43 protein-coding genes, 2 tRNA genes and 1 pseudogene (2 of these 46 cut by a window edge) are annotated in these 57671 nt (G+C 68.4%); 25 read left to right on the top strand and 21 right to left on the bottom strand.

From position 1 onward, the window contains the following. Together A1QA_RS0112675 and A1QA_RS0112670 are read left to right on the top strand one after the other, a co-directional pair. On the top strand, nucleotides 1-1437 hold the 3' portion of the coding sequence (locus A1QA_RS0112675) for an AMP-dependent synthetase/ligase (RefSeq protein WP_154652431.1). The gene continues 402 nt to the left of window position 1, outside the view; only the last 1437 of its 1839 coding nucleotides appear in the window; the start codon falls outside the window, past its left edge; it ends in the stop codon at nucleotides 1435-1437. A 157-nt stretch (nucleotides 1438-1594) separates the two neighbouring features. Continuing rightward, entirely contained in the window at nucleotides 1595-3478 is a 1884-nt protein-coding gene (locus A1QA_RS0112670) for an AMP-dependent synthetase/ligase (RefSeq protein ID WP_017179281.1), read from the top strand. Between the two features lie 36 nt (nucleotides 3479-3514). Here A1QA_RS0112670 and A1QA_RS0112665 read toward each other — a convergent pair whose 3' ends face one another. The 6 genes from A1QA_RS0112665 to A1QA_RS0112640 all read right to left on the bottom strand — a co-directional run bounded on the left by A1QA_RS0112665 (nucleotide 3515) and on the right by A1QA_RS0112640 (nucleotide 8410). Continuing rightward, complete coding sequence (locus tag A1QA_RS0112665) at nucleotides 3515-3853, bottom strand: chorismate mutase (protein WP_017179280.1); 339 nt, start codon at nucleotides 3851-3853, stop codon at nucleotides 3515-3517. Then, nucleotides 3850-5151: an ATP-dependent Clp protease ATP-binding subunit ClpX gene (gene clpX, locus A1QA_RS0112660; RefSeq protein ID WP_017179279.1), complete on the bottom strand. Its 1302-nt coding sequence runs from the start codon at nucleotides 5149-5151 to the stop codon at nucleotides 3850-3852. The genes A1QA_RS0112665 and clpX overlap by 4 nt, the downstream gene beginning before the upstream one ends. A 468-nt stretch (nucleotides 5152-5619) precedes the next feature. Continuing rightward, on the bottom strand, nucleotides 5620-6465 hold the full coding sequence (locus A1QA_RS0112655; RefSeq protein ID WP_017179278.1) for an ImmA/IrrE family metallo-endopeptidase: 846 nt from the start codon (nucleotides 6463-6465) through the stop codon (nucleotides 5620-5622). Continuing rightward, nucleotides 6465-6803, bottom strand: coding sequence for a helix-turn-helix domain-containing protein (locus A1QA_RS0112650; protein WP_017179277.1), 339 nt, complete (start codon nucleotides 6801-6803; stop codon nucleotides 6465-6467). Before A1QA_RS0112650 ends, A1QA_RS0112655 begins: the two co-directional genes overlap by 1 nt. 265 nt (nucleotides 6804-7068) lie before the next feature. Beyond that, a complete protein-coding gene (locus tag A1QA_RS0112645) occupies nucleotides 7069-7767 on the bottom strand; it encodes an ATP-dependent Clp protease proteolytic subunit (RefSeq protein WP_017179276.1) in 699 nt (232 codons plus the stop codon). A gap of 1 nt (nucleotide 7768) precedes the next feature. Next, complete coding sequence (locus A1QA_RS0112640; protein WP_017179275.1) at nucleotides 7769-8410, bottom strand: ATP-dependent Clp protease proteolytic subunit; 642 nt, start codon at nucleotides 8408-8410, stop codon at nucleotides 7769-7771. 234 nt (nucleotides 8411-8644) lie between these two features. Here A1QA_RS0112640 and A1QA_RS0112635 point away from each other — a divergent pair, with 234 nt between their 5' ends. From A1QA_RS0112635 to A1QA_RS0112615, 5 genes are all read left to right on the top strand, one after another. Further along, the gene (locus tag A1QA_RS0112635; protein WP_017179274.1) at nucleotides 8645-9568 is read left to right on the top strand and encodes a class I SAM-dependent methyltransferase; all 924 of its coding nucleotides are present in this window, start codon (nucleotides 8645-8647) and stop codon (nucleotides 9566-9568) included. 1 nt (nucleotide 9569) lies between these two features. After that, nucleotides 9570-10241: an ATP-binding cassette domain-containing protein gene (locus A1QA_RS0112630; protein ID WP_017179273.1), complete on the top strand. Its 672-nt coding sequence runs from the start codon at nucleotides 9570-9572 to the stop codon at nucleotides 10239-10241. 62 nt (nucleotides 10242-10303) lie between these two features. Then, nucleotides 10304-11401 (top strand): ABC transporter substrate-binding protein, encoded by a 1098-nt coding sequence (locus A1QA_RS0112625; protein WP_017179272.1) that lies wholly within the window; start codon nucleotides 10304-10306, stop codon nucleotides 11399-11401. Beyond that, nucleotides 11398-12171, top strand: a complete 774-nt coding sequence (locus A1QA_RS0112620) for an ABC transporter permease (RefSeq protein WP_017179271.1) — start codon at nucleotides 11398-11400, stop codon at nucleotides 12169-12171. Before A1QA_RS0112625 ends, A1QA_RS0112620 begins: the two co-directional genes overlap by 4 nt. Nucleotides 12172-12233: 62 nt before the next feature. Next, nucleotides 12234-12581, top strand: a complete 348-nt coding sequence (locus tag A1QA_RS0112615) for a cupin domain-containing protein (protein WP_017179270.1) — start codon at nucleotides 12234-12236, stop codon at nucleotides 12579-12581. Between the two features lie 77 nt (nucleotides 12582-12658). On the opposite strand, the gene A1QA_RS0112610 is transcribed toward A1QA_RS0112615, so the two are convergent. The 6 genes from A1QA_RS0112610 to A1QA_RS16720 form a co-directional block, all read right to left on the bottom strand. Next, complete coding sequence (locus A1QA_RS0112610; RefSeq protein WP_043508713.1) at nucleotides 12659-13393, bottom strand: hypothetical protein; 735 nt, start codon at nucleotides 13391-13393, stop codon at nucleotides 12659-12661. After that, a complete protein-coding gene (locus tag A1QA_RS0112605; RefSeq protein ID WP_017179268.1) occupies nucleotides 13390-14160 on the bottom strand; it encodes a fluoroquinolone export ABC transporter permease subunit in 771 nt (256 codons plus the stop codon). Before A1QA_RS0112605 ends, A1QA_RS0112610 begins: the two co-directional genes overlap by 4 nt. After that, entirely contained in the window at nucleotides 14157-15008 is an 852-nt protein-coding gene (locus A1QA_RS0112600) for an ABC transporter ATP-binding protein (RefSeq protein ID WP_017179267.1), read from the bottom strand. Before A1QA_RS0112600 ends, A1QA_RS0112605 begins: the two co-directional genes overlap by 4 nt. Beyond that, nucleotides 15001-15693: a TetR/AcrR family transcriptional regulator gene (locus A1QA_RS0112595; RefSeq protein WP_017179266.1), complete on the bottom strand. Its 693-nt coding sequence runs from the start codon at nucleotides 15691-15693 to the stop codon at nucleotides 15001-15003. Before A1QA_RS0112595 ends, A1QA_RS0112600 begins: the two co-directional genes overlap by 8 nt. Nucleotides 15694-15882: 189 nt before the next feature. After that, nucleotides 15883-17316: a trigger factor gene (tig, locus tag A1QA_RS0112590; RefSeq protein WP_017179265.1), complete on the bottom strand. Its 1434-nt coding sequence runs from the start codon at nucleotides 17314-17316 to the stop codon at nucleotides 15883-15885. A 222-nt stretch (nucleotides 17317-17538) separates the two neighbouring features. Continuing rightward, the gene (locus tag A1QA_RS16720) at nucleotides 17539-18984 is read right to left on the bottom strand and encodes a L,D-transpeptidase (RefSeq protein ID WP_017179264.1); all 1446 of its coding nucleotides are present in this window, start codon (nucleotides 18982-18984) and stop codon (nucleotides 17539-17541) included. A gap of 113 nt (nucleotides 18985-19097) precedes the next feature. Between A1QA_RS16720 and A1QA_RS0112580 the strand changes: the two genes are divergently transcribed. From A1QA_RS0112580 to A1QA_RS15620, 10 genes are all read left to right on the top strand, one after another. Then, nucleotides 19098-19709 (top strand): helix-turn-helix domain-containing protein, encoded by a 612-nt coding sequence (locus A1QA_RS0112580; RefSeq protein ID WP_341858237.1) that lies wholly within the window; start codon nucleotides 19098-19100, stop codon nucleotides 19707-19709. After that, a complete protein-coding gene (locus A1QA_RS14785) occupies nucleotides 19706-20281 on the top strand; it encodes a VapC50 family PIN domain-containing toxin (protein WP_017179262.1) in 576 nt (191 codons plus the stop codon). Before A1QA_RS0112580 ends, A1QA_RS14785 begins: the two co-directional genes overlap by 4 nt. 414 nt (nucleotides 20282-20695) lie before the next feature. Continuing rightward, a complete protein-coding gene (locus A1QA_RS16640; protein ID WP_017179261.1) occupies nucleotides 20696-22042 on the top strand; it encodes a DEAD/DEAH box helicase in 1347 nt (448 codons plus the stop codon). Beyond that, complete coding sequence (locus A1QA_RS16635) at nucleotides 22043-23749, top strand: helicase-related protein (protein ID WP_341858239.1); 1707 nt, start codon at nucleotides 22043-22045, stop codon at nucleotides 23747-23749. After that, nucleotides 23749-27093, top strand: a complete 3345-nt coding sequence (locus tag A1QA_RS14775; protein WP_017179258.1) for an Eco57I restriction-modification methylase domain-containing protein — start codon at nucleotides 23749-23751, stop codon at nucleotides 27091-27093. The genes A1QA_RS16635 and A1QA_RS14775 overlap by 1 nt, the downstream gene beginning before the upstream one ends. After that, complete coding sequence (locus A1QA_RS0112560; protein WP_017179257.1) at nucleotides 27090-28700, top strand: IS1634 family transposase; 1611 nt, start codon at nucleotides 27090-27092, stop codon at nucleotides 28698-28700. The genes A1QA_RS14775 and A1QA_RS0112560 overlap by 4 nt, the downstream gene beginning before the upstream one ends. Before the next feature lie 91 nt (nucleotides 28701-28791). After that, entirely contained in the window at nucleotides 28792-30282 is a 1491-nt protein-coding gene (locus A1QA_RS14770) for a hypothetical protein (RefSeq protein ID WP_017179256.1), read from the top strand. Nucleotides 30283-30333: 51 nt separating this feature from the next. Next, nucleotides 30334-30876, top strand: a complete 543-nt coding sequence (locus A1QA_RS15630) for a TIR domain-containing protein (protein WP_082181255.1) — start codon at nucleotides 30334-30336, stop codon at nucleotides 30874-30876. Continuing rightward, a complete protein-coding gene (locus A1QA_RS15625; RefSeq protein ID WP_082181254.1) occupies nucleotides 30869-31777 on the top strand; it encodes a DUF4231 domain-containing protein in 909 nt (302 codons plus the stop codon). The genes A1QA_RS15630 and A1QA_RS15625 overlap by 8 nt, the downstream gene beginning before the upstream one ends. 948 nt (nucleotides 31778-32725) lie before the next feature. After that, on the top strand, nucleotides 32726-33640 hold the full coding sequence (locus A1QA_RS15620; protein ID WP_082181253.1) for a hypothetical protein: 915 nt from the start codon (nucleotides 32726-32728) through the stop codon (nucleotides 33638-33640). Nucleotides 33641-33960: 320 nt separating this feature from the next. Here the strand turns inward: A1QA_RS15620 and A1QA_RS0112545 are convergent, their stop codons facing one another. The 3 genes from A1QA_RS0112545 to A1QA_RS0112535 all read right to left on the bottom strand — a co-directional run bounded on the left by A1QA_RS0112545 (nucleotide 33961) and on the right by A1QA_RS0112535 (nucleotide 37495). Then, the gene (locus tag A1QA_RS0112545) at nucleotides 33961-35280 is read right to left on the bottom strand and encodes a hypothetical protein (RefSeq protein ID WP_154652410.1); all 1320 of its coding nucleotides are present in this window, start codon (nucleotides 35278-35280) and stop codon (nucleotides 33961-33963) included. 377 nt (nucleotides 35281-35657) lie between these two features. After that, on the bottom strand, nucleotides 35658-36083 hold the full coding sequence (locus tag A1QA_RS0112540; protein ID WP_017179253.1) for an ASCH domain-containing protein: 426 nt from the start codon (nucleotides 36081-36083) through the stop codon (nucleotides 35658-35660). Further along, complete coding sequence (locus tag A1QA_RS0112535; RefSeq protein ID WP_017179252.1) at nucleotides 36056-37495, bottom strand: PIN domain-containing protein; 1440 nt, start codon at nucleotides 37493-37495, stop codon at nucleotides 36056-36058. Before A1QA_RS0112535 ends, A1QA_RS0112540 begins: the two co-directional genes overlap by 28 nt. A gap of 901 nt (nucleotides 37496-38396) precedes the next feature. On the opposite strand from A1QA_RS0112535, the gene A1QA_RS16360 reads away from it, so the two are divergent. Then, nucleotides 38397-38567: an antitoxin VbhA family protein gene (locus tag A1QA_RS16360; RefSeq protein ID WP_167320665.1), complete on the top strand. Its 171-nt coding sequence runs from the start codon at nucleotides 38397-38399 to the stop codon at nucleotides 38565-38567. 102 nt (nucleotides 38568-38669) lie between these two features. On the opposite strand, the gene A1QA_RS0112525 is transcribed toward A1QA_RS16360, so the two are convergent. Further along, nucleotides 38670-38921, bottom strand: a complete 252-nt coding sequence (locus A1QA_RS0112525; RefSeq protein ID WP_017179250.1) for a hypothetical protein — start codon at nucleotides 38919-38921, stop codon at nucleotides 38670-38672. 430 nt (nucleotides 38922-39351) lie between these two features. Here A1QA_RS0112525 and A1QA_RS16630 point away from each other — a divergent pair. From A1QA_RS16630 to A1QA_RS0112500, 5 genes and pseudogenes are all read left to right on the top strand, one after another. Continuing rightward, nucleotides 39352-40056: pseudogene (locus A1QA_RS16630) on the top strand (DEAD/DEAH box helicase); the annotation flags it as partial. Nucleotides 40057-42695: 2639 nt separating this feature from the next. Further along, entirely contained in the window at nucleotides 42696-45827 is a 3132-nt protein-coding gene (locus A1QA_RS16615; RefSeq protein ID WP_244266168.1) for a DUF1998 domain-containing protein, read from the top strand. Nucleotide 45828: 1 nt separating this feature from the next. Next, the gene (locus A1QA_RS0112515; RefSeq protein ID WP_017179249.1) at nucleotides 45829-48321 is read left to right on the top strand and encodes a 3'-5' exonuclease; all 2493 of its coding nucleotides are present in this window, start codon (nucleotides 45829-45831) and stop codon (nucleotides 48319-48321) included. A gap of 369 nt (nucleotides 48322-48690) precedes the next feature. Then, on the top strand, nucleotides 48691-50007 hold the full coding sequence (locus A1QA_RS0112505; protein ID WP_017179247.1) for an AAA family ATPase: 1317 nt from the start codon (nucleotides 48691-48693) through the stop codon (nucleotides 50005-50007). Between the two features lie 3 nt (nucleotides 50008-50010). Then, nucleotides 50011-50613 (top strand): RloB family protein, encoded by a 603-nt coding sequence (locus tag A1QA_RS0112500; RefSeq protein WP_017179246.1) that lies wholly within the window; start codon nucleotides 50011-50013, stop codon nucleotides 50611-50613. A 247-nt stretch (nucleotides 50614-50860) separates the two neighbouring features. Here the strand turns inward: A1QA_RS0112500 and A1QA_RS0112495 are convergent, their stop codons facing one another. The 5 genes from A1QA_RS0112495 to rpmF form a co-directional block, all read right to left on the bottom strand. Then, nucleotides 50861-54118 carry a DEAD/DEAH box helicase gene (locus A1QA_RS0112495; protein ID WP_017179245.1) on the bottom strand — a complete coding sequence of 1086 codons (3258 nt, stop codon included), beginning with the start codon at nucleotides 54116-54118 and terminating at the stop codon, nucleotides 50861-50863. A gap of 74 nt (nucleotides 54119-54192) precedes the next feature. Next, entirely contained in the window at nucleotides 54193-54858 is a 666-nt protein-coding gene (locus A1QA_RS0112490) for an NAD(P)H-dependent oxidoreductase (protein ID WP_017179244.1), read from the bottom strand. 134 nt (nucleotides 54859-54992) lie between these two features. Further along, nucleotides 54993-55066: transfer RNA gene (locus tag A1QA_RS0112485), tRNA-Pro, on the bottom strand. A gap of 53 nt (nucleotides 55067-55119) precedes the next feature. Further along, nucleotides 55120-55190, bottom strand: a tRNA-Gly gene (locus A1QA_RS0112480). A 36-nt stretch (nucleotides 55191-55226) separates the two neighbouring features. Further along, nucleotides 55227-55391, bottom strand: coding sequence for a 50S ribosomal protein L32 (gene rpmF / locus A1QA_RS0112475; protein ID WP_017179243.1), 165 nt, complete (start codon nucleotides 55389-55391; stop codon nucleotides 55227-55229). Between the two features lie 212 nt (nucleotides 55392-55603). On the opposite strand from rpmF, the gene A1QA_RS0112470 reads away from it, so the two are divergent. Continuing rightward, complete coding sequence (locus A1QA_RS0112470; protein WP_017179242.1) at nucleotides 55604-56350, top strand: IMPACT family protein; 747 nt, start codon at nucleotides 55604-55606, stop codon at nucleotides 56348-56350. 457 nt (nucleotides 56351-56807) lie between these two features. Further along, nucleotides 56808-57671, top strand: partial view of a cysteine synthase A gene (gene cysK / locus A1QA_RS0112460; RefSeq protein WP_017179240.1) — the 5' portion only. It continues 75 nt past the right edge of the window; the window shows 864 of its 939 coding nt (coding positions 1-864); its start codon is at nucleotides 56808-56810; its stop codon lies off the right edge, out of view.

Below are 57671 nucleotides of genomic sequence, written 5' to 3'. Positions count from 1 at the left end.
GCCGCCATCAAGGCCCGCGCCTCCGCCGATCCCGAGACTGCCGCCCCCCAGGTGCTGTCCCTGGACCGCGACGCGCTCACCGAGCTGACCACGGCGGGGCGCGCGATCTCGCGGGCCGTCGTCGACGACCGCTCGGCCGCCGTGCGCCCGGACGACATCTACTCCATCATCTACACCTCCGGCACGACCGGCCGCCCCAAGGGCGTCGAGATCACGCACCGCAACGCGGCGGGCCTGGCGCACAACGGCGTCCACTGGATCCCGGACCTGCTCTTCCGCACTGACACGCGCCTCCTGCTCTTCCTCCCGCTCGCGCACTCCTACGCGCGCTGCCTGGAACTGCTGTCCCTGGCGGGACAGGGCGTCCTCGGGCACACCCCGGACGTCAAGACCCTCCTGCCGGACCTGCAGGCCTTCGGGCCCTCCTATGTGCTCGCCGTGCCGCGCGTGCTGGAGAAGATCTACAACGCCGCGGACGCGAAGGCCGGCAGCGGCGTGAAGCTGCGGACCTTCCGCTGGGCGGCGAAGGTCGCTGTCGAGTACTCGCGCGCCCTCGACACCCCGGTGGGCCCCTCGCGCTCCCTCTCCGCCGCCCACGCGGCCGCCGACCGCCTCGTCTACCGCACGATCCGCTCGCTCCTGGGCCCCAACGCGCGCTTCGCGATCTCCGGCGGCGGGCCGCTGGGCGAGCGCCTCGGGCACTTCTACCGGGGCATGGGCCTGGAGATCCTCGAGAGCTACGGCCTCACCGAGACGATCGGCCCCACCTGCGTCAACCTCGATGTGCGCAACAAGATCGGCACCGTGGGACCGCCCGTGTGCGGCAACGATATCCGGGTCGATGAGTCCGGGGAGATCCTCGTGCGGGGGCTGGGCGTCTTCCGCAACTACCACAACAACCCGGCCGCCACCGCCGAGGCCTTCACCGCCGATGGCTGGTTCCGCACCGGGGACATCGGCGCGATCGACGACGACGGCTGGGTGCGCATCACCGGCCGCAAGAAGGACCTCATCGTCACCGCGGGCGGCAAGAACGTCGCCCCCGCGATCCTCGAGGACCGCCTGCGCGGCCACCCGCTGGTCAGCCAGGTCCTCGTCCTGGGGGACAACGAGCCCTTCATCTCCGCGCTCATCACGCTGGACGCCGAGATGCTGCCCCTGTGGCTGCGCAACCACGGCCTGCCGGAGATGGGCGTCGTCGAGGCCGCGTCGCACCCGCAGGTCCTCGCCGCGCTGGAGCGCGCCGTCGCCCGCACCAACGAGGCGGTCTCCCGGGCCGAGTCGATCCGCGAGTTCCGAGTGCTCACCACGGACTTCACGGAGGCCAACGGGCTGCTCACCCCCTCGCTCAAGGTCAAGAGGGGGGCCGTCATGGAGGCCCACGCCGACGCCGTCGCCTCCATCTACGCCGGCAAGCGGCGGGGCCCGGAGGCCTGAGACTCGCCTGAGTCACACGCCTGGGGCTCGCCCGCGGCGCTCACCGTCAGCGGAAGCCGCAGGCCAGGGCCGCGCTCCAGCCCCCTGGCGAGGATCAGCGGCCACACATGGCCGTGTTCGGGCCCCGTTGGGCGGACCGGGGGGCGATGATGGGGCCATGACGAGCCCCGCACCCTCCGGCGCCACCCCGGCAGCCAACCCCGCCACCGGCGTCCACGCAGCCCCGCTGGCGGTCGATATCCACGACGGCATGACCGCCCCATGGGCCCTGGCCAAGCGCGTGCGCCACGCCCCCACGGGCGCGCTCATCGCCCGCAAGCCCTCGGTCGGGCGCCGGTGGATCACCATGAGCGCGACGGCGTTCCGCGCCCAGGTCCGCGAGGTCGCGGCCGGGCTCGTCTCGATGGGCCTGCGCCCCGGGGACGCGATCGCGATCATGTCCCACACCTGCTTCGAGTGGACGCTCCTCGACTTCGCCGCCTGGGAGGCGGGACTCGTCGTCGTGCCCGTCTATGAGACCTCGTCGGCGGAGCAGGCCGAGTGGATCCTCACCGACGCCTCCGTGAGGCTAGTGGTCGTCGAGAACGCCGGCATGGAGCAGATGGTGGAGGCGATCCGCGCCCAGAGCGCCCAGAGCGCCGAGAACCCTGGCCTGGCCGAGCTGCGGGTCATGTGCCTGTCCCGGGACGCGATCACCGACCTCATCGCCGCGGGCAAGAGCGTGGACCACGCCGGGCTCGATGCCCGCACGGCCGCGCTCACCAGCGCCGACCTGGCCACGATCGTCTACACCTCGGGCACCACGGGGCGCCCCAAGGGCGTCGAGCTCACCCACGGCAACCTCATCCAACTGGGCGTCAACACCTGCGCGCATGTCCCCGAGGTGCTCGGCGCGCCCGAGGTGCGCGCCCTGCTGTTCCTGCCCCTGGCCCATGTGCTGGGGCGCTTCATCGAGATCGCCATCGTCTGCTCCGAGCGCGGCGTCATGGGGCACGCCCCGGACGTCAAGCACCTCGTGGACGACCTGGCGACCTTCTCCCCCACCTTCGTCGTCGCCGTGCCGAGGGTCTTCGAGAAGATCTACAACGCCGCCGACGCCCGCTCGGCAGGCAACAAGCAGAAGGTCTTCCGCCTGGCCGCCAAGACCGCGATCGCCTACTCGCGCGCCCTGGACACCCCCTCCGGCCCGAGCCGCGGGCTGCGCGCCCAGATGAAGGTCTTCGACCGCCTCGTCTTCTCCAAGCTGCGCGCGCTGCTCGGCGGGAGGGTCTCGCATGTCATCAGTGGCGGCGGCCCCCTGGGCGAGCGGCTCGGCCACTACTACCGCGGCGCGGGCGTGACCGTCCTGGAGGGCTACGGCCTCACCGAGACCTCCGCGCCCTGCGCCGTCACCCTGCCGGCCTCCATGAGGATCAGCACGGTGGGCGGCCCCATGCCCGGCACCGAGCTGCGCCTGGACGACGACGGCGAGATCCTCGTGCGAGGCATCGGCCTGTTCCGGGGCTACCACAACAACGCCGAGGCCACCGCCGAGGCGCTGACGGAGGACGGCTGGCTGCGCACGGGCGATATCGGCGCCTTCGAGGACGACGGCTCCCTGCGCATCACGGGCCGCAAGAAGGAGCTCATCGTCACCGCGGGCGGCAAGAACGTCGCCCCCACCGTGCTGGAGGACCGACTGCGCGGCCACCCGCTGGTCAGCCAGGTCCTCGTCGTCGGGGACAACCGGCCCTGCATCGGAGCGCTGGTGACGCTGGACGCGGAGATGCTGCCGCTGTGGCTCGCCTCCCACGGCATCGAGGACCTCGACCCGGTGGCGGCGGTGACCGACCCGCGTATCCGCGCCGCGTTGGAGAAGGCGGTGGCCCGCGCCAATGAGGCGGTCTCCCGGGCGGAGTCGATCCGCACCTTCACGGTGCTGCCGGGCGACTTCACGATCGACAACGGCCTGCTCACGCCCTCGCTCAAGGTGCGCCGAGCCGACGCGCTGGCGCGCTTCGCCGATGAGATCGACGCGCTCTACAAGCGGCCGGTCGCCTGAAGGCGCTCGGGCCGAGGGGACTCGGCCGGCGGGCTCTCAGGCGGTGGGCTCTCCGGTGACCCCGTCGCGGATCTCCTCGTGGTGGCGGATGACCTCGGCGACGATGAAGGCGAAGAACTTCTCGGCGAAGACGGGGTCGAGCCCGGCGTCCTCGGCGAGCGAGCGCAGGCGGGCCACCTGGCGGGCCTCGCGCTCGGGGTCCGACGGCGGCAGGTCGAGGCGCGCCTTGAGCTCGCCGACCTGCTGGGTGCAGCGGAACCGCTCGGCGAGGAGGTGGACGAGGGCGGCGTCGAGGTTGTCGATGGTGACGCGGTAGCGCGCGAGATCGGCGGGCACCCCGGGGATGCCCCTCTCGACGGCCTTGGGGGCGCTCATGCGGTCCGGGTCCTGCCGTGCTCGGCCTTGCGGGTGGAGCTGAGGGAGCCGCTGCCGGCCTCGTAGCGGGGGCGGGCGGTGCCGCGCACGGCATCGGCGTCGACTACGACGCATCCGACCTCCGGCATGGAGGGCACCTCGAACATGGCCTCGCCCAGGACCTCCTCGACGATGGAGGTCAGGCCCCTCGCGCCGGTCTTGCGCTCGAGGGCCTTCGCGGCGATGGCCTCGATGGCCTCGTCGGTGAAGACCAGCTCGACGCCGTCGAGCCCGAAGAGGTACTGGTATTGGGAGACGAGAGCGTTCTTGGGCTCGGTCATGACGCGCACGAGCTCGGGCACGCCGAGGTCCTGCACGGTGGCGATGACGGGAAGGCGACCGATGAACTCGGGGATGAGGCCGAAGGTGTGCAGGTCCTCGGGGCGCACCGGGGAGGTGAAGACGTCCTTGGCCTGGTCCTTGGCGAGCGTCGCGCCGAAGCCGACGAGCTGGGCGCCGGCCTCCTTGCGCTGGCGGGCGCGCACGATCTCCTCGATGCCGGCGAAGGCGCCCGCGGCGATAAACAGGATGTTCGTCGTGTCGATCTCGAGGAACTCCTGGTGGGGGTGCTTGCGGCCGCCGCCGGGCGGGACGGAGGCGGTGGTGCCCTCGATGATCTTCAGGAGTGCCTGCTGCACGCCCTCGCCGGAGACATCGCGGGTGATCGAGGGGTTCTCGGCCTTGCGGCCGATCTTGTCGATCTCGTCGATGTAGATGATGCCCTTCTCGGCGCGCTTGACGTCGCCGTCGGCGGCCTGGATGAGCTTGAGGAGGATGTTCTCCACGTCCTCGCCGACGTAGCCGGCCTCGGTGAGGGCGGTCGCGTCAACGATGGAGAAGGGGACGTCGAGGAGCTTGGCGAGGGTACGGGCCAGGTGCGTCTTGCCGGTGCCGGTGGGGCCGAGCAGGAGGATGTTGGACTTGCCGAGCTCGAGGCCGTCCCCCTCGGCGACGGCGCGCTCGCGCACCTGGACGCGCTTGTAGTGGTTGTAGACGGCCACGCTCATGGCGCGCTTGGCGCCCTCCTGGCCGATGACGTAGCTGTTGAGGAAGTCGAAGATCTCCTGCGGCTTGGGCAGCTCGAGGGGCACGCCGACGGAGCCGGAGCCGAGCTCCTCATCAACGATCTCGTTGCACAGCTCGATGCACTCGTCGCAGATGTAGACGCCCGGACCCGCGATGAGCTTCTTGACCTGCTTCTGGCTCTTCCCGCAGAAGGAGCACTTGAGTAGGTCGACGCTCTCGGCATTGCGTGGCACGTGTCCCCCTTGTGTCGTCGGGTCCGCTCCCAGGCGGCGCGGGGAGCGCCGCTGGAGTCAGGGAACGGGGTGCCGCCAGCCTATTAGGTCGAGCCTCCCCGCGCGAGGGCCGCGCCCGGCGAGCCCCCGCGCGATTGCCCACCCGACAGCCGCGGGGCGCCGCCAGCCGCGCGCCGTAGCCGTCGTCGATCACGACTCGCACGTCCGCCCCACTCTCAGCCATGACGACTGCGTGCGCGATGACCATGATCTCGCCGAGATCCTTCGGAAGGCTGCGACGCTCCTCCAGCGGTGCGCCTGTCAGGCGGTGGACCACATTGTCCAGTGCAGAGGTGTGGTCATCCTCGAGGATCGCGAGGAACTGAGTTCCCCTGATCTTCCTCAGAACTCCTGCAGCAGCAGAGAAGCGCTCGTCACGCGCGGCGAAGAAGTTGAGGCTTGGGCCAGCATCGATGATGACAGGTGGGTTCATTCCCTCTCCCCGTCGCCCAGAAGCGCATCAAGCGCGGTGAGATCCGGGGCGATGTCAGGGAGGCTGTCAGGGGATGCCCAGATGGGATCGGAGGGCTCCGGGCGCACGCCGGCGCTCTCCAGTTCGGCGATGACCCGCTCGGGCGGCAGGCCTCGAATCGCCGCGAGTTGCTGCGGGGAGACAACGCCCAGTCGATAGCCCTCGATGGCGCGAGCGAGGAGGCGCCGTGGCGGGCGCGCTCGCCTGGATTCCTCCTGGAGCGCCGCGTAGTAGTCGCTCCAACCGTGCCTCGCGGCCAGCTCAGGTGTCCATACGCGCATCCACTGCTGTTTGAAATCGTCAGGGATGGCCCCCGCCTCGTGCAGGGCGATGGCGGCGATCGCGGGCGACACGAGGAAGGTGCGCACGAGATCGGAGAGACTCGCCTCGGTCCAAGGTTCGCCTCCATGCTCCTCCATAACCCGTTCAATCGCACGGCGCGGGATGAGGAGGTGTCTGGCGAAAGCGTCCGCCTTGCGCTCCGCGGCCGGCCTGCGGCCGTTACCGCCCTGCTGGACTTCGATCTCCCCGTCCTGGTTGAGGACGTGGCAGAGCTCGTGGGCGAGGCTGCTGCGCTGGCGCATGGGGTTGTCGCTGGCGGCGACGGCGATGAAGGTGACGCCCCGCTGGGGGTCGGTCATCGTCAGACCGTGTTCCTCGGGTGGGGCGTTGATAATGGCGACGTCGTGCCCTGTGGTTCTCTCGATGATGCCGACGAGGTCCCCCAGTGGGCCATCGCCGAAATGATGATGCTCGCGGAACTCCTCGGCCTCCTGACGCCCGAGAACCTGGGTGCTCACCATCAGAGGACTCGTGGGATCGCCTGGTCGGCGAGGTAGGCGTCGAGCTCGAGGTAGCCGATGAGGGTGGTGCGCATGGCCTCCACTGAGGCGCCATCGGTGGCGCGGGCCGCCATGAGGCAGCGGTCCGCCACAGCGCCGCGCCCGGTGAGGCTGCCCAGCGAGCACCCTGTGGCGTCAGCCAGGAGCATCAGCTCCGGCACCGTCGGCCGCCTCCGGCCCGAGAGGATTCTCGACAGGGTCGCCTGGGAGATCCCAGTGCGCTCAGCGGCCTTGCGCTGGGAGAGGCCTGCCTGGGACAGGGCTCTCGCGATGGCATCGGGGGCGATCTCATCTGTCATGGCACACCTCCTGAATCATTTGTATCGTCATGATTCAGTGGGGAGCAACCCACCCATCGCCGCATCACCTCACGGGCAACGAGACGACAACAACATGTTTCACCGGGGCCACCGCGCCGAGGTCGTGCTCCTGCCCCGCTCGAGCCGATAGCACCCACGGAGCGGCTGACTCGGGCTGTCGGCCACCCCGCACGGGCGATGGCGCCGTCCGGACATGCCGGGCGGCGCCATCGCAGCGATCGCAGAGGGCTCGCGGACCCGCGTGTCAGGAGGAGTGAGGGGAGGGCGCGGCCTTGCGGGGGCTGAGCACCTGGTCGACGATGCCGTACTCCTGGGCGGCGGCGGCGGTGAGGATCTTGTCGCGCTCCAGGTCGTTGTGGATGAGATCGCGGTCCCGGCCGGTGTGCGCTGCCAGGGTGTCCTCCAGCCAGGCGCGCATGCGGTCGATCTCGTCGGCGACGATCTCGATGTCGCTGGCCTGGCCGTGCATGCCCTCCATGGCGGGCTGGTGGATGAGCACGCGGGCGTTGGGCAGGGCGAGGCGCTTGCCCGGGCTGCCCGCGGCCAGCAGCACGGCGGCCGCGGAGGCGGCCTGCCCCAGGCACACGGTCTGCACCTGCGGCTTGATGTACTGCATCGTGTCGTAGATGGCGGTCAGGGCCGTGAAGGAGCCGCCGGGGCTGTTGATGTACATGGTGATGAGCCCGTCGGGGTCCTGGGACTCCAGGACGAGGAGCTGGGCCATGATGTCGTCGGCGGAGGCGTCGTCGACTTGCACGCCCATGAAGACGATGCGGTCCTCGAAGAGCTTGGCGTAGGGGTCCTGGCGCTTGAAGCCGTAGGCGGTGCGCTCCTCGAACTGGGGCAGCACGTAGCGGGACTGCGGCATCGGGGCGAGCTGGCCAGCGGCGCCGGCGGGGCCCATCTGGCGCGCGACGGCCTCGAAGTAGGGACGAGTGCTCATATCAGTTCTCCCCGTTCTGCTGGCCGATCTCACGGCTGGAGCGCACGATGTGGTCGACGAAGCCGTACTCGAGCGCCTCGGGCGCGCTGAACCAGTGGTCGCGGTCCGAGTCGGCGATGATCTCCTCGACGGAGTGGCCGGTGTTCGCGGCGGTGATCTCGGCGAGCTCGTGCTTCATCTTGATGATGAGGTCCGCGTTGATGCGGATGTCCGTGGCGGAGCCGCCCGCGCCGCCGGAGGGCTGGTGCATGAGCACCCGGGCGTGCGGGGTGAGGTAGCGCTTGCCCTTGGCGCCAGCGCTGAGCAGGAACTGGCCCATGGAGGCGGCCATGCCGGTGGCCACGGTGACGACGTCGGGCTGGACGTACTGCATGGTGTCGTAGATGGCCATGCCGGCGGTCACGGAGCCGCCGGGGCTGTTGATGTAGAGGTAGATGTCCCTCTCGGGGTCCTCGGCGGCCAGCAGCAGCATCTGGGCGCAGATGGCGTTGGCGTTGTCATCGCGCACCTCCGATCCCAGCCAGATGATGCGCTCCTTGAGGAGCCGGTTGTAGATGGAGTCGGTCAGGCCCAGCCCGGCGCCCTGGCCCTCGTGGGCACTGGGGGCGGCGACGGCGCTCGGGCGCATGTGGAGCTCGCTCACGTCTGTCCTCTCGTGTCGGTACGCCAACGCTAACGCGCGGCGGCGGGGCGCCATGCCCGCCGTCGTGGCCTTTTCGCTCACGGCACAGGGTTCGCCGCCGCTCCACTCCCACCACACCAGGCGCTGCGCCCCGGCCCCCGCCACTGGGCGCCGGCATTCGGATGGCGCGAGCACCGCACCTCAGGTTAGGCTCTCCTTATCCTCATTATTCACGCTCCTTGACAGGAAATATTCATGGCCTCCGAGCCCGCGCCCACCAACGACCACACTCAGGACCAACAGGACCAGGGCAAGGCCCCCGCTCCCTCCGCCGCCCACGACTCAGCCCACGGCCAGCGCCAGGGACCGGAGGCCGCCCGCCTGCAGGGGCACTGGCTCCTCGCCAAGCTCGGCAAGCGCGTTCTGCGGCCCGGCGGCATCGAGCTGACCCGTCAGCTCCTCGGCGCGACCGATCTTCGCCCAGGGCGGCGCATCGTCGAGCTCGGCCCTGGCGTCGGCCGCACCGCCGAGATCCTCCTGGACTCCATCCCCGCCTCGTACCGGGGCGTCGATCCCAACCCCGAGGGGCGCGAGCAGGTCGCCGCGGTCCTCGAGGGCCACCCGCAGGCCGAGTACGTCGTCGCCGACGCCGCCAGCACCGGCCTGCCCACGGGCCAGACGGATCTCGTCGTCGGCGAGGCGATGCTCACCATGCAGTCCGAGGACGCCAAGCGCGCCATCGCCAGCGAGGCGGCGAGGCTCCTGGCTCCCGGCGGGCAGTACGCCATCCACGAGCTCGCCCTGCGCTCGGACCGCGACGAGGCGGAACTGGAGGCCGCGAGGAAGCACCTGTCGAGGATCATCAAGGTCGGGGCGAGGCCGCTGACCCAGGAGGCCTGGTGCGCCCTCCTCGAAGAAACGGGCCTTGAGATCGTCTGGACCGGCACCGCGCCGATGCGCCTGCTCGAGCCGCGCCGACTCATCGCCGACGAGGGCCTCCTGGGCGCCTTCCGCTTCTTCCGCGCTGTGCGCCGTACCCCTGGGGCGCGGGACCGGATCCGCGCGATGCGCCAGGCCTTCCGCGCCCAGGGCGAGCTGCTGACCGCCGTCGCCATCGTGGCCCGCAAGCCCGCCCCGTCCTCGGAGGCCGGCGAGCCGTCCGACGGCGCGGAGCACTGAGATGGCGCGAGCCCGCCGCGCCGGGAGCCCCGGGGAGGACGCCCCCGGGCCCCTCCCCTCCTTCGGTCCGCTCTCTCTCGACGGCGTCACTCTCATCCGCCGCGGCCTGACCCTGGTGACCGATCTCAGCGTCACGGTTGAGCCGGGCCAGACCCTCGCCGTCACGGGGCCGTCCGGGGCGGGCAAGACCACGCTGCTGCGTGCGATCTCAGGGCTCTCCCCCGTCGACGCCGGCGCCGTCAGCCGCCCGGATGGCAAGCTCTCGCAGGTCTTCCAGGAGCCGCGACTCCTTCCCTGGTACTCAGCGCACCGGAACATTTCGCTCGTCCTGGACGGCCCGACGCCGGACCTCCTCGCCGTCCACTGGCTGGAGCGGGTGGGTCTCGCGAGCGCGGGGCACCTCCCCCCGGCGCGCATGTCCGGCGGAATGCGCCAGAGGGTCGCCATCGCCCGGGCACTCGCCTGCTCGCCGAGCCTCCTCCTCGTCGACGAGCCCTTCTCCGCCCTCGACCGCCCACTGGCCGCCGCCCTGCGCGCCGACCTCATGGCCCTGCTGGCCGAGGAGGACGTCATCACCATCTGGGTCACGCACGATCCGGCTGAGGCCGAGGAGGTCTCTCACCTGCACCTGCGCCTCGACGGGCCACCCGGCACCTGGGCGCTGAGCGCCTAGCGCCACCCAGCACTCGCCGTCCACTTCCCCGACCCCAACCGATCACCTCACAAGGAGAACCCATGCAGCGCCGATCGTTCCTGACCCTGACCGGCATCGGATTGCTCACCCCCATGGCACTGGCCGCCTGCTCGGCGAAGAAGGGCGCTGCCTCGTCGTCGGGAGCCCCGTCGGCAGGCGCCGCCGCGAGCGCCACGCCCCACCGGGTCACCGAGACCCTGCGGGTGCACGTCCCCACGACCCTGGCCTACATGGCCCCGATGACGAGCTTCGGCACCCACGGCAAGCTCGACGAGTGGGTCGGCAGCGCCGATGTGCAGAACTGGGAGGGCGTTGACGTCCTCAAGTCGCTCATCGCCCAGGGGCAGACCGATCTGGCAGCCACCCCCTCCTACGCAGCGGCCAACCTGTTCAACAAGGGGGTGGGGATCCGCCTCGTCGCCGTCCAGGTGTGGGGCATGCTCTACGTGCTCGGCCCCGAGGGCTCGTCCGCCCAAGGACTGGAGGCGCTGCGAGGGCAGACCGTGGCGGTCCCCCTGCCCAACAACATGCCCGACCTCGTCTTCCGCTACCTCCTGGCCCAGAAGGGCTGGGACGCGCAGGCCGATCTGACGATCCAGTCCTTCCCCACCGGTCAGGAGGCTCTCAACGCCTTGCTGACCGGGCAGGTCTCCTACGCGGTGCTTCCCGAGCACGCGGCCTCGGTCGCCCTGGCCAAGGGGAAGCAGGCGGGCCTGGCCCTCGAGCGCACCATCAACCTGCAGTCCGCCTGGGCGGAGGTCACCGGCGGCAAGGCCCGTTTCCCCATGGCAGGCCTGGTCATGCCCCAGTCGCTCACGGATTCCGAGCCCGGGCTGGTCGGCGCCATCCTCGATGAGCTCCAGGCCGCCGTCGCGGCCACCAATGCAGCCGAGGAGGCCACCGTCACGGCGATCTCCGAGCGCACGGAGGTTCCCGCGCCGATCGTCAGCGAGGTCATCCCCCGCCTCCAGCTGGAGGTTGTGCCCGCCGCCGAGGCGAGGGAGGAGCTGGAGGACTTCTTCACCCGCCTGGCGACGGTCAGCCCCGACGTCGTCGGCGGCTCCCTGCCGGCCGACGACTTCTACCTGGCGGACCCGCGCGCGTCCCAGGGCGCGACGCCGAGCGCGAGCGCCGCGTGAGCCCCCAGGCGTCGACGGCGGCTGAGCGCTGGCGCGCCCGTGGCCTGTGGTGGGCGGGGCTGGTGCTCATCGGCGTCGCCTGGTGGCGCCTGTCGCTGAGCCAGCCCGAGTACGTCCTGCCGGGCCCAGAGGCCACGTGGCGCGCCTTCCTCGGGCTCATCCGTGATGAGGACCTGGGGGAGGCGCTGTGGCTCACGGTGGCTCGCTCTGCCACCGGCCTGGGGATCGCCTGCGCCATCGGGCTGCCGGTCGGCTGGGCGATGGGCACGTGGTGGTGGGCGCGCGAGCTGCTGGACTCCTGGATGCAGCTGCTCATGGCCGTGCCCCCGATCGTCATCGTCGTGGTCGGCATGATCTGGCTCGGGCCGACGGCGGGCGTGGTCATCCTGCTCACCGCCGTCGTCCCCCTCCCCCTGCTGGTGACGACCGTGCGCGACGCCGTCATGCGCGTCGATCCCGACCTGCTCGACATGGCGCGGGTCTTCGACAGGTCCCGGGCCTGGACGCTCCGGCGCGTGGTCGCGCCCGCTATCGCCCCGCCAGTGCTCTCCGCGTTCACGGTGGCCACGGGCCAATCGGTGCGCCTGACCGTCATGGGCGAGCTGCTGTCCACGACCACGGGCCTGGGGGCCGAGGTCCAGCAGGCCCGCACCAATCTGGAGACCGCCGATGTCTTCGCCCTGTCGATCGTCATGGCGGCGCTGACGCTCGTCCTCGAGCTGTGGGCGCTGCGCCCCTTGCGGCGCCGCCTTGCCCGTTACACCCTCTGAACCGCCCTCCCCGCCCGCCCCCTCCTGGGGCAGACTCATCCAGAACCGAGAAAGGAACCACCATGCCCACCACCCCCGTCTCCGAGTCGCTGTTCCGCCTGGGCCTGAACGACGCCCTGCCCGTCAGCGAGGAGGCCACGACCTCGCGCGTCGTGGTCAACAATGACGTGCTGCGCACCGTCGTCTTCACTTTCGACGCCGGCCAGCAGCTGACTGAGCACGCCTCTCCGAAGGCCGTCGTGTGCACCCTGCTTGCCGGCGAGATGGAGTTCACCGTCTCGGGTGAGACGAACACCCTGGCCGCGGGCGACGTCGTCTACCTGGCCCCCGGCGCTCGCCACGCGCTCACGGCGCTCACCCCCTGCCGCCTGCAGCTCGTCATGGTGGAGGTGGCCTCCGAGGATGCCTGAGGCCTGGGCCCGCCCAGTCCCGTCGCCAAGATCGGCTGATCTTGAGCGGCGGGTTCTGGAGGTCCGACAATGCCCGCTCAACGCCGTCGGGCACCGACTGTGGCCAGAGCTGCCCCCATCATGACGAGGCCGACGGCGGCTGCCCCCACTGCCCACACCGCCTCAGGCCGGCCCGCCGTCGCAGCCTCATACGCCTGAACCGGCCACCAGGTGGGAATGAGGACAGTCGCCCACACCGCTGGCCCCTGCGGCGCAACGGCAGGGAGGACCCCTGGCAGGATGAGCAGGACAAACCCTAGTTTGACAGCGGCGAAGCCCTGGATGGTGCCAGTGGTCCAGGCTGCCAGGGCCAGGGCTGTGGCCCCTCCCAAGGGCGCTGCGGCGGACGCGACCGCCAGGATCCCTGTCGCGCCGAGGTCGTTGAGCCCACCTGCCACGAGGCACAGCCCGCATGCCACCCCTGAGGCAAGAGTGGCACCCGCCGCGCGCCAGGCCAGGTACCCGGGCAGGGAGACGGGTGTGACGGCCAGGGCGTCCCACACCCGCTCCTCCTTCTCCCCCAGCAGCAGGAAGCCGACCACTGCACCGATGAGCACGGGGACCAGGGCGCCGAAGGCGAGGACGTCGAGCCGTGCGGTCCACGTCTCAGCCGCCTGGCGTCCCAGGCCCGCGGCCTCCAGTCCTGGGCGCAGCCCTATCCGGAGAGCCAGCGCCATGACCAGCGGAACAGCGGGCATCCATACCAGAAGCTCGTCACGCCCCACACGCACCAGGTCGGCTGGCAGGAGCGCCAGCGCGGTGCGGGCCCTCATGAGACCGCCCCACATGGTCGCAGCACGCTCTCCAGGCGCGACGACGCGATCCGAGCCGCCAGCAGAACCCAGAGGCACCCCAGCGCCACCGCAGCCACTAGCCGAATCGGAGAGTCCGCGGTGAAGGCCGCGTCCACGAGCACCAAGGCTGGGTAGAGCGGATGGAGCCACAGCCACCACCCACCAGGCAGGCCCAGCAGCGGCGCCAGAGGCAGGCCCAGCACCAGGGTCCACGCCCCCGAGGGCATGAGGAAGGCGCTGATACTCCGGTAGCCCACAACCACGCACACCCCGTAGAGGCTGTAGATCACGGAGATCATCACGACTCCGGCGCCCAGCAGCGCCCACTGCCCAGCCGGGCCGTGGACCACCAGGACCAGTGCGCCGATCTCCGCGCAGGCGATGAGTGCCAGCGCTCCTGCCAGCGTCCCCAGGTACTCCCCGGTGCGCAGCGGTGAGACGGCCCGGGCGGCCAGCGTTCCGTCACCGCGCTCACGCAGCACCTGGACGGCGGCGAAGTAGAAGGAGGTGATGCACAGCTCCCCCAGGACCACTGCCCGCCACCACTGCCCCGGCTCGGCGCCCACGGCCAGCAGGAACGCGGCCCCGATCAGACCTGCGAGCAGGGCCACGAGCCAGAATCCCTCCTGGAAATGGCGGCGCATGTGGAGCCGGAGAGTAGCGGCGCTGCGCCATGCCGAGGAGGTCCAGGCGGCCCGGTCGAGGGGCATCCCAGCCCGCCGCACCGAGCCAGGCGCCGCGCTCATGACAGCTCCTGACCGGTGACTGCGGCGAAGACCTGCGCGAGGTCGGCCTCGCGCGAGTGGAGGGTTCGCACCGTCTGGGTACGCAGGGCCTCATGGAAGAGGACGTCGTCGGCCAGGGTATCCAGCGGGTAGAGGCCGCTGCCGCCCTCCCAGATCAGGCGCACCTGGCGGGAGCCGTGGCGCAGGCACAGCTCGTCGGGCTGCCCGACCTCCACGAGGCGGCCCCGACAGATGAAGCCGACTCGGTCACAGGCCTCGTGGGCAAGAGTCATGTCGTGGGTGGTGATCACGATGGTGGCGCCGCGATCCCGCTCGCTGGCGATGAGGCGCGCCATCTGGGTGGCGCGCACGGGGTCGAGCCCGGCGGTCGGCTCGTCGAGGAAGAGAAGCTCGGGGCGGTGCGCTAGCGCCCGGGCGACGTTGAAACGCACCCCCATGCCCTTGCTCATGCGGTCGGCTCGCAGGTCGGCGTCGGCACCCAGATCCACTGCCTCCAGGAGCTCGTTGACCGGGCGGCCCGGGGCGGCATAGAGCCGCGCGAAGTATGCGAGGTTCTCCGCAAGCGTCAGGGAACCGATATGGATCGGGTTCTCGAAGGCGACACCCACACGCTCGTAGAGCTGACGCCCCCAGGTGGAGATCTCACGGCCCAGAACGCGCGCGCTGCCGGTGTAACCGCGCAGCAGCCCGGTCAGGATCCGCTGGAGCGTGGACTTGCCAGCGCCACTGGGGCCGAGCAGCCCCACGACCTCACCGCGTTGCACGTTCAGGCTCACTACCTCAAGCGCCGCTCTGGCGGCTCCCCGGTAGGTGAAGCCCAGGTCGGTGATCGTGATGGCGTCAGTCATGGTCCGCCTCCCCTGCTGCGCCGGGGCCAAGGCCCTCATCCTGTGCGCGGACCACCAGCGCTGCGGTGAGCATGGAGATGACCTCGTGGGCAACCTGGCGGACCTCGGGCGTGTCAAAGACGGAGCCCGAGGCGGCGACCTCCTGGGGGTCGATGGCCAGGCGCCTCATGAGGTGCTCGGGCAGCCCCAGCAGGGTGCGCTCGATGAGCCAGGCGGCGGTCTGGGGGCTCACGTCCGCGCGCAGCTCTCCGGAGGCCTGGCCAGCCGCCAGGGCGGCATGCGCCCAGGCTCGCACGCCACCGGGCAGGGCCTCGCCTGTCGCCAGGACGTCGGGCGCGTCGTCGGCCAGGGCGTGAGAAAGGACGGCCCAGGCCTGGGGATCGCGGCGGTGCAGGTCCTGGCTTCCCAGGACCATAGCTGCGAGGACCTGCTCGAAGGAGGCCTCAGGGACAGGGGTGTCCGCCACGGCCAGGCGCTGCCCCATGAGCTCAGCGACGAGGTAGGTGTAAGCGTCCTGCTTGTCAGCGAAGTACTGGTAGAAGCTGCCTTTTGAGATCCCTGCGGTAGCTGTGATGCGGTCGACTGAGGCACGCGGGTACGGGTGGGCGGCGAACTCGGCCTTGAGGGCGGCCAGGACCCGGGCGCGCTTGTCGTCGGGGAGGTTGAAGTACGTGGGGTGCGGCATGAACCCTCCTATGACTGAGCAGTCATGTGACCGATCAGTCACATGGTAGGCACCAGGAGCGATCAGGTCAATGGCCAGTACGAATGGCAGTGGGCCACCACCTCACGTGGAGGTGGCGGCCCACTGTCGTATCGGTCGCCTGGGAGTGTCGCCGGGCGCGCCCGACGGCAGGAGCTCAGCGGCGTGGCGTCACTTGGCGCTGTCGGCGCTCGCCGCGCTCTCGGCGCTGGCGGAGGAGGCGGACGACGGCGAGGAGCCGGAGTCGGCGGAGCCGTCCTTCTCGTCGGCGTCGGCCGGGGTGGCGACCCGCTCGACCTCGTCGACGATGGCGGCGGCGTCGGCCTCGTCGGAGCCGATGAACTCAGAAAGGTCGAGGACCTTGCCCTCGGAGTCCTTGACGGTCACCTGGCGCAGCGCCATGGCGAGGGACTTGTTGCGGGCGAGCTCGGAGACGAAGGCCGGGATCTGGCCGGCCTGCTGGGCGCCCTGCATGAACTGGCCGGGCTCCATGCCGTACTGCTGGGCGGTCTGGAAGAGGAAGTCCAGGAGCTCGTTCTGGTCGACGCGCACGTCGAGGGTCTCGGCGAGGACGTCGAGGATGATCTGGTCGCGCACGCCGCCCGCGACGTCGTCGCGGATCTCGGCGGCGTGGCCCTCGTCGCCCTCCTTGCCCTCGGCCGCGAGGTGCTGGCTGATCTCGTTGTCGATGACGGCCTGGGGGACCTCGAAGTCGATCTTGTCGCGCAGGAGGTCGAGGAGGGCGTCGCGGGCGGCGACGGCCTGGTCGGCGGTCTTGCGGTCGGTGGCCTGCTTGGCGAGGTCCTCGCGCAGCTCCGCGATGGTGTCGAACTCGGAGGCCATCTGGGCGAACTCGTCGTCGGCCTCGGGCAGCTCGCGCTGCTTGACGGCGGAGGCGGTGACGGTGACCTCGGCCTGCTCACCGGCGTGCTCGCCACCGGCGAGCTCGGTGGTGAAGGTGGCGGACTCCTCGGCCTTGAGGCCGCGCAGCGCGGTGTCGAGGCCCTTGAGCATGTTGCCCTTGCCGATCTCGTAGGAGACGCCGGAGACCGAGTCGACCTCCTCGCCGTCGATGACTGCGGACAGGTCGATGGTGACGAAGTCGCCGGTCTTGGCCTTGCGGCCCACGGACTTCAGCGAGCCGAAGCGGGCGCGCAGGGAGTCGAGCTCGGAGTCGATGTCCTCGTCGGTGACCTCGACGGCGTCGACGGTCAGCTCGGCGGAGTCGAGCTTGGGCAGGTCGAACTCGGGGCGCACGGTCACCTCGGCGGTGAAGGCGAGCTGGCCGCCGTTCTCCCCGGTGACGTTGGGCAGCTCGGTGACCTCGACCTCGGGCTGGAGCAGCGGGACGCGGCCGGACTCGGCCATGGCGTCGCGGTAGCGGTTGGGCAGCTCGGTGTTGACGGCCTCCTGGATGACGGCGGCGCGGCCCACGCGCTGGTCGATGACGCGGGCGGGGACGTGCCCGCGGCGGAAGCCGGGGACCTGGACCTGCGAGCCGATCTCCTTGTAGGCGGCGTCGAGGCTGGGCTTGAGCTCCTCGTAGGGGACCTCCACGGTCAGCTTGATGCGCGCGGGGTCTAGGTTCTCGACAGTGCTCTTCACGGGGGATCTACTCCGAATGGTGGGTTGCAGGTGCGCCGTCGTCCGGCGGACGTCCATGGATGGCGTCAATCCCGGTCATCCTATGGCACTCGTCGGTGAGCGGCGAAAACAGCCAGCGGCCCGCGGCTATGGCGCTGGGCACAACCGCGGCGCTGCCGGGAGCGCCCCGCCCGGGGCAGGTGGGCGCCGGGGGCGGGCTGGGCGCGCTGACCGCCGCGGGGCTCACTCGTGGGTGACGACGGTGGTGCCGATCTCGACGAAGTCGTAGAACCAGCGGGCCTCCTCGACGGGGGCGTTGACGCAGCCATGGCTGGTCTGGCCCGAGTCGTAGCCGAACTCGGTGGCCCAGGGGGCGCCGTGGATGGCGAAGTTGCCGTCCCAGTAGGCGATCCAGGGAACGTCCTTCTGGCAGTAGGGGAAGCCGGGGGTGCAGCCGAGGTCCTGGGACTCGTTCTTGAGGTAGACGTGGTAGGTGCCGAGCTTGGTGGCCCACTCGCCGGATTCCTCGCCGTGGTTGATGCTCACGGGCCCGTGGGCGACGGTGGTGCCGACGTAGGCGGTCATCGTGTCATCGGTGAGGTTGACGTCGACCCATTTCTCGCCGTCGGCGGCCTGGTAGGCGAAGCGCTCGGGGCCCGAGGGGACGGTGCGGGTCTGGGTCGAGGGCTCGACGGGCTCGGAGGCGAGGGCGCCGGAGTAGTCGGTCCCGGCGGTGAGGGCGGAGGCGATGCCGTCGGCGACCTCCTGCGCGTTGGTGGTGCGCGTGCCGGGCCTGCCGGGGCGGGCGAGGCCGAGGTCATTACCGGCGGCGTCGACGTTGGTGATCGTGTCGACGGGGGCCTTGTCGACCTCGGCGGCGTGGGCGTCCACCCAGGCGCGGACCTTGGCGGGGTCGATTTGAGCGGTCATCCCCTGGTCGGTGGCGCTGGCGGTGACCCAGGAGGCTTTCTCGGCCGTTGTCGCGGTCCAGGAGGAGCCCGAGCCGGTGAGGGTGACGTCCGCGGTGATGAGCGCGTTGGCCGCGGTGACGGCGCTCTCGGCCTGGGAGGTGGTGGTCGAGGCCTCCTGGGCCGCCGCGGCCACGGTGATCTCGCCCCCGCTCAGGGAGCGGGCGGTGGTGGTCAGCGATGCGCGGATCGCGGCGCCGTCGACGCCGGTGCCGGAGGAGTCGGGGACGACCTCGAAGGTGCTCCCGTCGGCGCTGAGCTGGATGGTCGCGGAGACGAGGGCAGAGCCGGCCAGGGTCTGGGTGGAGGCGAGGAAGTCGGCGAAGGCGTTCTCATCGAGGCTGACCGCGGGGATGACCTCGCGGGGGCCAGCGATCGATCGCAGGGTGGGGACGAAGGAGCCCGCGCCGTCGACGGCGGCATCGGCGGTGGCGTCGGCGTCGAGGAGGACGCCCGCCTCGGACAGGGTGGCCGTTTGAGTGCTGTCTCCGACGCGGATGGTCACCTGGGCCTCGTTGAAGCGGTGGGAGACGAGGTCGACGATCTGGTCGTGGTTGAGGCCGGTGACGTCCTGGCCCGCGATGGTGGTGCCGGGCAGGGCGACGCCGTCGTGGGCCTGCGCGTAGCCGCCGACCATGGCGACGCCGCTGAGCACGAGCGCGCAGGATGGGGCGATCTGCCACCACCCCGACCTGTGCTTGTTCCCCGCGCCGTGCCGCATAACGATAGAATAAACGCCTCGCCCGCGCCGCACATATTCGTCCTGCTCACGGGGCGTCTGGGAATCCCGACCGCGGGCCCCTCCCCCATCCTGTCAGCGAAAACCCCGTCCTGATGCGGGAAACCGCGGCCCGATTGCGCCACCCGAGAGGCGTGCCTCATCGGGGCTTGCTCGGGCAAGAGGAGATCGATACCATCAATTCGAACAAAACGAACATCGGTGATGGGAGGCGCCCGATGACCGTGGCAAGCAGGACCTATCTGCCTGACGAGGCGGTGGCGGGCCGCTTCGGCGACATCGTCGATGGCTTGAGCGCCGCGGGGGCAGAGCCCCGGCTCATGGTCGGTGACCGCGTCATCTCCTTGTCGAGGCAGATGGCGGATGCCCTTGAGCTCGTCGCGACGGCGATGCGTGACGGACTCGCCGTGACCGTGGCGCCGCAGAACCTGACGTTGACCACTCAGGAGGCCGCCGACCTGCTGGGTGTCTCCCGCCCCACGCTGGTGCGGCTGCTTGAGTCCGGGAGGATCCCCTTCGAGAAGGTCAGTCGGCACCGCAGGGTTCTGCTCGCGGATGTTCTCGACTATCAGGCGCGCCAACGCAGGCAGGCCCACGAGGCGCTGTCAGACATGGTCGCCGACTCCCAGTACTTCGGCGACTACGACGAGGATCCGGCGGCCCTCCGCGAAGCCCTCGGGCACGCGCGCCACGGGGCGCACCAGTGACCTTTTCCGCTCTGCTGGACACCTGCGTCCTCGTGCCAAGCGTGCTGCGAGATCTGCTCCTCGAACTGGGGACGGGCCCCGCGTACAGACCCGTGTGGAGCGACCGCATCGAGAACGAGCTGAGGCAGACGATCGTCGAGTTGCGAGCGCGTCGCGGCAGGGATCCTGAGGAAACACAGGCGTATGTGACCCGCCTTCTCCACCAGATGAACACCGCGCTTCCGGATGCGCGAGCCACCGTGGAGCCCGGATCGGAGGAGACCGTCAGCGGCCTACCGGACCCGGATGACAATCATGTCGTCGCTGCGGCAGCCGCGGGCCGAGCTGACGTCGTAGTGACCTTCAACCTCAGGGACTTCCCCGACGACGTACTCCCTGGACAGCTGTTCAGTCAGTCTCCTGACGACTTCCTCCTCGACCTGTGGGGGCTCTACCCCGCCTTGATCGACGATGCGATCGAGAAGATCCTCCAACGGACCGGGCGACGCGGGCCCCGATGGACCCGCACGGAGCTCCTTGACCGGTTGAGCCGAGAACAGGTGCCAGGATTCGCCACCCTCGCGGCAAGCTGACGCGGCCCCTCCGGGTACTTCCTCGGTGCGCTCACGACGGTAAGCCTTCCGCGCACTCACTGTCTCCAACAAACTTTGAGCGCAACAGCCCGGGGAGGGCGATATAGCTGAGCGAGCGGAGGAGAATCCGGGCGATGCGGGCTCGCACGGATCCACGAGCGCTCGCATCTGTCGTTCCCAGCGAGATTCTGTCCCGCTGGGCGCAACGATGCGAGCAGCCGCGAATCGAGTGCGCCCGGGCTCGCGCCAGTTCACCCCCGCTCGCCCAGCACAATCACCACCCCGACCGCCCGGCCGCCTTGCGGCGCCGCCCGCCCGGGGCCCCGCCCCGACACGAGTCACATCTCGATCACGCGCATGGGAGAGGTTCGCGAGCGCGCGCGGCGGCCGCCTCGGCTCCGTAGGATCACTCCCGTGACCACGGCCGTCCCTGCTCCCACCACCGCCTCCTCGCTCTCCGCGCCCCCGGTTGCTGCGGATCCTTCCACTGGACTCGACGTCGCCCCTGGCTCTGTGGTCCGGGTGCGTGACGAGGACTGGCTGGTCACTCAGGTCTCGCGCAACGCCGATGGCCTCATTCTCACCGCCCAGGGCCTGTCCGAGCTGGTGCGGGACACGACCGCCCAGTTCAGCGAGGCCCTCGACCGCATCACCCCGGTGGATCCGCGCCGCACCCGCGTGGTCGCGGATCCGTCCACCCGCCACCGGCTCGCCCGCTTGTGGCTGGAGGCCACTCTGCGCAAGACCCCGCTGCCGGCGAGCTCGACGGACCTCGCGGTGGTGGGCGATGTCCTCGCGGACCCGCTGCCCTACCAGTTGGCCGCGGTCCGCCAGGCGCTGGATCCCGCCAATCTGCGCCCGCGCATCCTGCTGGCCGACGCCGTGGGCCTGGGCAAGACCCTGGAGATCGGCATGATCCTGGCCGAGTTGGTGCGCCGGGGCCGGGGTGAGCGGATCCTCATCGTCACCCCGCGCCATGTGCTGGAGCAGATGCAGCACGAGATGTGGTCCCGCTTCGCCCTGCCCTTCGTGCGCCTGGACTCCGTGGGCATCCAGCGGGTGCGGCGGTCGGTGCCGGCCACTCGCAATCCCTTCTCCGTCTACCACCGCGCCATCATCTCGATCGACACTCTCAAGTCCGACCGCTACCTGAGTCACCTGCGGCGCCATCATTGGGACGCCGTCGTCATCGATGAGTCGCACAACATCACCAACAAGGGCACGCTCAACAACCGGCTGGCGGACATCCTGGCCCGCCAGACCGACGCCCTCATCCTGGCCTCGGCCACCCCGCACAACGGGGATCGCGCGTCCTTCGCCGAGCTCATCCGCCTCCTGGAGCCAACGGCGGTGCACCCGGACGGCACGCTGGACAAGGCCGCGGTCAAGCGCCTGGTGATCCGCCGCCACCGGCACTCCCCCGAGGTGCGCGACGTCGTGGGCGGCCGCTGGCGCGAGCGCCTTGCCCCGGTTAATCGCCTGGTGGACCCCTCGGCGCAGGAGGAAGCGGTTGCCGAAGAGCTGTCCCGTTCCTGGCTGCACCGTCCCGACGGCGCCGCCGCGCCTGGCAGCACTCCGGGCGCTTCGGCCCGCGCGGGTGAGGCGCTGTTCTCCTGGACACTGGCCAAGGCCTTCCTCTCCTCCCCCGCCGCGCTCATCGAGACGATCGACCAACGCTTGGCCCGGCGCCGTTCCCGCGCGGCGAGCGAGGAGGCGATGGCGTCCTCCGAGCAGTCCCAGGCCCTGGCCAGGCTGCGCTAGCTGGCCACCGCCGCGAACACCACCAGTTCCGGCAAGTACCAGGCGCTACTGGACGAGCTGGCGCGGATCGGCATCGGCAGCCACTCGGCCGCGCGGGTGGTGGTCTTCGCCGAGCGCATCGCCACCCTGAACTGGCTGGCCGAGCACCTGCGCCATGACCTGAAGCTGCCCCAGGAGGCGGTGCGCGTCATGCACGGCAGCCTGTCTGACGTGGAGCAGCAGGAGATCGTTGAGGACTTCCGCCAATCGCACACACCGGTGCGCGTCCTCATCACTGGTGATGTCGCCTCAGAGGGCGTCAATCTGCATTCCCAGTGCCATGAGCTCATCCACTACGACATTCCCTGGTCGCTCATCCGCATCGAGCAGCGCAATGGCCGGATCGACCGCTATGGGCAGGAGACCTCCCCTCAGATCACGACACTGCTGCTCAGCCCCTCCGACCCGGGGTTCTCCGGGGATGTGCGCGTGCTGACGCGGCTGATGGAGAAGGAGGACCAGGCGCACCGGGCGCTGGGTGACGCCGCCTCCCTCATGGGCCTGTACTCCGGGGAGAAGGAGGAGAAGGCGATCCGCGAGGCGCTTCAAGCTGGCACGGATATCGACGACGTCGTCCCGGACGTGGACGAGGCTCTCCTCCGGGATCCGATGGCGGCGCTCTTCGCCCGTCTCACCGGGGCCGCGCAGCCAGGCGCCAGCACCGAGGCCGTGCGAGCAAGCGCCGACGGCGGGGCGACGCCAGCGGGCCCGCCAGCGCGCCTGGTGGCCTCCGCATTGTTCCCCACACAGGTGGATTACCTGCGGCAGGCCCTCACCGAGCTCTACGAGCGCCCTGAGGAAGCGGCCGAAACCGCGGGTGGCGGCGGGGTGGCGTGGCGCGAGCACGGCGCCGAGCATGTGGCCGAGATGGTCCCGCCGAAGGGCTTGCGCGCTCGACTGGCGGTCCTCCCCCAGTCCTACTTGCATGACCGCCGTGTGCAGGAGCATCTGCGGCTGGCGACGACGCAGCGCAAGGGCGCGCAGCTGCTGACGGAGGCCCTGCGGGATTCCTCGGACTCCTCCTGGCCGGAGGCGCACTACCTGGGGCCGCTGCATCCGGTTCTGGAGTGGGCGGGGGATCGTGTCCTGGCGCGCCTGGGGCGTTCCTCGGTCTTCGCCGTCCACGGGGACGTGGACTCGCCCACCGTCCTGCTCCTGGGCACCTTGACGAACCAGGCGGGTCGGACAGTGTCGATGGTGAGTGTGAGTGTGGCCTTCCCCTTCCTGGACGTGAAGGCGGCCCGCGCCGATATGGCGGCGGGGCGCGCACTCGCGCCCGCTCGCCTCGCCACCGTGCACGACTCCCCGGCGGACATGCTCGCAGCGGTCGGGGTCGCGCAGGAGCAGGCCAACACTGGCGCGCCCGCGGAGCTGGAGTTGCTGACAGCGCTCATCGCACCTGCGGTGGATGCGGCCAAGACCCAGATGGATCTGACGATGCGCGCGGCGGAGGACGAGGCCGCGGGGCGGGTGGCCGCTTGGGCGTCTCGCGTGGATTCCTGGGATGACGACGCCGGCCGCCTCATCCAGAACCGCCAGCTGCGCTCCCAGCGCCGCACAGTGGAGCAGGAGCGCGAGCTCATCACGCAGCACTCGCCCGCGCACACGTTGATCCGTCCATTGCTGATGGTGGTGCCGCGCGTGGCCGTCGAGGAAGGAGACCGCTGATGGCGGTGTCGGATGCCCTTGTGGTGGGCGAGGACTGGATCAGTGAGCACTACTTCACCACTGACGCCGCCAAGGAGTCCTTCTTGGCGCGGGTGCTGGCGCGCCGCAAGGAGTGGGAGGAGGCGGAGAAGCCCTCCGACGGCGCCGCCCCGGTGGCGACCGCCCGCTCGCGTTTCCGCTCCAAGCGCCCCCACCTGGAGGAGCTGATGGCGGCGCTGCCGGGGGCTGATGAGAGCGTCTCCGCCGCCGTCCTGGACGCGGCGGCTGAACTGGACGTGGTGCTGCGCGAGGTCCTGGGCTTCGACTCGGCAGAGTTCCGCGTGGCCGAGCGCGGCCCGGTGGCGCTGGTGCGGCCCGTGGGTGATGAGGGCCCGGCGCCGTTGGCGCTGCTGCGGGCCCGCCCGGCGGTCACGATCGAGGATCTGCTGGACAAGGACGCCCCCACCCTGGCTGAGGCCTGGGAGCCGGTGGGCCTGGAGGACCCGGCGGCCCCGCTCCTCGAGGGCGCGGAGCCGGTGGAGTCGGTGTCCCGCGCGCTGTCCACTCTCATGACCGATGAGCACGGCCCTGCTTTCGCGCTGGTGTTGGCGGGGCGGTGGGCGCTCGTCGCGGAGAAGGAGCGGTGGCCGGAGGGCCGCTGGCTGGCCGTGGACCTCCAGCTGGTGGTGGAGCGCAATGAGACCACGCGCGGCGGTGAGGTGGAGCGCGCTCTGACCTGCCTGGAAGCGGCATCCCTGGTTCCTGGGCCGGAGGGCGGGACCTGGTGGGCGGCGACGCTGGCGGACTCGGCGGCCCACACGGTGGGGGTCTCCAAGGATCTACGTGAGGGCGTGCGCTCCTCCATCGAGGTGATCGCCAATGAGGTGGTGCGCCGCCGCGCGGCCCGGGGACTGGCCCCGCTCCCCCAGGATCAGGCGCAGCCTCTGGCGCTCCAGTCGCTGCGTTTCATCTACCGGATCATCTTCCTGCTCTACGCCGAGGCGAGCCCCGAGCTGGGGGTGCTGCCGGTGGGCGCCGCGGAGTACGACGCCGGTTATGGCCTGGATCGCCTGCGCGAGTTGTGCCTGGGGGAGCTCCATGAGGAGTCGGCCCAGGCGGGCACGCATGTCTACGAGTCCCTGAGACTGCTGTTCACGCTGGTGGATCGCGGGCACAACGCCCAGGTGGCGGCGCAGGAGGAGGCCTCCTTCGATGCCTTGGTCTTCCAGCCCATGCGCGCGGACCTGTTCCGGCCGGAGGCGACGGCCCTCATCGATGAGGTGGGGCTGGGCAACGCGGCCATGCTGCGGGTGCTGCGCAGCCTGCTGCTGACCAAGGAGGGAGGCAAGGCGGGGCGAGGCTTCATCTCCTACGTGGAGCTAGGCATCAACCAGCTGGGCGCCGTCTATGAGGGGCTCATGAGCTACTCGGGTTCCTTCGCCACTGAGCGACTGTGGGAGGTGGCGCCGGGCGGGGACGCCTCGAAGGGCTCGTGGGTGGTGCCCGAAAACGTCATGGAGGGCTTGGAGGAGAAGGACTTCGTGACGGTGGAGGATGAGGTGACGGGCGAGCGCCGCAACGTCACCTATGAGAAGGGCCAGTTCGTTTACCGGCTCTCGGGCCGGGACCGGCAGCGTTCGGCCTCCTTCTACACCCCGGAGGTGCTGACGCGTTTCACGGTGCAGCAGGCGTTGGAGGAGCTGCTGGATCAGGATGGGCGGACGACGAGCGCTGAGGAGATCCTGCATCTGACGGTGTGTGAGCCGGCGCTGGGGTCGGGGGCCTTCGCGATTGAGGCGGTGCGCCAGCTGGCGGAGCAGTATCTCTCGCGGCGTGAGCGGGAGCTGGGCCGGCGCGTGGACCCGGAGGAGCGGCCCCGGGAGCTGGCGAAGGTGAAGGCGTATCTCGCCCTGCACCAGGTCTACGGGGCGGACCTCAATGCGACGGCGGTGGAGCTGGCGGAGGTGTCCCTGTGGCTGGACACGATGGTGGAGGGGCTGGCGGCCCCGTGGTTCGGGCTGCGGCTGCGGCGCGGTAACTCGCTGGTGGGGGCGCGCCGGGCCCTGTACTCCACAACCCAGCTGAAGAAGCGGGCGTGGTTGTCGGCCGCTCCGGTGCCTGAGCCGCTGGGTCAGGTGGCGGCCGTGCTCGACGACGCCGATGCCGCCTCCCGGCACCGGATCGGCGGGGCGCTGGACGTCTCGGGGAGCATCCATCACTTCCTGCTGCCGGCCAAGGGCTGGGGCAGCGCGGTGGACGTCCCCAAGCAGGTGCGGGACCTGGTCGATGCCGGCAGGCTCAAGGCCCTCAAGACCTGGCGCAGGGAGATCACGAAGGCGCTGAGTACCACCCAGGCCTTGCGGCTGACGGCCTTGGCGCGGCGCGTGGAGGTGCTGTGGGAGATGACCTTGCGGCGCCTGCGGGTGGCGGAGGCGGAGGCCTCGCGGCGCATCGATCTGTGGGGGCGCGAGATGCAGGACGACGCCGGTTCAACGGTGTCCCGCGAAGACATCGAGGCGTATCTAGCGGCGCCGGGTTCGGCGTACCGGCGGCTGCGGCTGGTCATGGATGCGTGGTGCGCGCTGTGGTTCTGGCCGCTGACCACTCAGGTGACGCCGCCGAGCCTCAATGAGTGGCTGGGTGCTCTGGAGGGGTTGCTGGGTAAGCAGGTGAAGGACGCCAAGGGCACCGACGGAACCCTGGTGGACGCCTCCTCCTGGGCGGAGCTGGAGACCATGGAGGAGGTTGAGCTCGGCCTCGCCGGCGCTCGCCGCATAGAGTCAGTCGTTACCGACCACGAGTGGCTCGCCGTGGTCCAGGAGGTAGCGGAAGCGCAGGGCTTCTTCCACTGGGAGCTCGACTTCGCCACCGTCTTCGCCCGCGGCGGCTTCGACCTCCAGGTGGGGAACCCACCGTGGGTGCGCCCGCGCACCGACATTAATGCTCTGCTATCTGAAGGCGACCCGTGGTGGGCCCTGACGAGCAAGCCCTCGGTCGCAGCCAAGAACACACGCATCCCCGCGACGCTGGGGCGCGACGGTGTGCGAGACCTCGTGATCGACGGGACGGCGGAGGTCATCGTCCAGTCCGAGTTGCTGAGCGACTCGTCCGTCTACCCGCTCCTGAGCGGTCAGCCCGACCTCTACCGGGCTTTCATGTGCCAGGTATGGGAGCATCAGAGCGAACAGGGCATCTCCGGCCTCATCCATATGGAAACGCACTTTACCGACGCCAAAACCCCCGCTCTCCGCCTGAGTTGCACAGGTTGGGGTGGTTTGTGTTTCAGAGTGGGGTTTTTCGTTGGGATTCTGGGGGTGGGGTGGTCGTTTCGGGGCACTAAGGCGGCGGTACGATCTGGTGGGTGAGTCCGTACCTGCGTCAGGTCAAGACAGCCTCGGGAGCCACGGCCGTGCAGGTCGTGGCCAAGGGCCATGGTGTGCGCCGGATCGTGGAGCACCTGGGGTCGGCCCATGACGAGGCCGAGCTGGCTGCGCTGATGCGCCTGGGGCGCCAGCGGCTCCTGGCCGGCCAGCAGGTCCTGGACCTAGGGCCGGCACTCAACGACGACGCTGACGAGGTGGGTGGTCAGGCACCCGGTGACGGTGGTGCGGTGCGAAGGCCGCAGATCGTCTCGCGCAGGTCGGGCTGGCTGATCGAGGCCATCAAGACGGCCTATACCCGTCTGGGGCTGGGTGAGGCGGTCGGGGGTGACCGGGCCTTTGAGCAGATGGTCGCCGCTCGTCTGATCGAGCCGACCTCCAAGGCCGACACTCCCAGGGTCCTGTCCGAGATCGGCTGGCCGGCCCCGGCTCACCGCAACACCCTGTACGCGTCCCTGGCCCGTGCTCAGGAGCGGGGCTACCGCGAGAGCATCTCTGAGACCTTGTTCGAGCACGTCACCAACACTGGTGGGAGTCTGGCCCTGTGCCTCTATGACGTGACCACGCTCTATTTCGAGGCTGAGAAGGAGGACGACCTACCCAAGGTCGGTTACTCCAAGGAGAGGCGGGTCGACCCCCAGGTCATCGTCGGCCTGCTGGTCGACCGCCGTGGTTTCCCCCTGAGAATCGGGTGCTGGGAAGGAAGTAAGGCCGAGACCACCACGATCATCCCCATCGTGGAGGCCTTCCAGGCCGCTCACGGCATTGAGGAGCTCGTCATCGTCGCTGATGCCGGCATGCTCTCAGCGACCAACCTCAAGTCTCTGCATGAGGCGAGGCTGCGGTTCATTGTCGGGGCCCGCCAGGTCCGGGCCCCAGGTGACCTTGAGGCCCACTTCCACTGGGCCGGTGACGCCTTCACCGACGGCCAGCTCATTGACACCATCACCCCCAAGAGGGGCTCGAACACCGAGCGGGATAAGAGCCTCAGGGCTGAGCCCATCTGGGACCCGGACACTCACTCGGGGTCGTGGCGGGCGGTGTGGGCCTACTCCAAGAAGCGCGCGGCCCGGGACATTCAGACCCTGACCGCCCAGGAGAACCGGGCCCGGGCCGTCATCGCCGGCGAGAAGCGTCCCAAGGGCACGCGTTTTGTCACCGTCCATCAAGGCGATCAGGTCCTCGATGAGGCGTCCCTGGCCCGGGCCAGGTCGCTGGTGGGGCTCAAGGGGTATGTCACCAACATTCCGTCCCGCTTGATGGGCGCCGGTGAGGTCGTCTCCTCGTATCACGAGCTGTGGCACGTGGAGCAGTCTTTCCGGATGAGCAAGCACGATCTGAGAGCCCGGCCGGTGTTCCACCACACCCGCGATGCCATCGAGGCGCACCTGACGGTGATCATGGCCGCCCTGGCCGTCGCCCGCTATCTTCAGGAGACCACCGGGATCAGCGTCAAGCGCATCATCCGTGCCCTCAAGCCCCTCCAGGACGTCACCATCAACCTCAACGGCCACCACCTCACCGCCGCCGACCCCCTGACCCCCGAAGCCGAGAAAATCCTCACCGCCCTGAACATCCCGACAGGGCACTAAAAACTGTGCAGCTCAGGCCAAAACCCCCGCTCTCCGTGCAGCCACGTACCGGCACCTGCGCCGGCACTGGCAGTTCATCAACGAGATCCAGTTGTTCGACATCCATCACCTGGTCCAGTACGGCGTCCATGTCTACGGGGCGGAGCGTGCGCCCTCGTTCGTCCATGCGACATCGCTCTACCATCCTGACACGGTCCTCCGGTCGCTCGTTCACGATGGGAGCGGCGAGGAGCCCGGCTTCAAGGATCCGCACACGGGAACGTGGGATCTGCGACCGCATGCGTCTCGCATCCAGCGGGTCACCGAGTCGGTCCTGCGTACCTGGCAGGCGGTGACCGAGGCGGAGGACTGGCGTTCCACGCCTATGGTCTCGACGGTGAACTCGGCGGCCGCGCGCACGCTGTCGACGCTCGCGTCGCATCCACGGATCGGCAGCCTCAGGCTCGAGTTCTCGCGCGGTTGGGATGAGTCCATCGACCGCCAGAAAGGGCGCTTCATCCAACGATGGGGCGAGGAATCATGGGAGGACGCGATCCTCCAGGGCCCTCATCTTTATGTCTCCACACCGCTGTACAAGAGCCCGAATGCGACGATGAAGCACAACCAGGACTGGACCTCGACGGACTTGGAGGTGCTTCCTGCAAACGCTCTGCCGGTGACCCAGTACAAGCCTGCGGGCGACCGCACCGCCTACGACCGCCTCTACACCCACTGGGGCGATTCCTCCGCCCGCGACCACTACCGTATCGCCTGGCGAGCTATGGCAGCCAATACCGGGGAACGAACCCTGATCACGGCACTCATTCCACCCGGCGCCGCCCATCCCAACGGAGTCTTCTCGACGGGGTCGCCACGCACATTACTTCCGGAACTTGTCGTCACTCAGGCCGGAACATCCTCGCTTCTCAGCGACTTCACTCTCCGCGCCTTGCCAAAGTCAGGTATCTACTTCCCCGACTTCTGCCGCCTACCCGCCCTCCCCTTCGACCACCCACTGGCGCCACGCATCGCATTGCGCGCACTCCGCCTTAACTGCGTGACCGAGGCCTACGCGGACTTGTGGGCGGAGTGCTGGGATGACGCGTTCGTGGACGACTCGCCGATCCTGGAACGTTATGACGAGCGTCCGGTGGGTCCGGTGTGGACGCGGGATGTGCCTTTGCGTCGGGCTGAGGATCGTCGGAATGCTCAGGCGGAGATCGATGTGATGGTGGCGATGATGCTGGGTGTGCAGATCGAGGACTTGTGCACGATCTACCGCACTCAGTTCGCGGTGTTGTACGGCTACGACCATGGCCAGGGCCAGGGCGCGTATGTCTACGATGCGAACGGTAGGCAGGTTCCGACTCCGGTGCGCCAGGCCTGGGCCAGGCGCGGCTGCCCGGATCGCGATGAGGCCATGCCGCTCTCGGAGCGCACCCACACCCACCCCGGCTCGGGCGTAAACTACGTGTACTCCCTCCCCTTCCGCACCCGCGACCGCGAATCCGACTTCCACCGCATCCACGAAATTCTCACACAGCAAGGCCCTAACCAGCGATCCACGACTAGCCACTCGACACCCAACGCCCACATCCGCTAACTTATACCTAAATCACCAGAACGCCTACGAGACCACATCATAGGAGATCTAATGTCCACTTTAGCAAAGAACACCCGCCACAAGTGCTTTATCTCCTACCACCATGCCGACGAACATGAGGTTGAGCAATTCATTCAGACTTTCGATCACAATCAAGATATACTCATCGCCAGAGGTATTGGCGCGAGTATGTCCGGCGACATCATCGATAGCAATGACAACGATTATATCATGCGACGGATCCGCGAGAAGTATCTGCGCGACACGACCGTAACTATCGTACTGATCGGCAAGGAGACATGGGGACGCAAGTTCGTCGATTGGGAGATTGCCGCCTCGCTGAGAAACACAAAGCTGTCACCCGCCAGCGGCCTTCTTGCGATTACTCTTCCGTCGGCGAGTAGTTATTCGGGAAAGAGGCTCCCGGACCGCCTTGCCGACAACTTGAATGGCGACGCCGGGTATGCACGTTGGTGGAAATACCCATCCAGTCCAGCAGACCTAGGCCGACTTATCGAAATTGCATACACCGACCGCATCGTGAAGGCACACCTTCGCGTCAACAGCAGAGCGCTACGGCGGCGCAATGCCTGACCCTCTTTACACAGCGGCCCTCACAGACGCCGACCTTCCGGGAACATGGAAGAATGCCGATGAGGAATCGAAGCGTGGACAACAGCTCACTCTTTGGCTTACTAGAGGCAAACTAGGAGGAGGCCTTATAGCTGCCTTTGGTGGAGCGACCTCTTGGCACGTGGGACAGCTTAACGTCTCTGCCTGGACAATTCTCATCGGCTTTCTAGCGGCGTTCATCTGCGAGATCGCCTCCTGGCAAACAGGGTGCGAACAAGTCTGGTACGAAGGAAGAGCCGTCGCCGAGTCCGTGAAAACACTCTCTTGGAGATTCGCAGTCGGCGCAGATCCATTCCCCTCTTCTATGAAGGAGGCTCAAGCAACCACCCTGCTTAGGCAGCGAATCTCAAGTATCACTCAAGAAGTTTCTAAACAAATTATATTCGATGCCGACGACGCTATCGTTACCTCAAAAATGAAAGATCTTCGTCGTCGCAAGTTTACCGACAGGCGCGATGCGTACCTTCTTGGCAGAACAATCGACCAGAAGAATTGGTACGCAGCAAAAGCTCGCCAAAATCGACGGCTATCTTTCTTTTGGAGACTTACTCTTCTGACATTTGAAGTCGTAGCCATTCTATTGGCGACCGGTAAGGTATTCGGCGGCTGGGACATCGATCTCACGGGACTGCTAGCAGCCATCGTAGCCGCAGGGGTCGCGTGGGTTGCAGTCAAACAATTCTCTCCGCTTGCATCCGCATATTCCATTGCAGCGAATGAACTTGGTACACAAGAGTCCGTTCTGAAGACTGTGAGCGAGGAGGACTGGCCACTGTTTGTTGCAGACGCCGAAGAAGCGATCAGCCGCGAACATACCACATGGCTAGCCTCCCGAACTGGCCACCTACCTAACTGGGGATAGTTTTCTTACGCCGAATATTACTGGACCTCGTGCGGCTATCGATTCACCAGAGCAAGGAAGACCCAATGCTCCGGTCGAGTCTTTGATCGAAGTGTTCAACAGCACAAAAGTCCATCATGCCTGACTTGTGTCGCTTTGGTGGATTGATGACGTTGATGATGTTAGCAGCTTAGGCGGTCAGCCGCTTCAGACCGCAACCGCCATCTTCTATGGGAACCCGCGCATGTGGTGCCACTCGTGCTTGTCTACGCCGAGTTCCGTCATGTCGGCGAACCGAGTTTCATCGTCGGCGATATCCTGCAGTTGCGGTTCGCTCGAGAACGACACCGTGTTCCAGGTTGCCCGTACCTATATCTCGGACGATCTTACATATTGAGTTACGCTCGCAACAGATCTGGTTGATCGCCCGCCAGCACGGCCGCATGAGCAGCAATACCTGTGGCCGAGCAATCTGCTTTCTGCTCGGCAGCCACTTTCTTCGCACAGGCAGGTCGATCGCAATTCCAGATCCGCTTAGACCACACCAACCATACAGGTTGGTCGAATCAGGGGAGGCCTGCAAGCACTGCGCCACAGCGGCCGCGGATATTCGTGACCGCGCCACAGGTCGGGCAGTTCATCGGCGTCTGAGGCGACTCAACGACGACGGTGAGCAGACCAACGTCGTGATCAAACTCAGCACCCGTGACATCCAGCCCTTCAAAGCTGGAGAGGAGATCCCAGCAGGAGTAGTAGCCGGGGCAAGAACGGCAACGCGCAACTGCGTGCTCTGCCGGCTCGTGCAACGTAGAAATATTTCGGAACGGGTGCTTGGTAGCTTCTCTTCCTGAGGGCTTCGACGTCTTCCACTGCGGTCATGTTCATGTCGGCGTGTCGCTCACCTTCGCCGAAGCTCGGAGAAGCACTTTTGAGAGACGATCCTGACCTCATCAGTGGTAGTATCTGATCATGACATATGTAGCCACGGTCGTTCAGTTGCTGCTCTCCAGCCCTAGCGACCTCCCCCCACAACACCGAGATCTCATCAATAGTACCATCCGTGTGTGGAACACAAACTATAGTCGGCGATTTGGAGTACTATTCTCGCCGACCGACTGGCAGGAAGGGACAAGTCCAGCTTACGGACGAGAGCCACAGGCGATTATTAATGAGCAATTGGTCGCATCGTCAGACTTGGGTTTGGTTGTTTTCACCAGCAGGCTGGGAACGCCGACGAAGACACGCCAGTCTGGGACAGTTGAAGAAATCGAGTTGCTACACAGCCAAGGCAAGCGTGTCGCTATCTTAAGGAACATGACACCGAGCGTTCCACCCCGGTCAAAAGAAGAGACTCAGCAAATGGAGGCACTAAATCGGTATCTTCATTCGATTCAAGACAGATCTTTCTATCGCGAATATGCGACAAACGAGGATTTGATGTCAATCATCAATAATACACTGAACAACGTCGCCCTAGATTACGAACCACCCAGCGAGAGAGCGGTACCGGATTCTCGCACTTCCGAAGACGATCCGTCTCTGGGGGTCTGGCCTTCAGTCGAAGTTGAGCGCTACTCCGAGACCGACAGCAAAGGAAGGATTAAGGATAAGCGACGAGTCTATTTGGTGCTCACAAACCGCACTGGACAGCCAGTTACTGACGTATCATATCGCTATACCGACAATCGAGAGAGCGACTCAAGCGGGGCATTCGATTTCGCTTTCAAGTCGGATAATCTCATCAGCAGAATGGCGCCTGACGCCGTCTTGCGCTATCCCATCCTGCAGGCTCTAGGCTCACCCAATCAGGCCGATTGTATTGTCACTTGGACCGACACCAACGGTACTCGCCACGATACGCAGGCAAGCGTCGGAATTAGCTAGTTATTTAAATTGAGGCTTTCTTACCGGGGTAGGGATCGACGGACGGGAATCGTTGACGTGGTCCGGGAAGATGGGTGTGTCATAGACGGGGTCAGTCGGAGCCTTCCAGGTAATACTAGGGATATACCTCGAATCCGCTCCTGGACGCGCTCCCTGCGTGCTCCCCGTAAGACACGCGCCCTCCCTCCAGCATCCTAGCGATCGCGCCGGGCGCGCACTCTAACTCGGTGAGAAAACCTCCGTTCGCTGGCCGTGGATGGCGTGCGACGTATGCGGGTCCACCTGCTGCGGTGAGCCCGCATGAAATCGCCGCTGGGGCTCTATGGGCGAAGAAACCTCAAGATCTTGGGATCTACCTTCAGAGCCTTCGGCCTGTACGTTGCTAGCGTCCCCATCCCGAGAACGACTCCCCCCATGATCTTCACGTTGGCCTCCTGCTTCTTGCCTCGGTGGTAGGCGCACATGGTCGCACCGGCCTCGATGTCCCTGCCGCACTGGCTGCACGTCGGTACGGGAGCGCTCGTGACCCCCTCCTCACAGGATGCATCGACATCAACGTCATCGGGAGGCAGCATGTGCACTGCCACCGGCTCCGCCCCGCAGATCTCGAGCGCACGGGCATGGGACGAGAGGACCTGCGCGAGGATCGGCTTCTGGTCCTCGCGGGCGAACGAGCTGATCGCCGTGATGACAGCGTCGTCGTCCAGTTGCCGCTGCCTGAGCATGTCCTGGAACTGGCCGAGCACGGTCCTCGCGGCGTCGGGCTCACCGTGATGCATGTGCACCAGGGCTACCGCCCGGGTCGCGCTCTCCATCACCGCAACAGAGCGCACGACCTGCTCGGCACGCTCCGCGTTCACCTCGGTCAACGACCTCTTCGACCGAAGCGGGGTCGCTACCTCTTCGACCAATCGCTGCACTACTCCGTGCTCTCGTTGCTTCGCGAGGTCGGACAGGTCACGGTCGATGGAGCGTGCGAGCTTATCGCGCGCCTCAACAGCCTTATCCAGGGCCTGGCAAAGCAGGTCCTTCCGGTACTTGCCGTCCGAGACGGTGCGCGCCTGCTCGATCAGCGACCAGGCGCTGTCTACCAGAGCAAGGCGGTCGTCCTGGAGCCCAGCACGAAGCGCTGCGACCTCATCCTCGAGATCACGCAGCCCCCTCATGGTCTCCAGCTGCACAGCCCTGGCTCGCAGGTTGCTCCACGCCTGCGACGCCTCCGGGGTGAGGCGTCGCGTGTCGAGCTTCAGGACGTGGCGCATCCGCCCGCTCCGGTCCACCAGGTGCGCGAGGTTCTCACCTGAGCGAGTCACCTGAAAGGCGAGCTCCCCACTGTCAAGCTGCTGCTGAAGGGACGAGGGGACATCGACGGCCAGGACGGTCTCAGGGAAGAGCGAGGCCACCACGCCCCCCAGCTCGGGCAGAAGCGCGAGAGCCTGTCTCGCATCCCCGAACAGGAGCCTGTAGTCATCATCATGCCGGGCGAGCCCCCAGTAGAGCTCACCGTCCTGCTCGACCAGACCACCAGACGCGTCCACTGCAGCAACCACCTCGACAGCGTCATCGCCCTGGTCAGTCGCACACGCCACATCCCCCTTAACTATCTCACAGTGTGCTGAGGAACCTGATTCTATCGCCATGGCACCCCTCCCGAAAAGATTGACGGACGATGACAACACAACAGACGCCTGTCAACAGGCACCTGGGTGCAACGGATAGTCTTCCGCTATCGCCCGGAACCTCGGCCAAACCGTCGCCCCGCCTCGCCAAATATACCTCAGGTCGTCAGGTCCTGCATCCAAGGTTCTAAACCGACTGACGTGGCTCTTGACATAGCACGAGCACCCCGAACCGCCGACGTTACCAAGGTCACGCACCAAAGACCGCGCATGTCACGCTACCTGTGCTAACGGATCACAGTCACGCGGAATCCATCATCGTCTACCGGACAAGCAATACCCCAGTAACCGAGTCACCCGGGCACGTTCGGAGTGGACGGAAGTTCCTGCGATAGCTTTCAGGCTGCAGCCAGTACTTTTGCGAACCCAACATCACTCAGGTATTGAAAACTCTGCGGCGGCTGCACGAGGCCCAGGTCACCGGTCAGCGACAGCGGGGCACGCAGCCGGGTCACCGTCCCAACCTCAATACCGACCGCCCGGTCCCTGCCAGCGTAGTAGGAAAAGAAATCAGCCTCACCGATCACCCCCCACTCGTGGAACTCTTTCCACAGTTCGGAAGGTGTCCGAGTCTGTTGCGCCCGGACAGTGAAATATCCGACAACCGCCCGGTCCGGCACAGTGGAATAGATGACGACGTGGGTGACATCCTTGGCGAGGGGGCGCTTGCGAAACTCTACAGTCTTGTGCCCCTCAAGAATCGCGCGAGCGTACCGAGGATGTATCGACATGAGCGCTACCCGCCCACCTGCTGCCTGAGCCACTCCAGGCCCTCCTTCCGCACGGCCGTGACCGACTGTGGTGGTCGACTCACTAGGGCATCATAGCCGGGCGTTCCAGGTTTCCACGGCTCCGTGAGGGTCCTGTCGTGTCTGAACTTCATCACGTGGACCTCCCCCTTGGAGCACAGGGAGTTGACCTCCTGGGGCGTGTAGACCGTGCGGCTGCCAGCGAACCGGAGCACCTCGATCGGGTCCTGTGAGACGAGAACCTCCTCGACGACCCCGAGGTTGGAGACGCGCCACCCGGTCTGGGACTCGACGAACACGAGTACGTCTCCTCTGCTTGGTTGCCGGCTACGGGTGCGGGAGATATATACTTTTGTGATGGCGTTCCCGCAGGGTTCCGTGAACTCGGCGAGCAACGAGGGCTGCACCGCCTCCGGGCTTGGGAACAGGCGCTCATGCCACCCTGGCCTGATGGGCACCAGGAAGGCCTTCCCGACCCGTAGGGCGCCAGGCCCGTAGGTTTTGTGGTAGGTCCAGGGGTCAATACCTCGACGGCGCCCACCAGCGGTGAGGTGCTTGACCATGACCAGGTCGCCATTGGCGGCCCTCCGTCCAGGCAGTACCTCGAAGCCGAATCGTTCGAGCCACTCGACCAGTTCGTTCCCCTCGGTGACCTCCAGGAAGGCGGTGCTGGAGGGGACAGCGCGGATGCACTGGAAAGCAGCCTTGAGGAGGAGTTCTCCATAGCGCTGACCACGGGCATCACCTGAGACCTTAAAGGTACATATTTTAGTAGTATCCGAAGGCAGACCGTAATCGACGTCTTCCTCCTTCAGGACAGCCAATGCTAGGGGGTCCTCAGGATCTCCGACCACTAAGGTGGCCCGCCCCTGAGGTATGACCTTGCCCGTCCACCAGTCACCGAACTCGGGGTAGGAGCCGACCAAGGAAGAGAAGAACGGCGAGCCGATGTTCACCCTAGCCGGTGGTACCGTCTCGACCTGCGGCGGAGGCTCCAGCGGGTGGCGAGCCGGATCCAGGAACTCTAGGAACTGTCGTGCATCTAGCACGTGGGTCAAGCCCGCCTGCGTGGCGTGCCCGATCATCCTCTTGTCGTTAGTGATCAGCCATGCAGCGAGCCCTTGGTCGAGCGCGGCGAGGATGCGCAGGTCACACTCGTCGTTCACCCCCGGGACCTCACCGTAGCCCGCACGCTGCCGCAGGTCCCCGGGCGGTCCGGGAACAAGTCGTGCGTAGCGTTCGGCCTCACGCGTCCGGGCGTCCCTGAACTCCCCGCTGCGGGCGAGTTCGTCGAGCGTGCCCTGCGCGATTACCGGCGTGTATCCCAGCTCGCCGATTGCCTGAAGCACCTCGGCCGCGACCTCACCAGCCTCATGATCCCGCTGAGCGTAGTCCTGCGCGTGGATGAAAACGTTGGTGTCGAGCACTACGGTCTTCTTTGGGTCACGACCCACCTTGTCACCCCCCGTTCCACTTAGTGGTCATTCCTGGCTGGCAGGACCCACGAGTACCTACCGAGGCTGTCACACGAAGCCGGTAAACCCAGGCTACCCCGTGGTCACATCATTCGGCTCCACACCATCGCCACTGGCGCCCTCACGGGCGAACAGTAACCCAATTGTGATCCGATGACACCGTCCGCAGCAGTCGCACCCCGCTCAGCTCGTCGGGCATGTCACCGAGACGCCGGTGTCGTTCACTACTGCGGGTATGAGCCGAGCCGGACGCACTCCCCGAACTGCCACCGCACGTTGGCCCCTCCACCTCCTGCCGAGCACTCTCGAACGGCGGAGGTCTCCCCCTCTGGCCGGCGGACCCCGGAAAGGATTACATACATCCCTCCAGGGCCTGGCAGCCCGACTCCCTGGCTGCTCCACCCAAGGACCCACCGCCATCGAGTAGATTGCCAGGGGCGCTGGCTGCAGGATGTGCTGAACTCGCTGGCGCCTCACCGACCTTAAGGAGCTCGAGCTCATCCAGTGGGTGTGCGGCGGTGTCCGCTACGGCCACACCACGCCTTCCCCTTCCGCATCGACAAGCAGATGCTGGCCAAGCTTGTCGAAGCCGCCCGCGAACAGAGCACCGCAGCACTCACCGGGTGGGCCGCCAAGGCCCGAACCTGCCTCGAACACTTCCGCATCCCCACATGGTCAACAAGCGCCGGACGCGGCCAGTACCCACCGCCCTCCCGAATTACAAACAGTTCTTCGGGCGTTCGGTGGGGATAAATCAATGATCCGAAGCTCTCCCTGGGCTGTTTTCAGGCAATTCGCTTTAATACACTAACGTCGAGGGGGAGGAGTGTCCCGTGGCCACTGATATTGCACCATTGCGACGACCGAGGCCGAGCGGGACCTGCGCGTAGTCGAGGCAATCCACAGCGTTGAGATGGAGGGCCTGACAGTGACGGAAGCCGGCCGCCAGGACGCCCGCGAGTACATCGCCGGTCGCATCGACTCTGACGAGTTTGTGGCCCGCGCCCGCTATGGCCTCGACTGAGTTCGTCGACCCATATCTCGATCCCGAGACGGGCCTGCTGCGAAACAAGGTCGGCTCACAGCGGAAGGTTGCCCTCAATAGCATGGCGGTACACGTAAACCCTCACGCCGCATGGAAGCGCTTGTTGGCACCCTGGCGAGTCATGCCGAGCACGTCGCCAATTGCCTGCCACGACAGGCCAGCCTCACGTGCGACCATAACCGCGTCGTCGAGCGCGCGCTCAGCGGCACGGACCCGGATCTGCGCGACTGCGATCCGAGCGAGAGCGGGATCGTCGACCGTAGCCAGAGGATCCGGTCCTTCTCCACCATTGGCATTTTCAATCTCGTCGAGCATCTCCTCAGTTGTCCTCATCGTTCACTTCCTCCTCAAGAACTTCTCGCGTGCGGGCATGGCATGAAAGACGAAATCATCATCATTGACGCCAACCTCAATGAGGCGACCAGATCTTGTGGATCCTATGACGATGACATGCCCATCGAAATAATGGACAATTACGGGATTACTCAGAGTGTGGTCGACATCTTCGCGCACGAGACCGTGCTTCCATGCGCTCTTCAAGTACCCCACACCGGTAACTATAGTTACCGGTGTGAGGTCTGGTCAAGGCTCGTGACCACGGTGCGACACAAATGAGGCAGCCTATTCCCCACGTTGGGCATCCTTCTCTTCAGGCTCAGCCCAAGCGTCCTTCCACTGCGCTAGCCTCACCTCAGGGCCACAAGCCCACCCACCAACCACCGCCCTTCTTCGCCCGGCCTCCTCCGCACCCCACCTCAGCACCATGCCCCTCCTGCTCCCCAGCCTCCAGGCCGAGCGCATCCGCGCCGCCGTCGTCGACTACCTGTCGACGACCTTCGCGCTGACGGACGCCGAGCCCCGGCGCGCCCTCACCGACTTCCTCGTCGACGAGCAGGACGGCGTCTTCGTCGGCCCCTTCGTCCGCCTCCGCCTGCCCTACGTGCCCGCGAGCGCCCGCTCCAACGCCCTCGACTGGGACCCCGACCTCACCCCCTACCACCACCAGGAACAGGCCTACCAGCGCCTCACCACCAAGAACGGCCACCGCCCCCAGCCCACCCTCATCACCACCGGCACCGGCTCCGGCAAGACCGAGGCCTTCCTCCACCCCGTCCTCGACCACGTCCTGCGCGCCCGGGCCGAGGGCGTCACCGGACTCAAGGCCCTCATCCTCTACCCCATGAACGCCCTGGCCTCCGACCAGGCCGGTCGCCTCGCCCGCCTCCTCACCTCCGACCCCGCCTTGGCGGGCATCCGCGCCGCCCTCTACACCGGTGACGCCTCCGAGACCCCCACCGCGCGCGTCACCCCCGCCTCCCTCATCACCGACCGCTACGCCATCCGCGACAACCCGCCGGACATCCTCCTCACCAACTACAAGATGCTCGACCAGCTCCTCCTGCGCCCACAGGACCGCGAGCTGTGGAGCGCCTCCGCCTCATCCCTCACCTACCTCGTCCTCGACGAGTTCCACACCTACGACGGCGCCCAGGGCACCGACGTCGCCATGCTCCTGCGCCGCCTCGGCCTCACCCTGCACGCCCACCTGGCCGACGACGACCCCCGCCAGGCCGACTACGCCCGCTCCCCGCTCGGCCCCCTGTGCCCCGTGGCCACCTCCGCCACCCTCGGCGACGGCGGCGACCCCACCCGCATGCTCACCTTCGCCCGCGACGTCTTCGGCGCCGACCTGCCCACGGAGGCCGTCATCACCGAGACCCGCGCCGGCCTCGATGCATGGGCCGAGCCCCACCAGGCGGCCACCGCGTCCCTCGGCCTCACAGCCCGCCGTCTCACCGCACTCTCCCCCACTGACCTCACCCACCTGGCCGGCCTCGCCCGCCACCCCGTCACCGCCCCCGAGCGGCTCCTCGCCGACGTCGCCGCCGTCCTCTACCGGCCGCAGAACGGCCGGCCCGCCGACCGTATTGCAGGCCTCACCGCCCCCGACCTCGCCCACGCCATCCAGGCCCACCCCGACGTCGTCGAGCTCATCCGCCTCGCCGACCGGGCCACGCCCCTGGCCGGGCTCGCCGCCTCTCTCCTCTCCCCCGCCCAGCTGACCGACCCCGCCGTCAGCCGCCAGGCCCTGGCCGTCCTCCTCGCCGCGCTCTCCACCATCCGAGCGGGTCTCGACGGCGCCCCTGACCGCAGCGCCGTCGGCGTCGAGGTCACCCTGTGGATCCGCGAGGTCACCCGCGTGGACCGCCTCCTCGATGCCCGCCCCGCCTTCCGCTGGTCCGACACCACCGACCAGCACATCGCGCAGACCGTCCCGGCTCGGCCCGCCCTGTACTGCCGCTCCTGCGGCCGATCCGGATGGGGCATCAGCCTCGCCCCCACCGGACAGGGGGAGAAGGTCGACCAGAGCGAGGTGCGCCGCGACCGACTCACCGGCGACACCCGATTCCGCGCGCTGCTCGCCGCCCCCGGGGAGGAGGCCGACTACCACCGCCGCCTCGAGGCCGGTGAGCCGGATCCGGCCCGCCACCACCCCGGGCTGCGCTGGTACTCCGTCGCCGACCGCGAGCTGCTCACCCGCGCCCCCGAGGAGGGCTCCCTGGAGGCCCGCGAGGGCCGCTACCTGCCCGTCCTCGTCCTCACCGGCGACGAGCGCGCCATCGCCGACGACACCACCCACGACGTCTGCCCCTCCTGCGGGGCCACGGACTCCATCCGCTTCCTCGGCTCCGCCGTCGCCACCCTCCTGTCCGTCAGCCTCACCACCCTCTTCGGCGACGACGCCCTCGACGACGCCGACAAGCGCGCCCTCATCTTCACCGACTCCGTCCAGGACGCCGCCCACCGGGCCGGCTTCGTCGACCAGCGCTCCCACACGATGAGCCTGCGCTCCGCACTGCGCGGCGCCCTCAACGCCGAGACGACCCTGTCCGACTGGGCCGACGCCACCCTCGACGACGCGGCGAACGACGCCTTCGACCGTTACCGCCTGGTCCCCGCCGCCCTCGCCGAGCACCCGCGGTTCAAGCCCTACTGGGACCCCGATGCCACCACCAGTAAGCGCCGGCGAGCCGCCGAGTACGTGCGCCGTCGGCTCCTGTTCGACATCGCCCTGGAGGTGGGCCTCCAGTCCACTTACGGCCGCACCCTGGAGGCCACCGGATCCCTGACCGTCCACGTGGACGCCGGCCGGCCCGCGGACCTGATCCGGATCGCCCGAGCGGCTCTCGGTGAGGACGGCGCCCCCGATGCCCTGCCCGGCCTGAGCACCCTCACCGACGCCGACCTGCTCGCCTGGGTGCGCGGGACGGTGGAGCGCATGCGCCGCGACGGCGCCATCGACCACGAGTGGCTGACGCGATACAAGGAGGAGGACGGCAAGCGCCTGTGGATCTGGTACAAACGACGCCGCAACCAGGGGCAGCCCGCCTTCCCGGCTGGGCGCTCCGCGCCCTCCTTCCCGCAGGTCAAGGGGAATATCAATACTCGCTACTCGGCTTTCACACCGGTCGTCTCCCCGAAGTCCTGGTACGCCGCCTGGGCCCGCGCGTGCCTGAGCGTCACTGGCTCCCACTCGGCGCGCCTCGCCGCCGCACTGCTCGCCCGCCTCGCCGAGGCCGGCGTCCTGTCCACCACCCCCACCGCCTCCGGCGGCACCGTCTACGGCATCCCCGCCGACCGGATCCTTGTCACCCCGCTGCCGACCGACAGCACGGATGAGCTGCTCCTCGTCTGCGACACCTGCCGCAGTCAGCTGCCCGCCGCGCGCGCCACCGTCGGACAGCTCGACGCCGCCCCCTGCATGGTCGCCCGCTGCCCCGGGCACCTGGTCGCCACCCGGCACCCCGCAGACAGTTTCTACCGCAGCATGTACGAGGCCTCGCACGTGCGGCGGGTGGACGCCCACGAGCACACATCCCTGCTCGATGCCGACGAGCGGGCCGCCGTCGAGCAAGGGTTCAAGCGCCCCATCCAGCAGCCCGGAGACCCAACGTCCTCGTCGCCACCCCCACCCTGGAGATGGGCATCGACATCGGGGACCTGTCCACCGTCATGCTCGGCTCGCTGCCGAGCACGGTCGCCTCCTATGTGCAGCGGGTCGGTCGCGCCGGCCGCCGCTCCGGCTCCGCCCTCGCCCTGGCCTACGTGCCCGGGCGCCCCAACCAGATCCGCCTCCTGGAGGACCCCGCCCACCTGCTCGACGGCGCCGTCGCCCCGCCATCCACCTACCTGGGCGCCGAGGAGATCCTGCGCCGCCAGTTCCTCGCCTACGTCATCGACACCCTCACCCGTGAGGGCCACCCCGCCGTCCCCGGTGGCGGCAGGGGCCGGGCCACGGCCCGAACCGTCTTCGACACACGCGGTCAGGGCACCTTCCTCACCGCCGTCATCGAGCGGATCGCCCGCGACGGCGCCCTCCTCGCCGCAGCTTTCACCGCGACCTTCGCCGATCGGGCCCCGGCCCTGAAGCGGTTGACCGCCTGGGCATCCGGCGACGGCGGGGCCGGCCCCCGCCTCATGCTCGAGCAGGCCGCCGGGGAGCACCGCGCTGAGGCGGAGCAGCTCCGGCACCAGCACGAGCAGATCGAGGCGGCCCTGCCCGAGCTCATCGCCGCCAGAGATCGCCCCAATGCCACCGAGGAGGACGAGCGCGCCTGGCGGGCCGCTGATAGTGCCCGCAAGGCCATCAATGCCCGACTCATCAGCCTGGAGAACGAGCCCTGGATCGCCGCCCTGGAGCGCCACGGGGTCCTGCCCAACTACGCCCTCATCGACGACAGCGTCCGGCTGTCCGCCCGCGTGTCTTGGCGCGACCCGGAGACTGACGAGTTCACCACCGAGCCCTACGACCTCGACCGCGCCTCCACCCATGCCCTGCGCGAGCTCGCCCCCGGCGCCGCCTTCTACACCCACGGCATGGAGATGCGCATCGACGGGGTGGACTCCGCCGGCCTGGCCGCGCAGGCCCAATGGTGGCTGACCTGCGAGCGCTGCGGTTACGTCGAGACCCACGAGCCTCAGGAGGGTCCGCCGGCCGCCCCGGGGCGGTGCCCGCGCTGCGGGGACACCGGGATCGCCGACGTCGGTCGGGCGCGCCGCGTCCTGCGCCTGACCCGCGTGTTCGCCGACGTCGCCAAGGACGACGCCCGGATCGGCGACGCTCGCGACGAGCGGGAGTCCACGCGCTTCGAGGTCCTCCCCCTGGCCGACCTCGACCCCACTCGCGCCCAGCGGCAGTGGAGCGTGGGCGCCACCGGATTCGGCCTCAGCCGTTTCCGGGGACTGAGCCTGCGCTGGCTCAACACGGGCCGGACCCTCCCCGGTCAGACCGTCGACCAGATCGGTGGGGAACCAGTGCGCGCCCGCGGCTTCCGCCTGTGCGAGGCCTGCGGCAAGCTCGACTCCAGCACCGGGACCTCCTCGGCCAGGGAGCACCGCGCCTGGTGCGAGCACCGCAGCGACCCGCGCGAACACGTCATCCAGATCGATCTCATGCGCGACCTCGTCACCGAGGCCCTCGCTCTCATCCTTCCCCAGGAGTTCGCCTCCGACCCGATCGGGGCCGCCTCCCTGGCCAGTGCCCTCATGCTCGGGCTGGAGATCGCCACCGGCGGCGCCCCCGACCACCTGGGCGTGATCTCCGTGCCCTACCCCGTGCCCCACGGCTCCCCCGGGGAGACCCGCCTGGCCCTGCTCCTGCACGACCTCGTCCCCGGAGGCACTGGTTACCTCACCGATTTCGAGGATCCCGCCGTCATCTGGGCCCTGTTGACGCGTGCCGCCCAGCGCCTGGAGACCTGCCCCTGCGCGGCCGAGGGCAAGGACATGTGCCACCGCTGCCTCCAGCCCTACCCGATGCGCGGCGCCCCTGAGGAGGTCTCCCGCGCCTCCGCGCTGCACGCCCTGCGCCTCATCCTCGGCCTGGAGGCGGACGAGCCCGCTGCGGACCTCGACCCGGCCACGCCCCGCTGGACAGTGACCGAAGAGCCCGTGCGCGCCGGCTCCGGCGAGAGCCCCCTGGAGGCGCGCTTCCGCACCGCGCTCAAGGAGCTGCTCTCGGCCCGGATGAGCGTGCGAGTCATCGGCGATGCCTCCGGGGCGCCCGCTCTCGAGCTCGACGGCGGTCGCTGGCGGCTGCGGCCTCAGCTCGACGTGGGACGCACTCGTCCCGACTTCACCGCGCTGCACGTCAGCGGGCGCGCCCCCATCGCCATCTACACCGACGGTCTGAGATATCACGCGAGCCGCCGGCACAATCGCCTCGCCGACGACGCCGCCAAGCGCGCCGACCTGCGCGCCCACGGATACCGCGTCATCTCCGTGGCCAAGGAGGACCTCGACGGCGCGTGGAACCCGCAGTGGCTCGGCGAAGAGACGGCTACTGCCTTTAAGAACGGCCACCTGGTCGCAGCCGGCACCGCGGCCATCACCGATGAGGCGATCGAGGTCTGGCGCGGTGGACCCATGGCGCTGCTGGCCACCATGCTGCGCGATGATGACAGTGGCTTTCGCGCCTGGTCCACTGCGCTGTCCGCCCTCGCCGCCTCGGTCGGGGTGCCACTCATCCATGGCACCGCCGGGCACGCCGCCTTCTTCGGCGACGCCACGCTCCGGTACTCCCCTGCTGAGCGCTCCGAGGCGAATCCGCTGTGGGAGGCGGTCCACGCGCTCGCGCCCACCCAGGCCCTGCCCGCCCCGCTCGCCCCCACGACGACAGTCTCAGGATCGGTCTTCCACGGCCCGCATCTGGCCCTGGCCATCCAGCTGAGCGGCACGAGCACCACCGGTATGGCCCTGGTCATCGACGACTCCGAGGAGGCGCTGGCCTCGCCCGAGCACCGGGATGCCTGGCTGAGCTGGCTGCGACTGAGCAACGTCCTTCCGTTCTCCGGCGCCCCCGTGACGATCACGACGACGAGCCTCGCCCTTACGGAGCTGCACGATCGCGCCGCCGTCGCCGGCGGGCCGGGTTCCGATGACTCGGCGATGACGGCTCTCGGCTGGGACGGCGTCGACCGGGATCTCGCCGCTCCGCAGGTCCTCGACCTTCTGCCCCACCTGGCCGAGGCCGGGGTGCGCTTCGGGCGGGAGGGCCAGGAGGAGGCCGACGGCGTCATGACTGATCTGTCGTGGCCGGACAAGCGCGTCGCCGTCGTCGTCGATCCCCGCGACGATGAGGTCGCCGCCCTGACCGCGGCCGATTGGCGTGTCGTGAGGGTGGGGCATGATGCTGCCGTCACCGCCGACGAGATCCGCTCGCTTCTGGAAGGACGCTGATATGCCCGCCATCGTGTGGCCCGGCAACAAGGCCAAGGACGCCACTCACAAGGATCCGTCCCTGCGCTCGAAGATCGGCCCCTTCATCACCAAGCTCTCCGCGGGGACCACGAGCGCAGGTCTCCATGTGGAGCCCATCCGGGAGTCGGCGGACCGCAGGGTGCGCACCGCTCGGGTCACCGATTTCTACCGGGCCGTGCTCTTCGAGCTCGATGGCGACGGGGAGCCCGTCTACGTCATCCACGGGATCTGGCCGCATGACGAGGCCATCGAGATCGCCAGGACCGTGACGGTCGGCATCAACCCGTACAACGGCGCCGCCCAGATCACCGATCTCCGTGACGCCACGGGCCAGGACGATCATGCTGTTGATCAGGCACGGAGCGACGCCCGCCGGCGACTGGAGGCCGCCCGGCGGGAAGCCGAGGAGATCGCCCGCGAGGCCGCGCGCCTCGAAGCCGGCAATGCCGAGGCGCGCCGCCGTATGGAGGCCGATTCCGCGCCCCCTGCGCTCTCCGTCCCCGTGCGGCCCGGGACTGAGAGTGGGGCACCGGCACTTGGGGCCACGACGGCGATGCCCGGCGTCGTCGTGGCAACGCGCGACGATCGTCCGGTGTGGCCGGATGGGCTGACGGTGGAGTCCCTGCGCGACGAGTTGGGCATCGACGTCCGCCTCGCCGCCGCGGCGCTCGCCGCCAGCCGCGAGTCCGAGCTGCTCGACCTTGCCGCCACCGCCTCCCCCTCCTGGCAGGGCGAGGCGCTGCTGGCACTGGCCACGGGGACGAGCATCGAGGGCGTGCGTGAGGACTTCGAACTCCTCCACCCGCAGGATGTCACCGCTGAGCCCACCGACGCTGAGGTCATCGCGGGCCTGCGCCGCAGGGCCTCCCGCGCTGATTTCACGTGGCTGGAGACCGATGAGGACCTGCGCCGAGCCATCGAGGGCCTCACCTTCGCGCAATGGCAGCTCTTCCTCCACCCCCAGCAGCGCCACCTGGTGGAGCGGCGCTCCAACGGCCCGATGCGGATCTCCGGCGGGGCGGGGACGGGAAAGACCGTTGTCACCGTGCACCGGACGGCCGCCCTGGCCGGGCGAGCGACCGGAATGAGTCTGTCCCGCACCCGCGATGCCGGGCGCGAGCACGACGGCCAACGAGCGGGCGAGACGCGCATCCTCCTGACCACTTACACGCGCAACCTCGCTGACGACCTGAGCCGTCAGCTGGCGCAGCTCGCCCCGGGCCTCGCCCTCGCGGAGAAGGTCGGTGAGCCGGGTGTGCTCGTTTCCGGCCTGGACAGGGTGGCCCGGGCCATCCTCCAGCGGGCCGGGGAGAACATCGCGCCGGTCGCCGAGCGCGTTCTGGGCCGGCGCCGCGCCCGAGTCCTCGCTTACGCCAGGAACGACCTATGGGGCGACGTTCTCGCATTGACTGGTGAGGGATTGCCCGCCGACCTCCAGTCGGCGGACTTCCTCGCCTCCGAGTACGAGCTCGTCGTGCTGCCGCAGCACGTGACGACTCTCCAGCAGTATCTGCGCGTGCGCCGTCCGGGCAGGGGCGTGGCGCTTGACCGTCGCAAGCGCGCTGAGGTGTGGGCGGTCATGGAGCGCTACCGGGACCGCAGCGCGGAACTGGACGTCACCTCCTTCGCCGAGCAGCTCGCCCTGGCCGCCGCCTGGCTCGACGACGAGGCGGAGAAGGAGAGGCCACGGCCCTTCGATCATGTGCTCGTCGATGAGGCGCAGGACCTCACCCCGGCGCACCTGCTGCTCCTGCGCGCACTGGTCGAGCCCGGGCCGGACGATCTCTTCCTGGCCGAGGACTCCCACCAGCGGATCTACGGGAAGAAGATCACGCTGAGCCACTACGGGATCAATATCCGGGGCAGGTCACGGCGACTGACCCGCAATTACCGTACGACCCGCCAGAACCTGCGCGCCGCTTTCGAGATCCTCGACGCCGGGTCGTATGAGGACCTGGAGGGTCACGCCGAGGAGCACCGGTACGTCTCACCGCGATCCGGGCCCGAGCCGCTCCTGCTGCGCGCAGGGTCCCGGGCCGAGGAGCTCGACCTCGCGGCACAGTTGCTGCGCGGTTGGCTCATGGAGGACAGCGAGCAGCGCGAGGCGGGCGCGGAGACCATCGCGGTTCTCGTGCGCGACCGCTATCAGCGCGATGCGGTTGTCACCGGCCTGGCTGAGCGGGGCGTCGACGTGCGCCCGGTGGACAGGGATGCGATGGGCCGGGGACGCCCAGTGGTGATGACCATGCACCGCGCCAAGGGCCTGGAGTTCCGCAAGGTTCTGCTCTTCGACGTCTCGGAGGCCTCGATCCCCCGTGCGCTGCGCGACCAGCAGTACTCGGATGCCGACTATGCCGACGCCCTCCTGCGCGAGCGCTCCCTGCTGTACGTGGCCGCCACTCGCGCCCGCGATCAGCTCGCCATCTCCTGGAGCGGGCAGGCCAGCCCACTGCTGGAGGGGATTGCGGGGTAGGGATGACGTGCTCTTCGCGCTGCACCTCGAAGATATTTCGTACACACTATGTGTGTGGGTGAGCACCTCCTTCACGGCAGGATCGTGAGCGACGAGCAGATTCAGACCTGGGCTGACGAGGCCGAGGCCGGCTATGACCTGTCCCAGTTGCCCAGGGCGCGTCGAGGCCGCCTCGCCGGCCACGCCCCCGGTGCTCCACGATCCCGACCTCCCGGAGTGCGCGCGCCAGGGCGAGGTTGCGCAGACACACGTCGTCTTGATCGTCATCCCCGACAGGAGGGGCCCACACCAGTCACTCATCTTGGCGCCTGATCCGTACTTTTTCTCCCAGATCTTGATGTAGATGAGCATGTTCGCTAGTCTTGCTACGTGCTCCTCGACATCGCCGTCTCCAACTTCCGAACCTTCGCAGGCCAGGCAAGCCTGTCGTTCGTCACACCCTCACTCAAGACGCAGACGCCGAGACCCCCGCAGACCTGGGAGAGCTCGACCTACCGTGTCGCCGCCGTCTACGGAGCCAATGCCTCCGGCAAGTCCACCCTGCTCGATGCCCTCGAGACGCTCGCACACGCCGTTGCCAACCCCGGCCACATGCTCTACGAACCGCATGCGCAGGCGAGTGCAGACCTCCCCACCACCTATGACGTCAACTTCACGGCTGCGAACACCCGCTACCACTACACCGTGGAGGCCATGCCGTGGGGCATCCGCTCCGAGGTCCTGCGCGCCTACCCCAAGGGCACCTCACGCCTGCTGTTCGACCGCACCCAGCAGAGCCCTGACGCACCCATCGAAGTCAAGTCCGGCCCGAGCCTCACGGGCCCGACCGCCGCTGTCAAGCAGCTCGTCACCGCCACGGACCTCCTGCTCGCAGTAGCCGTACGCTACCAGCACAAGACACTTGCCCCGGTGTCACTGGGATTAAGAGCCAACAGCAGCATTGCCTACGTCGACCGCAGCGGCCAGAACATCGAGACATGGGTCCAGTGGATTATCTCCCGCTTGATCGAGAACCCAGAGCGCTGGCGGGCCATCATCAAGGCGCTAGCCAACATGGCGGATCTGGGCATCACCGATGTCCAAGTCCAGGAGGAACAGATTCCCCCCGAGGCCCTGGAACGCATGCGCGCATTCCTGGCGGCCGGTAGCGACGACTCCTCGGCTCAGATCCCCGACGACGCACTACCTAGCGTCATCCGCTCACTCGTGTTCACTCACTCGGATGATGACGGCACGAGTTTCCAACTTGGTCTGGGCGCTCAGAGCACCGGCACACTGACCTGGTTGACCACTGCCGGCCCTGCCGTCAACGCCATCGCTCGCGGCAACCTCCTTATCGTCGACGAGCTCGATGCGAGCCTGCACCCGACGCTCGCCGCGGCAATGGTGAGGATGTTCAAGGATCCGGATATCAATACCACGGGCGCCCAGCTCCTCTTCTCCACCCATGACACGTCCCTCCTCGGCAACACTCCAGGCAAGGCGCTCGATCCCGGTGAGGTGTGGTTCTGCGAGAAGCGTGGGGCATCCGCTGAGGTCTTCTCCTTGGCGGAGTTCGATACTCGCGCCAGCAACAACGAGCAGAAGCGCTACCTCACCGGACGATTCGGCGCACTGCCGGACGTCGACTTCTCACAGGTCATGGGAGCACTCGACATCGCCCGCTCCCCGCAGACAACGAGCTGAGCCATGGGCAGGAAGCTGCAGCGCAACCGGAGAAACTCCCGCCCGACCCGGACCACTATCCTCATCATCACGAACGGAGCGAGAACGGAGAAGGAGTACCTAGAAGTCATCAAGCGCAAGGTCCCCCGCGACGCTGGACTGGCGATCACCTTACGCCCCGAGGACGGCAAGGAGCCCGAGACGATCCTCAAGGACCTCAAGGGCGAACGCGGAGGACTCAAGGACTTCGACGAGGTCTGGATCGTCGTCGACCATGACGGGACTGACCGCACACGCTTCCTCAGGGACTGTGCCGCAGTCAAGACGAGCAAGGTGTTCGGTGTCATCTCGACCCCATGCTTCGAGGTCTGGCTCAATGCGCACTATGAGCGGGTCCGTCGTTATCAGGATCAGGCCGACGCGCAACGCCACTACCGTCGGCTGACCGGTCAGGACAGACGTCACGCCAAGGGGCTGCCTAAGGACTTCCCCTTCGACCGGAGCAAGGAAGCCGAACAACGATGCCTCGTCGTCGGCGACCCAATGCCCAACATCAATACCCAGGGACCCAATCCCTCAACAGCGCTGCCTCATCTTCTCCGTCGTCTCGGCATAATGGGAGACTGAATCAACCGCGGATAATGTTGAGAGCGGATCAAGATACGGGTTCATTCCTACTTCCCCTTGGAACGACCGCCGGGACACAGTCCTGTCCAGGCGACCTCCTCTCACAGCGTGGGCCGACGGCGGTACTGCGCGCGCAGCTCGTCCAGCCAGCTGGTTGCATTCCACCACGTAGTTCCCTGGCTCGCTGGCGACACCACCGTCCACCTGACCATCGGCGTCGCGAGCAGGCCCGACAACCCACACGTTCTCAGCCCTCCCCTCCCTCTGAGAGCACAGCCGACAGCTGGGAGAAGTAGTTGTGCTGCGCCCACGCGGCCCGGTCCCCGATGACGTACAGCCGTCGCTTCGCGCGACTCGCGGCGACGTTGACGAGGTTGACCGTCTGCGCCGCCCACGCCTTCGCCCCCGGTCGATCGGGGTCGCCTCCCAGGATGAGGAAGACGACGTCGGCCTCCCGCCCCTGCGCAGTGTGGATCGTGCCGCCGCGGAGCCCCGGGTACTCGTGCTTCAGGGCCTCCAGCTCACCGGCCATCTCCCGGAATGGGGATATCGCGATGATTCGGGACGGGACCACCTCCCGGCGCCCGAGGTCGGCGATGAGCGCGCGCAGGTTCCTGACCTGGTTGGGCTGGGCGTGTGATCCGGGCTTGTCGGCAGGGACATCGACCCACTGGCTGCACGGAACGCGAGGGCCGTCAGGGCCGTCGAAGAGGTCGTTCCGGCTCGCACGTAACCCGACCCCGCTGATCATGATGCCGTCGTAGGCGATGCTGTTGCACAGCCCGAACATGGGCTCATCGCACCGCCGGTGCACCGTCAACGGGGAGCTGACCCATACGGGGCGCTCGGCCTGGTGAAGGGTTGTCCCGAAGGGGGAGACCCGGTCGGTGAGGGTCTGCACCGACGCCCGTGGCGGGATCCACAGCGGATCAACACCGTAGGCGGCAGCGATGTCGAGCATGGCCTTGCGCGGCATCGTCACGACCGGCTCGAGCTGAAGGGGGTCGCCGACGGCCACCACACGCTTCGAGCGCCAGATCGCTCCAACGGCGTACTGCGGGGCGGCCTGGCCCGCCTCGTCGATCAGCAGCCACCCGAGGTCCTCCGGGCCGAGCGCCGCGAACATACGACCGTAAGAGGCGAAAGTCGTGGACACCACCGGGACGACGAGGAAGAGGGTCTGCCAGGCGGCACGGACCACCTCCCGAGGCAGCTCTCTCGGGGCCTCACCACTCACGACGTCCATCGCAGCACGCAGCCCCTCCAGCATCTTCCCGGCAGCGTTCGCCAGGAAGTCCTCGTGCAACCGCAACGCTGCGAGGAACAGCTCCGACCTGGCCTCGTCGATCTCGACGTTGAGCCAGGGAGCGCGCAGCTCACGCTGCTCCCCCTCCCACTCCGGGCCGGGGTACGCCTGTCCCAGTCGCTCACGCAGGTCAGCCAATCGGGCGCGCAGCTCCCTCTCCTCGCAACGGACCCGCTCGGCGACGTCCTGGGCGCCCAGCATCTCGCGCCGCAGAGCCTCCTCCTGCCGGCTCAAGTGCGCCGCCTGTTCCCGAAGGCCCTGCTCGGCCTCCTCCGCGGCCCGTAAACGCTGCTCGAGCGGGACCAGGGCACTCCTCCACTCGCGGGTCGAACGCCCCAGGGTCAGCAGCATCTCGAGGAGACCGGGACGGGTTTCCACGTGCCGGTTGCGGGCCTGCGCGGCCGTGTCGCGCTGCGCCCGGGCCTCACTGAGGGCCTGCTCGCATCTGCGCAGCCCCTCGGCGGTCTCCGCCAGGAGACCGCTCAGGCGGTGCATCTCGTCATCGGCCCGAACCTGCTCATCGCGGAGCTGCTCGAGGCGTTCACGGCAGGCTTGGGCCTCGCGCCGCACGTCCACGAGGTCGGCCACGCGCTGCTCGGCCCACCGGAACGAGGCGCACGCCTGCTGCCAGGTCGGGTGCGCCGCTCCTCCCCTCCAGTCCCTGAGCCGTGACTGCATGCGCGGCACGGTGCCGAATCGGCGCTGCCCGGTTCGCCGGTCGATCTTGTCGAACCAGAACTCGCTACGGAACGCCGCCCGGTTCCTCTTACTGCCCAGGCGCGCGGCCACGAGCCCCCAGGCAGGGTTACCACCTGACCGGCTACGAGCACCCTCGTCGTCTCGTCCTTCGTCATCCAGGTGTCGCCTGACTCCGCCCCAGTCGGCACCAGGGTTCTCCGGTCCCTCGTCATCGTCCTCGCGCCGCGGCGCGGACGCCGCGAGTAGCGCTGACGCGATATCCGAGAAGTAGTCGGCTCGGCCCCGCCACCGCTCGTCGATCGCGCTGGCACCGGGAATCTCGGTACTGACGTTCTCCACGGCCATGTTGTTCGCCGACGCCACCACCATCTCGAAACCGGTCAGCTCCTCACGCAGCCTGTGCACGATGCGCGGGTAGCTGCCCGAGATCCACCGCAGCGGCTCCCCGACGAAGGCGTCCTCTGCGCGTTCCAGCGCAGCCAGGCGCCGGGCCCGCTCAACGACGTTGCCCGCCACGATGTCGCGCAGCATGGTCGTCTTACCCGTCCCGGGAGGGCCGTTGACACCCATGAGGCCGTGCGTCGGGCCGAGGTCGAGTAGGGCCCGGTTGACGGCGAACTGCTGCCTGAGAGCAAGCGTGTGCTGCGGTGCCGAGGGCCATCGGCCCGCGGGAATCCTGTCCGCTCCCGCCCCTGCGTTGACGACGTCGTCATCCTTCATGACGTCGATCCTCGCGTCGCTGGGCGATTCCGGGCGGCGATGCCCGGAGTCGGCGAGGTATGAGGCCAATGCCGTCGGGCACCGCCCGGTCGCGACGTCCGCGCGGACGGCGGCAAGGTCCTTGAGGAAGAAGCTGTTGAGGAAGTCGATATCCACGTCCCCAGCGTCAGTCTCGCGCACGCGGACGGATTCGATCACCACGCGCCGGCTCGCCAGCTCGGCTACGGCATCGATCCCCGAGACGCGGTGCGCGAGAGTGGTGAGCACGGACGGTGCGACATCACTACGGTCAGCCATCTCGGCGAAGCTCTGCTGAGTGGCGTCGAACTCGGTGACCCATGACGGGTTCGGCCTCTGCGGTTGCACGGCGAGCCTGGCGACAGCCCACAGGGAGGAGGACAGCACCCCCGAGCCCGGTACGAGGCACCCGTCGCCGTCGACCTGCACGCCCGCGCAGGCGCTGCGACCGCCGCGCCGCTCGTCGAAGGCATCGAGGTCGTCGGTGAAGGCGCGGTGCAGGTACTGGTAGGCGTTCTCCAGGTCGTAGACCCCGAGGTAGAGGGTGTGCCGCCACACGAACCGCGTGCCATCGGGGCTCACCACGGGGAAGAGCGTCTCCCAGGGCAACGGCTGCCCCGGCATCCACTCGATGACCTGGTACCGGTCCCCCGTTGCCGCGGGCCTGGTGCGCTTGGGAACCTTCTGCGGGCTGAACAGCTCCAGCAGCCACCAGTAGTCGAGCAGCCGCAGGCGATGCGCGGTCGAGGGACTCGGAGTCATGCCCGCAGCCCGCGCTGACGAGCCCGCGCCACGCACCGACCCCCGCCGCTCATCTCACCGTCCAGACCCGCGGCTCAGCCGATGACCTGGACGACCTCGTCGTACTCGCGGCGGAGCTTGGGGTGGATCTCCTCGGCCCGGTATCCGAAGCCCGCCATGACCGACACTCCCCACTCGGCGGGGTCGATGATCCCATGGGCCGCGAGCAGGTCGGCGACGGCGTCGACGACGAAGCCCTCGATGGGCACGGAGTCGATGTCGAGGCTGGCGGCGGCGATAAGCATGTTGGCCAGCGCGATGTAGGTCTGCCTCTGGGCCCAGCGGTCGACATCCTCGGGCGAGGACAGGCCGAGCATCTGCTCCTGGAAGCCCTTGAACATCTGCGACAGCTCGGAGTCGGGATCGTAGTCGGCGCCAAGCACGTCGGTGACGATGTGGGCGGCGTAGGGGCTGTCGTGGACCACGCCCCTCTTGAACAGGATGATGACGAGCTCGGCCCCACCGGTCAGGACGGCGCCGGCGCCGACGGACAGCGGAGCCAGCTCGGCGCGCAGCTCCTCGTCGCGCACCACCAGGAACTTCCACGGCTCGTAGCCGAAGGAGGAGGGAGCCAGCCGCCCGGCCTCCAGGATCGTGCGCAGGTCCTCCTCCGAGACCTGATGGGAAGGATCGAAGGCCTTGGTGGCGTAACGGCGGTTGGCGGTGGCGAGGATGGACTGACGCTCGGTCTCAGTGGCCATGACGGGACTCCTGACAGGGGTAGAACGGCACAAACTGTCTGCTCAACCTAGCACCGACCGGCGGTTGGCGGAGCCCGCTCACGCCTCGATGATCGCGGTGACGACTCGCCATGCGCGGCGCGGCCGCCGAGGAGTCGGGCTGGCGGGATTTGAACCCGCGATCTCCTGCTCCCAAAGCAGGCGCGCTACCAAGCTGCGCTACAGCCCGAGGATGCGGCAGCGGGGCGGCCCTCCGTGGAGGGCGCCCCGCTGGCCTCATCGAGCGGGTGACGGGAATCGAACCCGCGCAATCTGCTTGGAAGGCAGAGGCTCTACCATTGAGCTACACCCGCAGAAGGCGGACGGCGCTGCCGCCCGCTCCGCGCACGTCAGTGCTCGAGAAGACCGGTCTTGTAGGCCTTCACCAGACGACGGGGCACGCTGATCTCACGGCCGTTGACGCGGATGGTGTCGAGCTGGGGGAGCTCGGCCTTCCACTGCGAGCGGCGGTTGCGGGTGTTGCTGCGGGACATCTTCCGCTTCGGCACTGCCATGGGCCCGCTCCTCTCAAAGTCTCATTGGGATCGTCCGATCCCGGCAAACAGGACCAGGGGACACCATAGCCAGTCGGCGCGAGCCGCTTCCAGTCGGCGAGGGCGGCAGGGCCTGTGACATCGGTCCCGTCAGGTCCCCTTCCCCAACGGTCCGTCGCCCCACCCCCGCTGGCGCCCACCAGGCTCCGCGGCACTCGTGGGACCATACCGCCATGCCCGCTGAGCGCCCCACGCCCGTCTCCTCCGACTCCGCCCCCGCCGAGCCCGCCGGCGTCGACGCGCCCGCCCGCCTCACCCTCGCGCCGGGCGAGCAGCCCGAGACGGACCTGGAGGTCAAGCGCTCCCACTTCCTGGCTCGCGCCGAGCGCGCCGACGACGAGGACGCCGCCCGCGCCTTCATCACGCGCATCCGCTCGCGCTACCCCGACGCCCGCCACCACTGCTCTGCCTTCATCGTCCCCCAGCCGGGCACCGCACCCGGCGCCCCCGCCGTCGAGCGCTCCAGCGACGACGGCGAGCCCTCCGGCACGGCCGGCCAGCCGATCCTGGAAGTCCTGCGCGGCAGCGGGCTCACCGGGGTCGCCGTCGTCGTCACCCGCTACTTCGGCGGCACGCTGCTGGGAACCGGTGGGCTCGTGCGCGCCTACTCCGAGGCCGCCGCCCAGGCTCTCGACGCCGCCGCGCGCGTGAGCATCAGCGAGCGGGCCCTGTGGGAGGTGCGGGTCCCAGTGGCGCGGGCGGGCCGCCTGGAGGCCGAGCTGCGCGCCTCGGGGGCTGCCAGTGGCGCCCTGGCCGTGGAGGAGACGACCTGGGGCGCGAGCGACGCCGTCGTCCTCCTGTCCACGCCCGCGGGCGCCCCCTCCCCCGCCGAGCTCATCGCCCAGCTCACCGCGGGAGGAGCGACGCCGACCCCGGCGGGCACGAGGCTCGTCGAGTCGCCCCTCCGGCCGCCCACCTGAGCGGGCAGCGGGCTCTTCCCGCACCTCTACTTCCCCGCTCCGCTGTGGGCGGATCAGGCCCGCTCACCATACGAACCGCTTGACGCCACCCACTCCGGCCGCACTAAAGTCGCTCCCACAGCGCCGCCCGCACAATCCTGATCGCGGCGCCAGCCAGAAGAGTCAGCCACGGAGAGGAGGACCCCCATGATGCCCGTGTCGGCCACGTGTCTCATGCGCGAGATGTCCCTCTCCTGCTGCCGGTGTCGGTAGAGCGCCAGGCTCCTCAAGACGTGCGCGCGTCGCCGCGCGCATGCCCGGCGCTCCGGGACCGCAGGCCCCTCACAGCCCTGCATCATCGCGGCCGCGAACCGCTCACTTCCTTCATCCATCTCACGCCATCGCTTGAGCGCCACCCGGCACCCGCGCCAGCGCGGCCGGGCCGGAGCGCCCACCATTCATTCCTCGAGGAGAACCCATGTCCCACGCTTCCACGATCGCCGCGAACGTCACCGACCTCGTCGGCTCCACCCCACTGGTCCGAATCAACCGCGTCACCTCCGGCCCCGCCACGGTCCTGGCCAAGGTCGAGGCCTTCGAGCCCGCCAGCAGTGTCAAGGACCGCATCGCCCTGTCGATCGTGCGCGCCGCGGAGGCCTCCGGCGAGCTCAAGCCGGGCGGGACGATCATCGAGGCGACGAGCGGCAACACGGGCGTCGGCCTGTCGATGGTCGGAGCCGCCCTGGGGTACAAGGTCATCATCACGATGCCGGAGACCTTCTCCAAGGAGCGCCGCGCCCTCATGCGCGCCTTCGGCGCCGAGTTGGTCCTCACCAGCGAGGGCGGGGTCGCCGGTGCCGCCAAGCGCGCCGCCGAGATCCAGGCCGCCACCCCGAACTCGATCCTGGCCTCCCAGTTCACCAACCCGGCCAACCCGAAGGTCCACCGCGAGACCACCGCCCGGGAGATCATCGAGGCCACCGGTGGCGCGATCGACGCCTTCGTCGCGGGCATCGGCACCGGCGGCACGCTCACGGGCGTGGGCACGGTGCTGCGCGAGGAGGTGCCGGGCGTCAAGGTCTTCGGCATCGAGCCGGCCGAGTCCCCCTTCCTTCAGGAGGGCAACTGGAACCCGCACAAGATCCAGGGCCTGGGCGCCAACATCGTCCCGGAGGTCCTCGACCAGGGCATCTGGGACGAGTTGCTGCACGTCTCCTCCGACGACGCCCTGGCCTACGCCCGCCGCGCCGCGCGCGAGGAGGGCCTGCTCGTGGGCATCTCCTCCGGCGCCGCCCTCGCGGCGGCCGACCAGCTCTCCCAGCGCCCGGAGCTCGAGGGCAAG

The sequence above is a fragment of the Actinomyces timonensis DSM 23838 genome (assembly GCF_000295095.1).
In the GTDB taxonomy this organism is placed as follows: Bacteria; Actinomycetota; Actinomycetes; order Actinomycetales; family Actinomycetaceae; genus Actinomyces; species Actinomyces timonensis.
This window is presented reverse-complemented; position numbering and strand designations above follow the sequence as displayed.

Excerpts from the sequence above, each read along its gene's own strand:
- A1QA_RS15620 (WP_082181253.1), top strand. The coding sequence starts at position 32,726 with ATGACATATGTAGCCACGGTCGTTCAGTTGCTGCTCTCCAGCCCTAGC.
- A1QA_RS0112500 (WP_017179246.1), top strand. The coding sequence starts at position 50,011 with ATGGGCAGGAAGCTGCAGCGCAACCGGAGAAACTCCCGCCCGACCCGG.
- A1QA_RS0112600 (WP_017179267.1), bottom strand. The coding sequence starts at position 15,008 with ATGACTGACGCCATCACGATCACCGACCTGGGCTTCACCTACCGGGGA.
- A1QA_RS0112645 (WP_017179276.1), bottom strand. The coding sequence starts at position 7,767 with ATGAGCACTCGTCCCTACTTCGAGGCCGTCGCGCGCCAGATGGGCCCC.
- A1QA_RS0112525 (WP_017179250.1), bottom strand. The coding sequence starts at position 38,921 with ATGAGGACAACTGAGGAGATGCTCGACGAGATTGAAAATGCCAATGGT.
- A1QA_RS0112610 (WP_043508713.1), bottom strand. The coding sequence starts at position 13,393 with ATGAGGGCCCGCACCGCGCTGGCGCTCCTGCCAGCCGACCTGGTGCGT.
- A1QA_RS0112630 (WP_017179273.1), top strand. The coding sequence starts at position 9,570 with ATGGCGCGAGCCCGCCGCGCCGGGAGCCCCGGGGAGGACGCCCCCGGG.
- A1QA_RS0112595 (WP_017179266.1), bottom strand. The coding sequence starts at position 15,693 with ATGCCGCACCCCACGTACTTCAACCTCCCCGACGACAAGCGCGCCCGG.
- A1QA_RS16720 (WP_017179264.1), bottom strand. The coding sequence starts at position 18,984 with ATGCGGCACGGCGCGGGGAACAAGCACAGGTCGGGGTGGTGGCAGATC.
- A1QA_RS0112490 (WP_017179244.1), bottom strand. The coding sequence starts at position 54,858 with ATGGCCACTGAGACCGAGCGTCAGTCCATCCTCGCCACCGCCAACCGC.
- A1QA_RS0112655 (WP_017179278.1), bottom strand. The coding sequence starts at position 6,465 with ATGGTGAGCACCCAGGTTCTCGGGCGTCAGGAGGCCGAGGAGTTCCGC.
- A1QA_RS15625 (WP_082181254.1), top strand. The coding sequence starts at position 30,869 with ATGCCTGACCCTCTTTACACAGCGGCCCTCACAGACGCCGACCTTCCG.
- A1QA_RS0112515 (WP_017179249.1), top strand. The coding sequence starts at position 45,829 with ATGCCCGCCATCGTGTGGCCCGGCAACAAGGCCAAGGACGCCACTCAC.
- A1QA_RS0112605 (WP_017179268.1), bottom strand. The coding sequence starts at position 14,160 with ATGAGCGCGGCGCCTGGCTCGGTGCGGCGGGCTGGGATGCCCCTCGAC.
- A1QA_RS0112545 (WP_154652410.1), bottom strand. The coding sequence starts at position 35,280 with ATGGCGATAGAATCAGGTTCCTCAGCACACTGTGAGATAGTTAAGGGG.
- A1QA_RS0112470 (WP_017179242.1), top strand. The coding sequence starts at position 55,604 with ATGCCCGCTGAGCGCCCCACGCCCGTCTCCTCCGACTCCGCCCCCGCC.
- A1QA_RS0112580 (WP_341858237.1), top strand. The coding sequence starts at position 19,098 with ATGCGGGAAACCGCGGCCCGATTGCGCCACCCGAGAGGCGTGCCTCAT.
- A1QA_RS0112495 (WP_017179245.1), bottom strand. The coding sequence starts at position 54,118 with ATGACTCCGAGTCCCTCGACCGCGCATCGCCTGCGGCTGCTCGACTAC.
- A1QA_RS0112670 (WP_017179281.1), top strand. The coding sequence starts at position 1,595 with ATGACGAGCCCCGCACCCTCCGGCGCCACCCCGGCAGCCAACCCCGCC.
- A1QA_RS0112615 (WP_017179270.1), top strand. The coding sequence starts at position 12,234 with ATGCCCACCACCCCCGTCTCCGAGTCGCTGTTCCGCCTGGGCCTGAAC.
- A1QA_RS0112635 (WP_017179274.1), top strand. The coding sequence starts at position 8,645 with ATGGCCTCCGAGCCCGCGCCCACCAACGACCACACTCAGGACCAACAG.
- A1QA_RS0112665 (WP_017179280.1), bottom strand. The coding sequence starts at position 3,853 with ATGAGCGCCCCCAAGGCCGTCGAGAGGGGCATCCCCGGGGTGCCCGCC.
- A1QA_RS0112650 (WP_017179277.1), bottom strand. The coding sequence starts at position 6,803 with ATGACAGATGAGATCGCCCCCGATGCCATCGCGAGAGCCCTGTCCCAG.
- rpmF (WP_017179243.1), bottom strand. The coding sequence starts at position 55,391 with ATGGCAGTGCCGAAGCGGAAGATGTCCCGCAGCAACACCCGCAACCGC.
- A1QA_RS15630 (WP_082181255.1), top strand. The coding sequence starts at position 30,334 with ATGTCCACTTTAGCAAAGAACACCCGCCACAAGTGCTTTATCTCCTAC.
- A1QA_RS14775 (WP_017179258.1), top strand. The coding sequence starts at position 23,749 with ATGGCGGTGTCGGATGCCCTTGTGGTGGGCGAGGACTGGATCAGTGAG.
- A1QA_RS0112625 (WP_017179272.1), top strand. The coding sequence starts at position 10,304 with ATGCAGCGCCGATCGTTCCTGACCCTGACCGGCATCGGATTGCTCACC.